Annotated in this window: 39 protein-coding genes, 1 tRNA gene and 2 pseudogenes; 15 read left to right on the top strand and 27 right to left on the bottom strand. The window is 47.4% G+C overall.

The window, feature by feature from the left end; genetic code table 11:
• Positions 1-1,611: molecular chaperone DnaK (dnaK, locus tag NK638_RS02925; protein WP_274631871.1), on the top strand; the 1,611-nt coding region annotated here is incomplete at its 5' end.
• Positions 1,612-1,696: 85 nt separating this feature from the next.
• Here the strand turns inward: dnaK and NK638_RS02920 are convergent.
• Together NK638_RS02920 and NK638_RS02915 are read right to left on the bottom strand one after the other, a co-directional pair.
• Positions 1,697-2,521 carry a methyltransferase domain-containing protein gene (locus NK638_RS02920; protein ID WP_274631870.1) on the bottom strand — a complete coding sequence of 275 codons (825 nt, stop codon included), beginning with the start codon at positions 2,519-2,521 and terminating at the stop codon, positions 1,697-1,699.
• A gap of 122 nt (positions 2,522-2,643) precedes the next feature.
• Complete coding sequence (locus tag NK638_RS02915; RefSeq protein ID WP_274631874.1) at positions 2,644-3,894, bottom strand: 8-amino-7-oxononanoate synthase; 1,251 nt, start codon at positions 3,892-3,894, stop codon at positions 2,644-2,646.
• A gap of 416 nt (positions 3,895-4,310) precedes the next feature.
• On the opposite strand from NK638_RS02915, the gene NK638_RS02910 reads away from it, so the two are divergent.
• The 4 genes from NK638_RS02910 to NK638_RS02895 all read left to right on the top strand — a co-directional run bounded on the left by NK638_RS02910 (position 4,311) and on the right by NK638_RS02895 (position 7,160).
• Positions 4,311-4,856 (top strand): porin family protein, encoded by a 546-nt coding sequence (locus NK638_RS02910; RefSeq protein WP_274631869.1) that lies wholly within the window; start codon positions 4,311-4,313, stop codon positions 4,854-4,856.
• Positions 4,857-5,000: 144 nt separating this feature from the next.
• Positions 5,001-5,555 carry a porin family protein gene (locus NK638_RS02905; protein ID WP_274631868.1) on the top strand — a complete coding sequence of 185 codons (555 nt, stop codon included), beginning with the start codon at positions 5,001-5,003 and terminating at the stop codon, positions 5,553-5,555.
• Positions 5,556-5,761: 206 nt separating this feature from the next.
• Complete coding sequence (locus tag NK638_RS02900; RefSeq protein WP_274631873.1) at positions 5,762-6,250, top strand: NfeD family protein; 489 nt, start codon at positions 5,762-5,764, stop codon at positions 6,248-6,250.
• A gap of 49 nt (positions 6,251-6,299) precedes the next feature.
• Positions 6,300-7,160: an SPFH domain-containing protein gene (locus NK638_RS02895; protein WP_075101278.1), complete on the top strand. Its 861-nt coding sequence runs from the start codon at positions 6,300-6,302 to the stop codon at positions 7,158-7,160.
• Positions 7,161-7,248: 88 nt separating this feature from the next.
• Here the strand turns inward: NK638_RS02895 and hemN are convergent, their stop codons facing one another.
• Together hemN and NK638_RS02885 are read right to left on the bottom strand one after the other, a co-directional pair.
• A complete protein-coding gene (gene hemN / locus NK638_RS02890; RefSeq protein WP_446739803.1) occupies positions 7,249-8,712 on the bottom strand; it encodes an oxygen-independent coproporphyrinogen III oxidase in 1,464 nt (487 codons plus the stop codon).
• 355 nt (positions 8,713-9,067) lie between these two features.
• Positions 9,068-11,593 (bottom strand): penicillin acylase family protein, encoded by a 2,526-nt coding sequence (locus NK638_RS02885; RefSeq protein ID WP_274631866.1) that lies wholly within the window; start codon positions 11,591-11,593, stop codon positions 9,068-9,070.
• A 291-nt stretch (positions 11,594-11,884) separates the two neighbouring features.
• Between NK638_RS02885 and NK638_RS02880 the strand changes: the two genes are divergently transcribed.
• The gene (locus NK638_RS02880; protein ID WP_274631865.1) at positions 11,885-13,495 is read left to right on the top strand and encodes a YifB family Mg chelatase-like AAA ATPase; all 1,611 of its coding nucleotides are present in this window, start codon (positions 11,885-11,887) and stop codon (positions 13,493-13,495) included.
• 51 nt (positions 13,496-13,546) lie between these two features.
• On the opposite strand, the gene NK638_RS02875 is transcribed toward NK638_RS02880, so the two are convergent.
• Together NK638_RS02875 and NK638_RS02870 are read right to left on the bottom strand one after the other, a co-directional pair.
• On the bottom strand, positions 13,547-14,230 hold the full coding sequence (locus NK638_RS02875) for a phosphoglycolate phosphatase (RefSeq protein ID WP_274631864.1): 684 nt from the start codon (positions 14,228-14,230) through the stop codon (positions 13,547-13,549).
• Between the two features lie 213 nt (positions 14,231-14,443).
• Positions 14,444-14,944, bottom strand: a complete 501-nt coding sequence (locus NK638_RS02870) for a DUF4385 domain-containing protein (RefSeq protein ID WP_274631863.1) — start codon at positions 14,942-14,944, stop codon at positions 14,444-14,446.
• A 190-nt stretch (positions 14,945-15,134) separates the two neighbouring features.
• Here NK638_RS02870 and NK638_RS02865 point away from each other — a divergent pair, with 190 nt between their 5' ends.
• A complete protein-coding gene (locus NK638_RS02865) occupies positions 15,135-15,491 on the top strand; it encodes a hypothetical protein (protein WP_274631862.1) in 357 nt (118 codons plus the stop codon).
• Positions 15,492-15,574: 83 nt separating this feature from the next.
• Here the strand turns inward: NK638_RS02865 and NK638_RS02860 are convergent.
• Positions 15,575-15,650, bottom strand: a tRNA-Phe gene (locus tag NK638_RS02860).
• 147 nt (positions 15,651-15,797) lie between these two features.
• Positions 15,798-16,220 (bottom strand): hypothetical protein, encoded by a 423-nt coding sequence (locus NK638_RS02855; protein ID WP_274631861.1) that lies wholly within the window; start codon positions 16,218-16,220, stop codon positions 15,798-15,800.
• 410 nt (positions 16,221-16,630) lie between these two features.
• Between NK638_RS02855 and hisB the strand changes: the two genes are divergently transcribed.
• From hisB to NK638_RS02835, 4 genes are all read left to right on the top strand, one after another.
• Positions 16,631-17,290 (top strand): imidazoleglycerol-phosphate dehydratase HisB, encoded by a 660-nt coding sequence (gene hisB, locus NK638_RS02850; RefSeq protein ID WP_274631860.1) that lies wholly within the window; start codon positions 16,631-16,633, stop codon positions 17,288-17,290.
• Between the two features lie 145 nt (positions 17,291-17,435).
• Positions 17,436-18,071: an imidazole glycerol phosphate synthase subunit HisH gene (gene hisH, locus NK638_RS02845; RefSeq protein WP_274631859.1), complete on the top strand. Its 636-nt coding sequence runs from the start codon at positions 17,436-17,438 to the stop codon at positions 18,069-18,071.
• 127 nt (positions 18,072-18,198) lie between these two features.
• Positions 18,199-18,588 (top strand): hypothetical protein, encoded by a 390-nt coding sequence (locus NK638_RS02840; protein WP_274631858.1) that lies wholly within the window; start codon positions 18,199-18,201, stop codon positions 18,586-18,588.
• Between the two features lie 274 nt (positions 18,589-18,862).
• Positions 18,863-19,795, top strand: a complete 933-nt coding sequence (locus NK638_RS02835; protein WP_274631857.1) for a DJ-1/PfpI family protein — start codon at positions 18,863-18,865, stop codon at positions 19,793-19,795.
• Between the two features lie 75 nt (positions 19,796-19,870).
• Here NK638_RS02835 and NK638_RS02830 read toward each other — a convergent pair whose 3' ends face one another.
• A complete protein-coding gene (locus NK638_RS02830; protein WP_274631856.1) occupies positions 19,871-21,193 on the bottom strand; it encodes a valine--pyruvate transaminase in 1,323 nt (440 codons plus the stop codon).
• A gap of 980 nt (positions 21,194-22,173) precedes the next feature.
• Between NK638_RS02830 and drt2 the strand changes: the two genes are divergently transcribed.
• Complete coding sequence (gene drt2 / locus NK638_RS02825; protein ID WP_274631855.1) at positions 22,174-23,601, top strand: antiviral reverse transcriptase Drt2; 1,428 nt, start codon at positions 22,174-22,176, stop codon at positions 23,599-23,601.
• A gap of 225 nt (positions 23,602-23,826) precedes the next feature.
• Here the strand turns inward: drt2 and NK638_RS02820 are convergent, their stop codons facing one another.
• From NK638_RS02820 to NK638_RS02760, 13 genes and pseudogenes are all read right to left on the bottom strand, one after another.
• The gene (locus tag NK638_RS02820) at positions 23,827-26,049 is read right to left on the bottom strand and encodes an ABC transporter permease (protein WP_274631854.1); all 2,223 of its coding nucleotides are present in this window, start codon (positions 26,047-26,049) and stop codon (positions 23,827-23,829) included.
• Between the two features lie 14 nt (positions 26,050-26,063).
• Positions 26,064-26,396 (bottom strand): hypothetical protein, encoded by a 333-nt coding sequence (locus NK638_RS02815; protein ID WP_274631853.1) that lies wholly within the window; start codon positions 26,394-26,396, stop codon positions 26,064-26,066.
• Positions 26,386-27,087, bottom strand: coding sequence for an ABC transporter ATP-binding protein (locus tag NK638_RS02810; RefSeq protein ID WP_274631852.1), 702 nt, complete (start codon positions 27,085-27,087; stop codon positions 26,386-26,388). The genes NK638_RS02815 and NK638_RS02810 overlap by 11 nt, the downstream gene beginning before the upstream one ends.
• Positions 27,088-27,154: 67 nt before the next feature.
• A complete protein-coding gene (locus NK638_RS02805; RefSeq protein ID WP_446739802.1) occupies positions 27,155-27,943 on the bottom strand; it encodes an arylesterase in 789 nt (262 codons plus the stop codon).
• 96 nt (positions 27,944-28,039) lie between these two features.
• Positions 28,040-29,290 carry an MFS transporter gene (locus tag NK638_RS02800; protein ID WP_342454234.1) on the bottom strand — a complete coding sequence of 417 codons (1,251 nt, stop codon included), beginning with the start codon at positions 29,288-29,290 and terminating at the stop codon, positions 28,040-28,042.
• 377 nt (positions 29,291-29,667) lie between these two features.
• On the bottom strand, positions 29,668-29,913 hold the full coding sequence (nqrM, locus tag NK638_RS02795) for a (Na+)-NQR maturation NqrM (RefSeq protein WP_075101264.1): 246 nt from the start codon (positions 29,911-29,913) through the stop codon (positions 29,668-29,670).
• 118 nt (positions 29,914-30,031) lie between these two features.
• Positions 30,032-31,098: pseudogene (locus NK638_RS02790) on the bottom strand (FAD:protein FMN transferase).
• 289 nt (positions 31,099-31,387) lie between these two features.
• Positions 31,388-32,681: pseudogene (gene nqrF, locus NK638_RS02785) on the bottom strand (NADH:ubiquinone reductase (Na(+)-transporting) subunit F).
• 121 nt (positions 32,682-32,802) lie between these two features.
• Positions 32,803-33,411 carry an NADH:ubiquinone reductase (Na(+)-transporting) subunit E gene (nqrE, locus tag NK638_RS02780; protein WP_075101261.1) on the bottom strand — a complete coding sequence of 203 codons (609 nt, stop codon included), beginning with the start codon at positions 33,409-33,411 and terminating at the stop codon, positions 32,803-32,805.
• On the bottom strand, positions 33,411-34,082 hold the full coding sequence (locus NK638_RS02775; RefSeq protein ID WP_075101260.1) for an NADH:ubiquinone reductase (Na(+)-transporting) subunit D: 672 nt from the start codon (positions 34,080-34,082) through the stop codon (positions 33,411-33,413). Before NK638_RS02775 ends, nqrE begins: the two co-directional genes overlap by 1 nt.
• Position 34,083: 1 nt before the next feature.
• Complete coding sequence (locus tag NK638_RS02770; protein ID WP_274631849.1) at positions 34,084-34,980, bottom strand: Na(+)-translocating NADH-quinone reductase subunit C; 897 nt, start codon at positions 34,978-34,980, stop codon at positions 34,084-34,086.
• On the bottom strand, positions 34,961-36,196 hold the full coding sequence (locus NK638_RS02765) for an NADH:ubiquinone reductase (Na(+)-transporting) subunit B (RefSeq protein WP_274631848.1): 1,236 nt from the start codon (positions 36,194-36,196) through the stop codon (positions 34,961-34,963). Before NK638_RS02765 ends, NK638_RS02770 begins: the two co-directional genes overlap by 20 nt.
• 5 nt (positions 36,197-36,201) lie before the next feature.
• A complete protein-coding gene (locus tag NK638_RS02760; RefSeq protein ID WP_274631847.1) occupies positions 36,202-37,554 on the bottom strand; it encodes a Na(+)-translocating NADH-quinone reductase subunit A in 1,353 nt (450 codons plus the stop codon).
• A 1,076-nt stretch (positions 37,555-38,630) separates the two neighbouring features.
• On the opposite strand from NK638_RS02760, the gene hisA reads away from it, so the two are divergent.
• A complete protein-coding gene (gene hisA / locus NK638_RS02755) occupies positions 38,631-39,368 on the top strand; it encodes a 1-(5-phosphoribosyl)-5-[(5-phosphoribosylamino)methylideneamino]imidazole-4-carboxamide isomerase (RefSeq protein WP_274631846.1) in 738 nt (245 codons plus the stop codon).
• 52 nt (positions 39,369-39,420) lie between these two features.
• On the opposite strand, the gene NK638_RS02750 is transcribed toward hisA, so the two are convergent.
• The gene (locus NK638_RS02750; protein WP_192995117.1) at positions 39,421-39,576 is read right to left on the bottom strand and encodes a hypothetical protein; all 156 of its coding nucleotides are present in this window, start codon (positions 39,574-39,576) and stop codon (positions 39,421-39,423) included.
• 45 nt (positions 39,577-39,621) lie between these two features.
• Here NK638_RS02750 and NK638_RS02745 point away from each other — a divergent pair, with 45 nt between their 5' ends.
• Both NK638_RS02745 and NK638_RS02740 read left to right on the top strand, forming a co-directional pair.
• Positions 39,622-41,277, top strand: coding sequence for a mechanosensitive ion channel domain-containing protein (locus tag NK638_RS02745; protein WP_446739801.1), 1,656 nt, complete (start codon positions 39,622-39,624; stop codon positions 41,275-41,277).
• 258 nt (positions 41,278-41,535) lie between these two features.
• Positions 41,536-41,823 (top strand): hypothetical protein, encoded by a 288-nt coding sequence (locus tag NK638_RS02740; RefSeq protein WP_274631845.1) that lies wholly within the window; start codon positions 41,536-41,538, stop codon positions 41,821-41,823.
• A gap of 79 nt (positions 41,824-41,902) precedes the next feature.
• Here NK638_RS02740 and rnr read toward each other — a convergent pair whose 3' ends face one another.
• The 4 genes from rnr to thrS form a co-directional block, all read right to left on the bottom strand.
• Complete coding sequence (rnr, locus tag NK638_RS02735) at positions 41,903-44,179, bottom strand: ribonuclease R (RefSeq protein WP_274631844.1); 2,277 nt, start codon at positions 44,177-44,179, stop codon at positions 41,903-41,905.
• Positions 44,180-44,319: 140 nt separating this feature from the next.
• The gene (locus NK638_RS02730; RefSeq protein WP_274631843.1) at positions 44,320-45,564 is read right to left on the bottom strand and encodes a toxic anion resistance protein; all 1,245 of its coding nucleotides are present in this window, start codon (positions 45,562-45,564) and stop codon (positions 44,320-44,322) included.
• 490 nt (positions 45,565-46,054) lie between these two features.
• On the bottom strand, positions 46,055-46,558 hold the full coding sequence (gene infC / locus NK638_RS02725; protein ID WP_274631842.1) for a translation initiation factor IF-3: 504 nt from the start codon (positions 46,556-46,558) through the stop codon (positions 46,055-46,057).
• 23 nt (positions 46,559-46,581) lie between these two features.
• The gene (gene thrS / locus NK638_RS02720) at positions 46,582-48,516 is read right to left on the bottom strand and encodes a threonine--tRNA ligase (protein WP_274631841.1); all 1,935 of its coding nucleotides are present in this window, start codon (positions 48,514-48,516) and stop codon (positions 46,582-46,584) included.
• Positions 48,517-49,231 lie beyond the last annotated feature (715 nt).

Here is a 49,231-nt window from a genome sequence, read left to right as displayed (position 1 = left end):
GCGCCACCACAGGTTTCTGCTGAAATCTTGAAAAAAATGAAAAAAACGGCAGAAGACTATTTGGGCGAAAAAGTAACAGAAGCGGTCGTAACCGTACCTGCTTACTTCAACGACTCACAGCGTCAAGCCACCAAGGATGCCGGTAAAATCGCCGGTCTTGATGTAAAACGTATCATCAACGAACCAACTGCCGCCGCTCTTGCTTATGGTATGGACAAAAAGCAAGGCGATAGCACCGTTGCTGTATATGACTTGGGTGGTGGTACTTTTGATATCTCAATCATTGAGATTGCAGATGTAGACGGCGAGCAACAGTTTGAAGTACTAGCGACCAATGGTGATACATTCCTTGGCGGTGAAGACTTTGACTCAGCGTTGATTGATTACTTGGTCGATGAATTCAAAAAAGAGCAAGACGTCAACCTAAAAGGTGACTCACTTGCGATGCAGCGTCTAAAAGAAGCAGCAGAAAAAGCAAAAATCGAGCTATCAAGCGCTCAAAGCACTGAAGTGAACTTACCATACATCACCGCTGACAGCAGTGGTCCTAAGCACTTGGTCATCACTATCAGCCGCTCTAAGCTTGAGAGCTTAACCGAAGATCTGGTACAGCGTACCATGGATCCTTGTAAGATTGCCCTTGAAGATGCTGGCCTAAAAGTCGGCGACATCAACGACGTGATCTTGGTCGGTGGTCAGACTCGTATGCCACTTGTACAACAAAAAGTACAAGAGTTCTTCGGTCAAGAGCCACGTAAAGACGTAAACCCTGACGAAGCAGTAGCAGCGGGTGCCGCGATTCAAGGTGCGGTATTGTCTGGTGACAAAAATGACGTTTTATTGCTTGATGTGACACCATTGACGCTTGGTATTGAGACGATGGGCGGCGTAATGACCCCAATCATCGAGAAAAACACCATGATTCCTACCAAGAAATCACAAGTGTTCTCAACAGCAGAAGACAACCAGCCTGCGGTAACCATTCAGGTTTATCAAGGCGAGCGTAAAATCGCTAACCAAAACAAACTGCTTGGCCGCTTTGACTTAACAGATATTCCACCAGCGCCACGTGGTCTGCCACAAATCGAAGTGACTTTCGATATCAACGCTGATGGTATCATGAACATCTCAGCGACTGACAAAGGTACTGGTAAAGCGCAAAGCATCCAGATCAAAGCAGACTCCGGCTTGTCGGATGAAGAAGTTGAGCAAATGGTACGAGACGCTGAAGCCAACGCAGCTGAAGATGAGAAGTTTGCAAATCTGGCACAAGTTCGCAACGAAGCGGATGGTCGTATCCATGCGGTACAAAAAGCGCTAAAAGAAGCGGGTGATAAAGTCACTGAAGAAGAAAAATCATCAGTAGAAGCGGCAATCTCTGAGTTAGAGACAGCGACTAAAGAAGATGATCATGACGACATCAAAGCCAAACTTGAAGCGCTAGACAATGCTTTCTTGCCTGTCAGCCAAAAAATCTATGCTGATAGCGGTGCAGGCGCAGAAGGTATGGATCCAAGCCAGTTCCAGCAAGGCGCGGATGCAGCAAGTAACAACCAAGCCGACGATGATGTTGTCGATGCTGAGTTTACAGAAGTAGACGACAAAAAATAAAACGGCTGATAAGCTGACCGTTGATTAATGTGACATAAAAACGCACCTTTCGAGGTGCGTTTTTTTATGGCAGTTACTCATTTGATCAACGACCGATATTTGGTTCAATAAGCTGGGCACTAATAATCAGTGCCTCATAAGTGAGTATGACACCAGCGTCTCCCGCCTCGTCTATCGCCGAAAACTGCTGCCAGTAGCGCCGCTCAAATTGCTGTAAGCTCGATTTGTTCCAAATGAAAGCCACGCGCGGGCTGGCTTTGTTTTGCGTTTGATTAGTCGATACACCAGTGAGTTTCATATGTTTGAGTACCGCATAAGGACTAGAAAACGTCACATCAAAGCGCCGTGTCGATAGCGCAATATTGTCAAACCCAGCGTGATGCAATGCCAAGCGCCATTGCTGCATGTCAGGATAGTGAAGCCCTTGACCAGTCAGGGCTTTGATTTGCAAAAAATTATTAGGTGTAAAGGTGCTAAAGACCAGCTGGCCACCTGCTTGGAGGCGAGAGGCAGAATGGGCAACAAAGCTGAGAGGATTATCAAACCATTGCACAGCATTGGCGCTGACAATCAAACTATGTTCTCCTTTGAAGTCGATAGTTTCAGCGTCGCCGATGGCAATCTGAGCATTTGGCAAAATGCCTTGCAGGGTAGCTGTTTGCTCGGCGCATAGCTCATTGATCAGCCAGTGCTGGCTTTGAATGTGCTCGGCCAATAGGCGGGTCATCTGACCTGTACCTGCACCAATCTCTAAGACGCTATCTTGCGTTTTTTTTGAGATGGTCGCCAGCAAGTCGTGACAGATCTTTTGCTGGATAGTGGCGTGCTCATCATAATGACTGGCATTGGCAAAATGGCGCGCGATGGTTTGCTTTCTGTGATCTAGCTTGAGTGCGGCTGAGTGTGTCATCTATGCTATTACATCCTGTCGGCGAGCCATTTTTCCTAAACCATATTGTCAGTCTGTGACTGATCGTAAGGCATCTGTACGTCAGTCATCGCTAGTAGCGATTCAACCTATATTTAAGACAACTACAGCTGCTGAATTAACCGCTCACAGTCATCATAGGTCAGTTTGGCATTCATTACTAGACGAATGCGCGCGCTATTGGCAGGCACCGTAGGCGGCCTAATAGGCAGTGCATAAAACCCAGCGGCCTGTAGCTGCTGGGCTTTGGCCAGTGTGCGCGCATTATCGCCCAATATATAAGGGACGATAGGCGAGGTATAGGCGCTGCTGACTGCACTGGTAGAGTATTTGAGGGCAATGGCCTCGCTCAGCTCGGTAGACAGTAGTGTCAAATGCGTCCGCGCCGGTGTCAAGCTTGGCATTTTGGCCAACACAAAACGTGTCCAAGCATGGTTGATGGGCGGCAATGCGGTACTAAAGATCAGTGAGCGCATGTGATTGACCAGCCAGCGCTTGATGGTTTCATCACACATGATATAAGCGCCAACGGAGGCAAATGCCTTGCCAAAGGTACCAACCAAATAATCAATCTGCCCGAGTGTCTGTGTTTCCTCTGCCAGCCCAAGCCCTGTCTCTCCTAAGACCCCGATAGCATGAGCTTCGTCGACATACAGCTCAATGCGCGCATCTTGAGCTTTTATTTGTACCAGTTGTTGTAAGTCTGCGCGATCACCATCCATACTAAACACGCTTTCGGTCACGATAATGATGCGCCTGATATCGTCATCAGCTCGCTCGATAAGCCGAGCCAGATGCGCGTAGTCATTATGACGATAACGGCGATAGCCAACGGTTTTGTTTTGGCTAAGGCGCAGCCCATCGATGATACTGGCGTGCACCAGCTTATCTGCTAACACCAGTGTTTTGATGGGTAAGGTGGTCAGCGCGGGCAAAATACCGATATTGGCATGGTAGCCGCTGTTAAATACCAACACAGATTTTGGCCTACTCAGATTGCTAGGGCTGCTAGGACTATTAGAGACATCTTCTTGACACACTGCCGTTTGATACCATGCTTGCATCTCAAACTCTAAGGCTTGTAACTGCGTGTCGTCTCCTGTGAGTAGCCGTGAGGAGGTAGCACTCATCTTAGGATAATGCGTGTCAGCCAATTGATCCATCTGCTCAAAAAACGCCCTTTGTAGCCTACTGTCGCTGCCCAAACCCAGATAGTCATTACTGGCGATGTTTAGTAAGCGTTTGCCTTGATAAACGACATAGCGCCCATCATGTGCCAGCGTCGGTATTTGCCGATACTGCTCATTTTTCTTTAACGTCTGTAGTGCTTGCTCCAGCTCGTCCTTGAGGGTCATCATCTATTTTTTCCTACCATATTGATAAAACAAAGCGGTTTTTTGGCCCTTTTCGGTCTCTTTGTCCCTTGCAGCTAGGGCATGTATTCTATCAAGCGATAATCATCTAACTGGGTGAAATATGAGGATACGCTCGGTAAAACCTAGTGCTCAAACACACACGCTGCCATCGCTTTCGATGAAATAAGTAGGAATTATTGCACAAAAACGGAGGTTGTAACAAAAGATTTCATATCTTTGCCTTTGTAACCCACCCGCTGATAAATACTTGCAAATCTTAACTCTCACACCATCAAACACTGACAGAGAGTTTGAAATAGTTTGTTACTATATATTCATCGTTAGCAAACAAGGCGATAAGGCCAAAAGCCTATATAAATAGATAACTTGTTTGCCATAGTTTTAAGGAGCTTATCATGAATACTCTACAAAAAACCCTACTTGCGCTAGCTACTGGTTCATTGTTGACAGTCAGTGCTCAATCTGCGACGACTTATAGTAACGGCTATACAGGCCAACCGTATGTAGGTGTAAAAGTCGGTCAGTTTGACTTAGATATCGACAATGCTGATGACCCAACAGCTTATGGTGTTTATGGTGGTTATAACTTTGACCAAAACTTCGGTATCGAAGCAGAATATGTCGGCTCAGACGATGCTGACTACAGAAACGGTGACCTAGATGCCAAAACGTATGGTGCTTATGGTACGGCTCGCTACCAGTTTCCAAACACGGGCTTATACGCCAAAGGCAAACTAGGGGTAGCCAAAACTGAGGTCGAAGGCGATTACACGGCTGGTCCATTAAAAGTGTCAAATTCAACCAGTGATACTGGTATCGCAGGTGGCGTGGGACTTGGTTACTCAGTGAATCCAAACTTTGGGGTTGAAGCTGAATACGCCATGATGGATAGCGACGTCGATGCCAAACTATTAACAGTGGGCGCTCATTTAAAATTCTAAATCGATAATGAAATGACTTAAAGTCTACCGGATTAGAACTTTATAAGATAAATACGGTCATTGAGAAACGACAGATGTCTATCTCGTTTCTCAAACCAATACTCTATATAAGATTGACGAACTACACTATCTTAGGGGAATATTATGAAAACTTTACAAAAGACACTATTGGCTTTAGCGGCAGGTTCATTACTCACCGTAGGCGCACAAGCTGCTGTCACTTATGGTAATGGTTACACCGGTCAAGCATACGTCGGTGCCAAAGTCGGTCAATTTGATCTAGACGTCAATGATGCTGATGATCCAACCGCTTATGGTATCTATGGGGGTTATAATTTTGACCCTAACTTCGGTATCGAAGCTGAGTATGTCGGCTCAGATGATGCAGATTATCGCGGTGGCGATATTGATGCTAAGTCTTATGGCGCTTATGGTACTTACCGCTATCAGTTCCCAAATACAGGGTTATACGCCAAAGGTAAACTAGGTGTGGCAAAAACTGAGATAGAAGGGGACTATACGCGCAATATTGGCAATACTGAAATCAGAACCGAGACGTATTCAGACAGTGATACGAGCCTAGCAGGCGGTGTTGGTCTTGGTTATTCAGTGAGTCCAAACTTTAGCGTTGAAGCTGAATACGACAAGTTGGGAAGTGATGCTGATCTAATGACTGTTGGTGGTCAGCTGAAGTTCTAAGGCATTGATTGACCACACCTTATATTTATATATCACACAAAAAACGATCGCTTTGGCGGTCGTTTCTTTTTGATTGCATCTAAGATATGGGAGTTGTGTTATGAGTGGTGTATATTGATGATTTTTAAGAGGTTATAAATGCTCAAAGTATGCTACATTGAAAGCTAGGATAGCAAGCTAGGATGATTCAAACAGGGTGGGTGGCAATGATGGAGATGTTTTTGATGATTGAACCTTGGCATTGGTTGGTATTGGGCTTTGTGCTACTTATCGTGGAGATGTTTGTACCGACATTCGCCAGCCTGTGGTTTGGTGCCGCTGCCATTATTGTTGCAGCATTGGCTTGGCTCTTGCCGATTTCTCTTTTTGTGCAAGTTGTCATTTGGTTGGTGCTGTCGACGGTGTTTTTAGTGGCATGGTTTAAGTTTATCAAGCCTTTATCAGTGGATCGTACCAAAGCTGGATTGGGCGGTGGTGTCATCGTGGGTGAGACAGGGATGATTGTGCTATCACCGCAACCCGAGCGCGCAGGTATCGTGCGCTTTAGTGTCCCTATCGTTGGCGCGGCAGAGTGGATGTGCCGCACCACAGGAGAGGAGATTGCAGTTGGTGAGCGGGTGGTGGTGACAGATATCGTGGGCAATGAGCTGATCGTCAGAAGCATACAGTCGCCTACGCTGAGCCAAAAAAAATAGGCAAGTTTGACTGCCAGTCAAATACAATTATCAATTATAGGGATGAGTTATGGAAAGCTTTAGCATTGTGATGGTGGTGTTGATTGCGCTGGTAGTCTTTACCGTGTTTAAAGGGGTGCGCATCGTACCGCAAGGTTATAAGTGGGTGGTGCAGCGACTGGGCAAATATAGCCAGACGCTAGAGCCTGGTCTCAACCTGATTATCCCTTATGTCGATGACGTCGCGTATAAAGTCACCACCAAAGACATCGTACTTGATATTCCATCGCAAGAAGTTATCACTCGCGATAACGTCGTCATCATCGCCAACGCTGTCGCTTATATCAATATCGTGCGCCCCGATAAGGCGGTCTATGGTATCGAAGATTATGAGTATGGTATCCGTAATCTGGTACAGACTTCCCTGCGCTCGATCATCGGTGAGATGGATTTGGATAACGCACTATCTAGTCGTGAGGAGATTAAAACCAAGCTCAAGCATGCCATCTCAGAAGACATCGCTGATTGGGGTATCACACTCAAAACAGTCGAGATTCAAGACATCAACCCCTCAGACACGATGCAAGCATCGATGGAAGAGCAGGCGGCGGCTGAGCGTTTGCGCCGTGCGACAGTGACGCGTGCCGATGGACAAAAACAAGCCGCTATCTTAGAAGCAGATGGTCGCCTAGAAGCCTCACGCCGTGATGCTGAAGCGCAAGTGGTGCTGGCCAAAGGCTCTGAGGAGTCCATTCGCCTGATTACTGCTGCGATGGGCGATGAAGAGATGCCGATTGTTTATCTGCTAGGCGAGCAATACATCAAGTCGATACGTCAGCTTGCAGAGTCTGATAACTCAAAAATGGTGGTACTGCCTGCCGACATCTTGAGCACGGTCAAAGGTATGGTTGGCGATAAGTTTAAGGTGTAACAACGCTACGGTTGAGCGCTCATATTGACATAACAAAAGACCTCAAAAACGAGGTCTTTTTTGTGCATAAAGTATTTTTTAAAGTACGTTAAATCACTTTAGAAAAGCGGTTTTTATGCTTTTTGTCCAAATATTCATCAAACACCATGGCGACGTTGCGAGCGAGTAGGCGACCTTTTGGCAGTACACGGATACCAGCGGCATCCATATCGATAAGTCTGTCCTCTTGCATCGCGCCTAACTGCGCAATCTCATCAATAAAATAGGTGATGGCATCGATACCAAATTTTTGATTGACGTCTTTAAAGTCGATGTAGTCGTGACACAGCAGATTCATGATCACATACTCGCGCAAGCGATCTTTGATAGAGGTTTTGATCACTTTGACCGCAGGCATGATGGCCAGATTGTGCTGCGCGGCATCGATGGTGGCGTGATAAGCTTGCAGGTCGGTATCGTTTTGTAAGATATAGCGACTATTGGCATTGGCGATTTGACTGATCGATGAGACCCCAAAGCCGAGCAAATCACAGTCGCCCATGATGGTATAGCCCTGAAAATTGCGATGCAACTTACCCTCGCGCTGTGCCACAGCCAGCTCGTCATCGGGCTTGGCAAAGTGGTCGATGCCGATGTATTGATAGCCTGCTTCGGTGAGCGTGTTAATAGTATTGCCCAGCATGGTCAGTTTGGCCGCAGGGCTAGGTAAATCCGCTTCTTTGATTTGGCGCTGGGCTTTAAAGCGCTCCGGCAGATGCGCGTAGTTAAACACCGACAGCCGGTCGGGTGCCATCTCGATGATGCGACGTACGGTTTGCTCCAATGTCTCAGGTGTTTGATGCGGCAGACCGTAGATCAGATCGATATTGATAGAATGAAAACCCAATTCGCGTGCTTCAGTAAGTACGTTTTCGATTAATTCCGCTGAATGCACGCGGTTGACGGCGATTTGGACGCTCTCCTCTAAGTCTTGTACCCCTAAGCTGATGCGGTTAAAGCCCAGATCACGTAGGACCTTGAGGGTGTTGCCGCTCAGCTCACGCGGATCAATCTCGATAGAGTAGTCGCCTTCATCATCACCCAAAAACTCAAACTGCGTTTGTAAGAACTGCCAGAGCTGAACCATCTCTTCATCACGCAAGAATGTCGGCGTACCCCCGCCTAAATGCAACTGCTTGACGACAGGCTTGCTACTGCCCTCTGGCGCCGATAATAAGCGGCGCTTGTGGGTAATCTCTTTAATTAAGTATTGTAGATAGTCGCCTGAGTCGCTGTTTTTTTTGGTGATGATTTTATTGCAAGCGCAGTAATAGCAAAGGTGACGACAAAAGGGAATATGAAAATATAGCGATAAGGGCGCGCGTGCTTCACGGCTTTGAAGGATTTTAGTCTCTAAACCATCAGCTATCTCTGTAAATTCTAAAGCAGTCGGATAGGAAGTGTAGCGTGGCCCTGAGCGATTGTATTTTTGGATCATCGCTTCATCAAACGCTGGCAGCTGCTTGCTGGTGATACTGCCGCGCGTACTGGCATATGGGTTGTCAGGCTGCATGACAGGGCGCGTGGTCGTCGGCTGCTCGTCAGCGCGGTTGTAGGGTTGCTGAGTATCTGGTTGTGAGTATTCTGTCATACGGCATTCCTCGGGTTGACCATACAGGCTGCGGTTTTGGGTGTCGCTTTTGGTTGTATAGAGATGACTGACTTGCTACCGCTAGTATAACAAATCCCTACCAGTAGTGGGGAGACGACTTATAGCAGTTGGGTAAAGACTGGGATGTGGAGAAGTGATAGCGGAGGTGTAAAGGCTTAGAATTGCTATGCTCTTGAAACGGCGCTTGCTCAGCAGAAGAAAAAGACCTCAGCGGTGTGATCTGAGGTCTTTTGATAAGGTTAAATAGCAGTTGGTTTTACTCGGTTAATTGCAGCGTATCGCCCACTGCGTGAGTTGCTATCTCACCGGTACTAAACGGCAGGCGAATCCAGTCTTTTGCAGAGTAACGCCGCGTCTGGTCACGGTGATAAGGGCGTGTGCTATCCGCGGATTGCGAATACGCCAGTAAGGCGTTGACCACAGGGCCTTTGTCATCAAACGTCACCGCTTGCATATATGTCGGGCCGTTATTGATAAAGGCATACTCGCTGGCATCGGCGTTTGGTGCTGGGCCGCGCGCTACGTTAAAGACGCCTTCACGTCCTTGGCCGCCATGCATCGGAATACGCTCGTTGTTTTTGCTGGCATCAAGGGTGTATTGTAGCTCGCCCAATGTGGCATCGAGCGCCACGCCATTGTTTTGAAAGTAGGCAATCGCATCTGCCAAGGCGGCACGGGTGCCCGCTGTGATTTTAAGATCGCGCGGTGTGTTGATAGGGTCAGACTCATCAAACGGCACATTAAAGGCATCATCAGTAGTTTCGGTAAAGTCGACATTGCGCCAAAACTCTCTAAAGACATGAGCGCCCCTACTGTCTAAGTTATTACGGCGGTCCCAATTGCTCAGCACTGTGCAGGCTTGGGTCGCGTCGATACTGCCACCGCTCGATAACGTCAGCATCGGGTTGGCGGCGCAGTCAGCGAGGACATCGTCAAGCACTAGCTCCGCGACATAACTGCGGTTGCCATAGACCACTTGTTGGAGGTTTTCTAGAGTAAAGGTGTCGCCGCCTAACCCATCTGAGTTGTCCAAACGATCAAATATCTGCTGAAAACCCATACGCGTGCGCATCAATAACGGTACGCCATCTGGTGGATTGGCCGAGATAAAGGGGGTTAAGCGCCGATGCAGTAGTGGTGAAAAATCGGTCAATGGCTGATTTGGATTGCTAAACCAATAGCTGTCATTGGAGTTGGCCACATAATCATCACGTATCAAAAAAGGTAGGTTTGATGCGCCAAAAATCCCAGCTTGCGGCGAATCTGCATCATTGCCCCATTCACAAGTGGCCTTGCTACCATTGAGCGCGGGTAAATCAAAACTGACAATGCCTTGTAAAAACGGCTGTCCTGCGATGCAGCTCTTTAGCTTGTCTGCAGTCACATGAGGGACGGTTGAGATATCAGCGTACAAGGCTTTGCCATGTCTATCTGCAGCGATGGTATTGACAAAACCAAGCCCGACGATGTCTTGCATACGCTCTTTTAAATCTTCGACGCTATCGGCTTTATTCATACTAAGCCATTGGTTAAGTGAGCGCGGGTTTTCTGAGGCAGCATCACGAATGGTAAAGGCCAGATTGTTACTGCCCCATGCTGGCAGGAGGCCGTTGACGGTGTTGACCGCGAGCATCGGACCATAATGCGACAGATAGATGGGCTGAGTCAGGCTGCCGTTGTCAGGCAGCTGGATCGTCACATCGACTTTTTTGATGTCGCGCTCCTCGACAGCGCCTTCAGTGTTTTCATAGGTATATTTCATCGGATCGCCATCGACTAGGTTAAGCTGATAGAGCGTAAAGCGTTTGGCGGTAGAGACGGTATGGCTCCAAGCGACGTCTTTATTAAACCCAATATTGGGAAATGGCTGACCTTGCTGAGCGGCGCCCATGACGTCTAGCTCGCCCGGCAAGGTGAGATGAAATTGATAAAAACGCTGTACGCCATCCCAAGGCTCGTGCGGGTTGCCATAGAGGATGCCGCGTTGGGTGCCGGTGACCTCACTGCCCAAGGCGTAAGCATTACTGCCGCCATCCATCACATTGATGGTGGTCATATCAAAATCAAAGCCCGCCGCCAGCCCTGATGCTGAGGCCGATGAAGATGAAGAAGAGTATAGCGATGTCTCTGATGCCGCACCTGAGCTGGTAGGCAGCCTACGGCTCGTCATAGCTGTATCTACTGCAGGCGGGGCTGCTGCGACGATGGGCGCAACAAAATTGGCAAGCCCGCCGCGCAAGTTAGCTTTACCATAAAGCGCAAGCAAGTCATCGGTATCGATTTCTTGTACCCATGGCGCGCCTGCACACTCAGGGTCGATGTTGTCCACCCCTGTATCGCGCAAGTAGCGACTATAGCCTGCCGCATAGCCTGCTACGGCATCAAGTACTTCTGGCTGTTGGGCGGCCAAAAACTGCTGGCGTTTGGCAGGCGAGTTGTACCAGGTATAAAACACATCGCTGGTGACATCACCGTCCTCGCCCAGATAGAGCATACTCTGACCACGAGCGACCACGATTTCGCGGGCCAGCGAGCAGATATTATCCTCGGCAAAGGCATAACCAACGCCGTATCCTAGGCTTTTATAGTCTTTTGCGGTGATATGCGGGATGCCAAACTCGGTGCGCTGGATGTCCACCTCGTAGGTGGTCGTGGGCTGGGCGGTATCAGCGTTATTAAAACTGTTGTCACTATCCGAACAACCGAATAGAGCTAAGGAAACGGCCACTGTCAGTAGCGTAAGGGTCGGCACACGCCGATGATGAAGCACATTGATGCTCATAACTTATCCATCCTTGGTTGGTTAAAAAAAGCGTGGTACATAAAGCTCGACTCAATCAGCTTTATGAGGCAATAACATCCTTTTATTGCGCATGCGTTTAAGACTAGGGTTGAGATTAAGACGCATCTATTCATCATATAATAATATAGAAGCGTGATGCTGGTGCTGCCTTATTTAACGCATCGGTATTAAGTGATATTAAAATTGAAAACAAAGCGAGTGAGACACGACATTTGCGCACTGATAATTAATGTTTTATTATCGATTGATTCCCTATATTAGGAAGTACTGATGTCGTTTGCTCAAGTCTATACCCGCTCAGTCGTCGGGCTGCATGCCCCCAAGGTCATCATTGAGGTGCATTTATCGCAAGGCTTGCCTGCACTCACCATTGTGGGTTTGCCAGAGGCGGCCGTCCGTGAGAGTAAGGATCGCGTACGCTCCGCCATCTTAAACTCAGGTTTTCAATTTCCCAATCGTCGTCTGACCATCAACTTAGCGCCAGCGGACCTGCCAAAAGATGGCGCGCGGCTGGATTTGCCGATTGCGATTGGTATCTTAGCGGCGAGTGGTCAGATCGAGCCTGAGGGCTTGTCCGCGTTTGAGTTTATCGGCGAGCTGGCGCTAAATGGTGAGCTGCGCCAAGTCAGCGGCAGTCTGGCAGTAGCACGGGCGATAAAAGCAGAGGGGGTAACGGCGCGGTTAGGGCAGATGACAACGACAGCTGACCCAAAAGGCTGCGCGCAAAAAGAAGATCAGAAAGAAGCTCAGAAAGAAGCAAGCGCGCAAAAACTGCCGCAGTTGATCGTGCCCATGGATAATGGTGCTGAGGCCAGCCGCGTCGAGGGTGTAGATGTATTGGCCGCCGAGAGCTTGCAGGCTGTGTGTGAGCACTTACAATCACTGACTGACCCAAACGCGGCCTCTCAGCGTTTACCCATTGTCACGCCCAGCACCGTGCAGCGGCATGTCGGCTATCAGGTAGATTTGGCTGATGTCAAAGGCCAGCATCATGCCAGACGGGCATTAGAGATTGCGGCAGCAGGCGGTCATTCGTTACTGTTTACAGGGCCGCCTGGCTCTGGCAAGACGCTGATGGCATCGAGATTGCCGACCATCTTGCCAGATTTGAGTGATGAGGAGGCGCTGGAGGTAGCCAGCACTTACTCGGTGGCAGACAGTGATTATGATTATGGTACACGGCCCTTTCGTCAAGTGCATCACACCATATCGGCAGTGGCGCTGGTGGGCGGTGGCTCACGTCCGAAACCTGGTGAAATAACACTTGCTGATAAGGGGGTTTTATTTCTCGATGAGCTACCAGAGTTTGATCGTACTGTGCTCGAGGTCTTGCGTCAGCCGTTGGAGGCCAAGCAAATCACCATCAGCCGTGCCAACTCACAAATGACCTTTCCGGCCAGCTTTCAGCTAGTAGCGGCGATGAACCCTTGCCCATGTGGCTATGACGGTGATGGCTCGGGACGCTGCCGCTGTCGACCTGAGCAGATCAAGCGCTATCAAGACAAACTCTCAGGGCCGCTACTTGATCGTATTGATTTACACATCACTGTACCTGCACTACCCATCACAGACTTGCAGAGCGCGCAGACAGGCGAAACCTCTGCCCAAGTCCGCGGGCGTGTTGCTGCCGCGCATCAACGCCAAATAACGCGGCAACACAAGGTCAATAATGCACTGAGCCCAAGCGAGATCGATAAGTATGTGCCACTGGGCGAGGGCGAGCAGCAACTGTTGCAGTTGGCGCAGCAGCGACTTAATTTATCGGCGCGTGGCTATCATAGAGTCTTACGAGTTGCTCGTACCATTGCCGATCTTGCCGCTAGTCATGATGTCACCAGCGCTCATTTGTCAGAGGCGCTCAGCTATCGGGGCAAAGCATAATAGCAAATCAGGCTCGCCTAAGTTAAAGGTCTATAGGCTGTATTTTATCGCTTATGCATCGTTTTGCAGGATCCATTGCACTAAGGCGGCAAAGTCATCAAACGCATGGGTGGGATTTAGCTTGCGAATATCTTGTCCATAGTTGTAGCCATAAGACAGCCCCAGCGTGTCCATACCGGCGTTTTGGCCGGCCAAGATATCATTTCTAGAGTCGCCTATCATGATGGCTTGTGCTGGCGTGACGCCCAGCGTTTGGCAGACATGTAGCAGCGGCGCAGCATCTGGTTTTTTTTGCGCTAAGCTATCGCCGCCGAGCACAGCACTAAACAGCTCTTGCCAGCCAAAGGACTGTAAGATTTTTGGGACAAAACCAATGGGTTTGTTGGTGACCAAAGCCAGTGTGTAGCCCGCTGCCTTGAGTTGTTTGAGACCCTCATCGACGTCTGGATAGGCGACCGTTTTGCTACCGCTGATATCTTTATAAGCTGCAAAAAACACCGCTTCGGCGTGATCCAGAGTGTCTGTATTTAGCTCGTCTTCTAGCACCTCTATTTTGCCGACCAAGGCACGTGCCACCAGCATGCGTGAGCCGTTGCCGACCCAGTTACGTATGGTATCAATAGGGTAGGTGTCTTTGCCAAGTGTGCTCAGCATGGCGTTTACGGCATCGGCCAAGTCTGGTACGCTATCGATGAGCGTACCATCAAAATCAAAAATCAACAGTTGCTTATCCATTATTCCTCTCGGTTTTATGTTGCTATAGCGGATTTAAGATAGCTTCGATGCCCTAACAATACCAAGCAATATAAGGCAAGGCCGGCAAGCGACAGTGTACAATGAGTGGGGGCGCTCTGTATCTATTTTATACAAGGATAGCTATCTTGATCGTCTGTGCTACCATAGCACAGCTAAGCTTTTGCACCCACTTTTATGCAGGCTTAAATATCGCTAGTTGACATCTTTATAGCGCTCGCGGTGCGCTTTTTTCATTTGTAGATAGGTGTCATTTTTACGGCACGCGTCCCATTTTTGCTTAAAAATACGAGCGGACTCTGCTTTGATAGGGTCCTCTTGCTGACGCGGTAACTCTTCGCGGCCATGCGCGCCGCTTTGGCCTTTTTTATCGTCAGGTACCGCCCCTTTGTATTTTTTACCGCCCTTGTGATTGGCATAGCGCCGCGCGCGCGTGTAGCCCATTTGGATAAACTTGCGCGCCATGTCAGCACCGACAAAATCATCCTTTGCCAAGTAATCCAAAAACATCTGATAAATCGTCTCGCTGCTTTGCTTGGCAACCTCAGGAGTGGCAAAGCGCCAGTATGGCAAAATCTCAGACTTATAAGGCTCGACCAACAGCACTCCTTGCTCGCCGCGCCCGACTCGGTATAGCTCAGGCTGCGCGCGCAGGTCTAGGTTTTTATAATCTAAGTCATAATCAAACTCTCGCATCGTGTGCCCTTATCCTTTGTATGATGTTTACGGCTACTATCGAGTATACTGAGCACAGCTGTCTAAAAAACAGCGCAAAAGTGTTATACAACCGTGACAGTGAGCGATTACTATATGAATCACCGCTGCTGGCTTTATCGCTAAGGCCTGCATTAGATAGCGTTTGATGATTACTGAGTAGGTCAAAACCATGACAATAAAACGTATAAAACCATTTGGCATCACCCCGATTTTATGTTCAAAATATAGGTTGGGTGTCGCGGCGCTACTCATCAGTGTACTCAGTACCACGGCGGCATATGGCGCGTGGTTTGAGCGTTTTATCCCGCAGGGTGAGACCTATACCGTACGTGAGATAGACCGTGACTTGGCTTTTGTGATAGATGGTTTTATCTATGATGCGCGCACGTCGTGTTTTTTGGCGGTGGGGAATCGGGTGGTGTTTTTTGAGGGGCGTCATGGTATTGATTACCGCGCGACGGTGTATGATTTGGATTCGCGCGAACGCTGTGAGCTGTTATTGCGCGGTAGGCTATACCAGCGTTAAGTGAGTATTAATCCATAAAAGTCAGCCATAAAAAAACCCCAAACATTTCTCAATGTTTGGGGTTTTAGAATCTAGTAAACGAATGGTGGCTCGAGGCAGGATCGAACTGCCGACACACGGATTTTCAATCCGTTGCTCTACCGACTGAGCTATCGAGCCGTCTTCGTTGAGGCGCTATTAAACTAAATATCGCCGCTGCTGTCAAGGGGTTTTTGCATTTTATGTGATAAAAGTCTCTATATCCGTCAATATAAGCGAAATAATCGGGTTTTGTCTTACTTTGAGTGATTGAATTGAGGACACGCCCTAGTCTTTGACGCGCAACAGCTCATACTCGCTCATGATACGATGAATAGCGTCATCGGCAGGGACGAACTCTCGCACGCCTTTTTTGACCTCGGCATCATAGACCAGCTTGATGAACTTAGCATCGATTGCGCGGCCTTTGTTTTGCTCATGCACAGTTAAGTATTGCAAGCGCTTAGCATTGGTTTGTCCGTCATCGAAGCAAGCCACTGCAGCGATGGGCTTATCATTAAACATGCCGACGTATAGATATTGCCCACGGCTAAACCCTTGCTCAACGAGCCGAAGCACTTCTGCACCACTAGGCTGGGTTTCATCGCTGTCATATAGTGCCGCCAAGCGCTCGGCCAGCTCATTGTCGCGTGCAGGTTTTTTGATCAGCGGGGCGTCTAATCGGTTGATGGCAATGGCTTCTAAAGGCATGGCAGTTGTTCCTATCAAAAATGGAATGTTATAAATAGACAGTGATAAGGTCAGGTCGGTATAAACAAGATAGCACGCGGCATCACAGCGTCACAGCATTGATGATTGATAAAACTCAATGCACTATTTTAGCAGAATACGCAGATTTTGTGCGTGGTTTGGCGCTTGGTCGTGGCGGTCATGATTAGGGTTTGCTATGATGCAGGTAGGCCGCGTATTGTCTCTGACAGACAGACTGCATTTAGCCCGTGCGCGCCAGCCATATTTTAGTCTTTTTTAATCTTTTTTAATCTTTTGTCATTGACAGACTTTGTTGACACCGCTCGCAACGTACGAGTGTTTATTGGACATTTATCGTCCTATTTTATTGAGCACATTTTATTGACCGCTTTTATTGATAGAGAGTAGCCATGACAGCCAATTCGACCACCCATACCCCTGAACAGTCCTTGCCTCAAACCCCAAACCTACATGGCCGTCCAGCGCGCACCGCTACCGTCGAGCGCAATACCGCTGAGACCCAAGTCAAATGTACGGTCAATCTCGATGGCACCGGTCAAGGCGTCGTCGATACAGGGGTGCCGTTTTTGGATCATATGATCGATCAGATCAAGCGTCATGGTTTATTTGACTTAGATATAAAATGCACAGGCGATACTTATATCGATGATCACCATAGTGTCGAGGATACCGGTATCACCCTTGGGCAGGCATTTGCCAAGGCGCTCGGCGACAAAAAAGGCATCCGCCGTTATGGGCATTTTTATGCGCCGCTTGATGAGTCATTGACTCGCGCGGTCGTCGATCTCTCAGGGCGTCCAGGTCTGCATATGGATATTCCATTTACCCGCTCACATGTCGGCAAGTTCGATGTCGATCTGTTTAGCGAATTCTTTTACGGCTTTGTCAACCACTCATGGATGACCGTGCATTTGGACAATCTTAAAGGCAAAAACAGCCATCACCAAATCGAGTCGGCCTTTAAAGCCTTTGCTCGCGCCCTGCGTATGGCCTGTGAATATGATGAGCGTGCGTTGAATACGCTACCGTCGACCAAAGAGGCGTTTTAAGGATAGGTGCGGTGCTGCTACGGTTACAGCCGCGCTTATTGCACGGCTTGTACAGTTGGCGCTTTTGCTCGTAGCAGGATTTTATCTGTACCTCATCCGCTGTTATCAAATATAATAAAAACGATTCAAAAACGAGAACCAATCAATGACCAAAATCGCCTTATTAGATTACGGCATGGGTAATTTGCACTCAGCTGGCAAAGCATTGTCAGCGGTAGGGGCAGACGTCTCTATCACCAATGACCCAAAAGTTGTCGCTGCTGCCGACAAAATCGTCTTCCCCGGTGTCGGTGCCATGCGCGATTGTATGGCTGGTATGGCCGCTGCGGGTATCGATGATGTCGTACGCGACGCGATATTTAACAAACCCGTGATGGCCATTTGTGTCGGTATGCAAGCGCTGTTTGAGCAATCAAGCGAGAATGGCGGCACAAATTGCCTAGGCATCCTAAACGGTAGCGTAGAAGCCTTTGATCCGGCGTGGACAGACGAGCAAGGCGCGACGATTAAAGTGCCGCACATGGGCTGGAATACCATTAGCGGTATGGACTTTCACCATCCATTGTGGCGCGGTATCGATGACCATGCGTATTTTTATTTTGTGCACAGTTTTTACTGCGCGCCTGCCGATAGCGCACAAGTGGCCGCTGTTTGCGACTATGGCCAGCCGTTTTGTGCCAGCGTGATCCAAGACAACTTGTTTGCCACCCAGTTTCACCCCGAAAAAAGCCATACCGCTGGCTTGCAACTGTTAAAGAACTTCGTTGAGTGGGATATATAGTCAGACAACGCTGTCTTTTTCATCAGTAGTCACGCTGAACAGATATCAGCTTGAAAGGCGAGTCGACGGCGTTGCTCACTTCTTATAGGCCGCAGCTATTGCTTGCTGTTATATACGGAAAACACCAGTGGATTTTACCGCCTTTAAAATCAATATCATCGACGTCACAGGCCTAGCCAAAGATGCGCTGCACATATATGTCGGTGTCGGGGTCTATCTGCTGTGCCTGCTGATACTGCGGCCTCTTATCAAAAACCAAAATCTCAGAGCTTTTATGGCCCTGCTGGTGGTGATGAGCGTGGCGCTACTCGGGGAATATCTGGATAATCGCCATATCATCATTCCAAAAGGGATATTTGCGCTGGGAGTCTTGGATATCAAAGCCAGCCTACACGACCTGATAAACACCTGCCTGCTGCCCTTGGTGCTGTATGCGGCCAATAAATGGCTAAAAATATTTCAGCCCACCCCCCATACCAAAGCCTTACTCAAGCGCCATAAAAAAATGGACGGCTAGCTTTTGCTGTCGCCCGTCACTATAGTCAATCCGATATAAAAACGATACAGCGAGAAGACACGTGGTTTTTCTTAGCCTTGAGCGGCGCAGGCACAGCACGCAAGAAAAATTGTGCCAGTTGCAGGCTCATAAGCGGCCTTATCTTTACAAAGCTTACGAAACATAAAAAGTCTCGTCTATTTCACGTCTCCTTATTTTGCTACTTTATAGGTGTCATCTTTCTTGATGAGCCAATACAAGTCATAAAACTATAAGCAATAAAAAAGGAAGCACTATGAATATCCAAGACCTATTAGACAAAGCCAAAGACACCTTAGACAACGCTAAAAGTACCTTAGGATTAGAGCCACAAGAAACTGAAGCAGGCATTTATATTCCCTCAACATCATCGCTAAAGATAGCTGCGCCGAATAAAACCAACTACGATCATACTAATTATGATAATCCCTATACGGGCGATAAGAAAATCATGATGGTCTGTACCGAAGAGCAGTATATGACTATGGAAAACGGCAATAAATTTGATACCGGTAATCATCCGGTGGAGATGATGGTGCCGTTATTACATTTTAAAAAAGCAGGCTTCGACGTGGATGTATTTACCCCAACAGGCGAGTCTGTAAAAGTCGAACAGTGGGCGATGCCAGAGGACGATGACGACGTTAAACAAATTTATAGTGAGTACGAGTCCAAGTTTGAGAGTCCAAAAAGCATCGCGGATTTTGTCAAAAATGACATGGCTGATAGCAATGACTATGCAGCGATCTTTATTCCCGGTGGTCACGGCGCGATGCTAGGCTTGCCAGAAGACAAAAACCTTGGCGCATTGCTACGCTGGGGTCATGAAAAGGCTCTCTTTACTTTGGCAATTTGTCATGGACCAGCTGCTCTACTAGCGGCTAATTTAGAAAGTCCTGATAGCTCTAAGCAAGACGATAACGCTAATAAAGAATTTATTTTTAAAGGCTATAAGATGGTAGCGTTCCCGACGGTTATGGATAAGCAAATGCCAAAAATCGGTTATCTACCAGGACCTATGCCATGGTACTTTGGTGAAAAGTTAGAAGATTTGGGCGTTACTATTGATAATAAACTGGTCTCAGGACAAACGCATCAAGATAGAAAGCTGATCTCAGGTGATGGGCCACTAGCGGCCAATGACTTTGGTAAGATAAGTGCCAAAGCGTTGCTAAAAGCGTTTAATTAACAGGTTTTGATGAGTTTAATCCAAAAAAAACGGACTAATAAATAGTCCGTTTTTTACATTCAAAAAGAGAAGGTTTTACTTAGCCTCATCATACAGTTTTCGCACCACCTCACCAATCACCGCAATGCCTTTGGCCAACGTGTCCTCATCCGCTGCGATACTCATGCGAATACACTCATGCGCGTGTTGATAGTCGCTGACATCGACACCAGGGAAGAAATACTGACTTGGGACGATAAGCGTCCCTTTTTCTTTCAAAGTCTCATACAGCTCAGAGGTACTAATCGGTAAATCTTTAAACCATAACCATAAGAATATCGCGCCCTCAGGCTTATGAATTACTAGCGGATAATCGCCTAATTCCTTTTTAAGTAGGGTAACTGCTGTCTTGGCTTGTTGCTGGTAAAAAGGCTTAATATCGTTATCAGATAAGTCTTTAATAGCGTCATTTTCAACCAGCGGCGTGGCAATAGATGCGCCAAAGCGCGTCGGTGAGAGATTAACCACGGCATTCATCGCACTGACGGCTGCGATGACCTCAGGCGCTGCAACGATAATGCCGGTACGCACTCCCGGCAAACCAATTTTTGACAAGCTAAAACACAGAATGGTATTGTCATCCCAATTAAGGGTAACGTCTGAATAAATAATATTAGGGAAGGGCATACCATAAGCGTTATCGATAATCAGCGGCACATCATAACGCTTAGCAATCTCCGCCAAATGCGCCATTTCCTCATCGGTTAAGACATTACCTGTTGGATTGGTCGGACGCGAACAACAAATCGCGCCAATACGGCCTTCGGTCAGCGCAGGCAAGCTCTCTAACGCCTCAAAATCCACGCGATATTTAAAGAAGCCTTCTTCGCCCTCATGCGTCACTTCTTCAATATGCGGCAACACAGCGGTAAAGTGCTGACCCTCTATATGCACGTCACTATAGCCGATATATTCAGGCGTTAATGGCAATAAAATAGACTTATCGACAGACTTACTCTTTTCATCACTGAAGGCACCGCCAAACAAGTTAAACAAATAGAAAAACGCATTTTGCGAGCCATTGGTCAGTGCGATATTCTCTGCCGTCAAATTCCAATCATAATGACGATTAAAGAACCCGACCAAGGCATCAATAAAAGCGGCATCGCCCTGCGGGTTGGAGTAATTCGCCATACTACTCGTCGCCGTGCTGTTAATGTCCTCACGAAAGCTACCATCGTTACCCAGCGCTTGATAGGTCTCCAAAAACAGCTCATTCACCGCATCAATACGCGCTGGATTACCACCACCGAGCATATTGACCGGCTGATCGCTTTTTAGCGCGTCGCCCAGATCATCCATCAATTGCGAGATGCCAGTGGGCTGGGTAAATTTTTGACCAAATTTGGAGAATTTCATAGGATTACCGTGCGCTTGTCAGTATCTGACTGTTTGATTGGGTGAGTGTGCGGGTTCGTGTGGCGCTAGTATAGCAAATGCCAGCTTTGATGTGTGCGGTGTCAAGCGCTGATCGCCGTTTATCTTTCGTATATTTAACCCACAAATAAACCAAAAAACGCTCTCTATATCAATAGCGAGCGTTTTGGTTTGTGGTGTTAGAGATTGGGGCTTTGGAGCTAATCTCGCCATCCGCTCATATCTTATATGCCCCACTGGCGCGGTGACTAAAGGCTGATAGTGTTCCTGTTGCCTCGATAACCCTCTCAGCCAAGTCCCCGCAAGCCTGAGGAGGGAAATAACAAAGCACTGCTTTGTCCCGACGCAAGAGAAAATCTATGATTTTCTGGGTCACATAAGTATATCCGCTACTTTCGAGGCTAAACCGCCTTGCTATGGCAAAGTTCATCACGATAATCAAAATTTTAACTTTAACTTGAGTTTGAGCGGTAGGGTGCGCCCAGCGCACCGATAAATTAACAATCTACAAAATTAGACAAACTCTATAAAGAGGTTATTATTTATGCGACGCTAAGGTTATTAATGGTGCGCTAGGCGTATACTAAGGCTCATATTTAATATTCCTGTATTTCTATCTTATAAATAACGTAACACTTGACAATAATAGAGAAATATTTAAAAATGAATATGCATCTAGGTTTAGCTTAGGTGGGTGCATGTATCAACTTACGGATAAACGTCCCAAATGACCATTCTAACGTTAGAATGCTAATTTGTGCCGCTCCATAATCATTTGTTAAGTATACAACCAGTATATTTATCATGGTTAGCAGGTTGAGCATATCACATTTCCTCATACATGTTGGACTGTACCACGAGGAGGTCGCCTTTGTAGTTTTAGAAGGAGGCGTAGACTTTTGAGGGGTGCTTCGAAAGAAGTCAAGGATTACAGTCATCCGACCCTCTTAAGTTGGCAATAAATGAATATAATAGATGAATCTTTTTTTAAGAACAGGCAAAAAAAACGCAATTACTTACATTTCGATGAAAAGCGTTCACCTGCCTATTTGTATGATTATATCACACACCCTTCTAATATCACTCGACACTCTTTTTATCCGTTTATCTCCTATAATTTAATCGATAAAAAAATTGAGAAAAATTACTTACACCCTAAACTAGTTTATAAACCTGTTATTAATTCTCCTAGATTTATATCCCACTCGCTTTATCCATTCATTTCATATAAAAAAGCTAGAAAATACGCTATTACTACGTCTAAAGTTAGGTTTATAAGTTATGCCAGTCATTTTGATAGCGACATATATGCCTATTACGCTAGATTATTAGAAAAACCTTATGAGGACTATTTAGCGCAAAACGGCTTAGAAGATTGTGCTTTAGCCTATAGGAAGATAGAAAGAGTTCAAAATAATAAGGTTGTCTCAAAATGTAATATTCATTTTAGTAGAGACGTTTTCTCTATTATCTCTCAAAGAAGAAATTGCGTAGTGCTTTGCTATGATGTATCAAAATTTTTCGACAGTCTTAATCATGAAATATTAAAACGTAACTGGTGTTTACTTCTAAACTGTCATCGTTTACCAGATGACCATTATAAAGTTTATAAGTCTCTTACTAAGTTTGCATATGTAGATAAAAAGCTACTTTATAAAGAGCTAGGATTATCTTTAAATTCAAGAACCTTGCATAAACGTCATAGAGTACTTTGTAAGCCTGATGATTTTCGTAATAGGATTAGAGGTAAAGGTCTTGTTAATACTAACACTAGCTTAGAAGGCATACCTCAAGGCTCTCCTTTAAGTGGACTTTTATCAAACGTCTATATGATGCAATTCGATATAAGTATGAATGGCTATTTAAAAAATATTGATGGTACGTACTTTAGATACAGTGACGATATGATTTTTATTGTAAATAATAAGTATGAGTCTCAACTCGTTCGTTTTATAGACAAAGAGTTAGAGAAGCTAAAGCTTCATATTAATAAAACAAAAACTCAAAGAATTGTTTTTAAAGATGGAGTCGTAAACTTTGACACTGGTAATGTTAGCTTCAATAATCCACATAAACTTCAATATTTAGGGTTATTGTATGATGGTAAGCAAGTATTTCTTAGAGATACAGGGCTTTCTAAATATAATCGTAAAATGAGAAAAGCTATTCGGATGCGGTCAGCTCACTTTAGAAGACTAAAAGCTGATAACAACCTTAACGGTTCTACAATTTATAAGAGAACACTTCATTCTAGATTTACATATATAGGTAAGAGAAACTATATTAGCTATGTCTTCAGGGTTTCAGAAGTCCATAACTCTAAGAATGTTAAAAGGCAAGTGAAAGGTCATTATAAGTTGTTTGAAGAATACTTGAATGCGAGAATATGAACTTAATATTTTTCTAATTTAACCAGTGCTAACTGGAGGCGTGCTCTAGCCCTGATAGTAGCGGTTATCCTGACGGTCTAGGCGAGTTGCGGACGTATCGTTTTGAGATGGTCTCGAGGTAACAGGAACAGATCAAACGATAACAACCGCCTTGCATAGGCTGACAGATAATAGCAGGACTAGCTACAATTAACCCGCCATCAACCTTTGTTAAACTTTGAACATCTAAATCATCGCCCGAACCCGAGCCATAATCCCGCGCCCAATCACCAATCTCACATAAATGATGGCAATGGCAAACAGCAAGACGACTAACGAAACACCGCCAATAGCTAAGTTCGTCCACGGCACGCTATAGCGTAAGTCAAACCACTGGGTAATCGCAAACCAAGCGCCAGCGCTGGCAATCATCATCGCAAACACTGCGGCGCTCACCCCAAGTACACCAATCTCCAAGATATTTAGCTTATATAAATCAGACTTTTGCATTCCTAATAATCGGAAGGACGCGCTCTCTTGCATGCGATCTTGTGAAGTAGACAGTAGCGAGCTGATCAATACCATGATGCCTGTTAGCAATGCCAGTAGGGTGAAGACATAGACCAAGCGGCTCATTTGCACGACCAAATCTTGGACTTGCTCAGCGATAGCGGTACCGTCAATGGTGGTGACAGTAGGGAACTTGCGTACCAGCTGACCTTGTACCTCGGCGATACGGTCCTCAGGGATATGCGCGGTGGCAAACTGGATTTGCGGCGCGCGGGACAGCACCGATGGTTCAAACAAAAAATAAAAATACGGACTCGGGCCACGCTCGAAGCGCGAGCGGATACTGGTAATTTGCCCGACAATTTTGATCCCTTGGATATTAAAAATAATCTCGTCGCCCATGCCGACATTGAGCAAACTGGCGGCCGTATCCAAGATAGATAAAGGTTTGACTTGCTGATCGGCATCCTCGATAGGCGTATACAGCGCATCGTCTGTGAGCGAGTCAACAATGTACTCAGTATCCATCACCGTGTCGGCGTAGCTTAAATTAAACACTCGCGACGGATCATCAAAACCTTCTGTAGGCTCGATATCTTGTACAGGCACACCGCCTGCTGTCACCACCCGCGCCCGAATGACGGGGTAGTAGCTGACAGGTGCGCCAATGATGTTATTAATCGCGTCGTGTTGTTCGCTTTGCACATCGAGCAAAAATATATTGGGCGCGTCTGCAGGGTAGGTGTTGATAAACTGCTCGTTGATACTGTGATTAAGCGTGGTGATAAGCGTCAGGACGGCGACCGACAGCGATAAAGTGACAAAAAACAGCGCCGATTGGTTGCCTTTGCGCGCCAAATTATGAATGGCGATACGCTGCATCCAGCTGATACGGCGGCGCGAGGCCAGTTGTGCCAAGAGCCATAGCCAGCCACGAGCAAGCAGCCAAAATATCGCGACAAAGCCAATCAGACCGATCAGCAGCTGCGCGCCCAGTAGCCACGAGCCCACTTCATAAGCAAAAAACACATACAGACTTGTTAGCATCAGCCCGTACCATAGTATAGGTAGGCGTCGATACCATGGCAGGTTTTGATTGGACTGACTTGCGCCTTGATTGAGCAAGGTTGCAGGCTTGGTATGGTTCAGCGGGCGTAAACCGCGCTGGGCGATGACAAAGCTCAAGAGCAGCGCAATGATGATGGTTTTTAGGACGCTAATGGGGTTGATCGCTAGCGCCACATCGGCAGGTAAGATAGCGCCAAGGTAGGGCTGACTGACCTGTAGTAAGCCGGCACCAAGGATACTCGCTGCGATACAAGCGATGACGGTGGTCGTAAGTAGTAACTGGTAGTAGCTGCGTTTGAGCGAGGCAAGCGGCTCACCTAAGGCGAGGCGAATGGCGTTGTTTGGCTGCTCTTTGCTGACAAAGGCACTGATCACCCCATACATCGCCACCGCCGAGAGCAGGAAGACGGCGATGACCAATAGCTTTAAAAACATCAAGACATTATCAGAGATACGCGAGACAGACGTATCCGCTGACTGAGCGTCAGACAGCTCGATATCAGGGTGGCTTACGAGTAGCTGCTCAAGCGTTGCATGCTGCGCCGCTATTGTCTCGGCATCTCCTGCCATCTCGATACGGTAGTTGACACGGCTGCGCTGCCCCAATAGGTTGGTGGCTGCCAGCGCTTGTTGCTGCATCAGGACCCGCCCGCCAAAGCCAAAGGCACTTAAAGGGCGATCTGGCTCTTTGGTCAGTACATCGCGGATGGTAAAGCGCCCATCACCGATGGTGACGACATCGCCGACGGTAGCGCCAAGACCATTTAGCACCTCTGGCGCGACGATGATGCTATCGGCTGTCAGCTGTTGCCACAGCGGCTGTCCGGAGGCCAGCTCGACGTCGCCATATAATGGATAAGCGGGAGAGACGGCTTTGAGCTGCGTCAGCAATGTCTGCTCTGCGCTCAGACGACTTGGCTGGCAGGCAGGGTGTTGACTTGTGCCATGACCTCGCTTGGCCAGTCTTGTTTGCTGTTGAGTATCAGATCGCCACCGACCAACGCTCGCTGATTGTCAGTGATGTAGTGATCGACGGACTGCTGGATAGAGTCCAGAGTCAGATAAGTGGCCAGTGATAGCGTCAGCGTCAATAAAAACAGTACCGGATACACCCAGCGTCGCCACCAGCTACGGGTGAGGGCTTGCGCGCCTAACGTGCGAGTAAACAGCAGACCTATCAGGCCATGAGACTGGGCTGTAGCAGACTGAGTTGTAGCAGCGCTTGGTTTATTTTTCATCAGCGTTTGACCCATCTATCGTACCGTCATGCATGGTGATCACTCGATCGGCCATGTCAGCGAGTGCTGGATCATGCGTCACGACGACCAGCGCCGAGCCTGTCTGCGCACGCAAGTCTAGCAATAGCTGCATGACCTGCTCGGCGTTTTGCTCATCCAAGTTACCTGTCGGCTCATCGGCAAAGACAATCTTTGGCTGGGCGACCAGCGCGCGCGCCACCGCTGTGCGCTGCTGCTCACCGCCGGATAGTTGACTGGGCAAGCTATCACATCGATGGCCGAGCCCGACTGCTTCGATTAAGGCATCGACCCGCGCAGTATCAGGACGCCGCGCGATATCTAGCGGAAAAGCGATATTTTCGCGCACGCTCAAGGTCGGCAGTAGATGAAACGACTGAAAGACAAAGCCCATCTCGCGCTGACGAATCACCGCTAGCGCCTCTTCATCAAGAGCGCTTAGCGTTTGTCCAGCCAGCGTAACCGAGCCACTATCGGGATAATCAAGCGCGGCCAGTAGACCCAGTAAGGTGGATTTACCTGAGCCTGATTTGCCCATAATCACCACAAACTCGCCGGCATCGACATGGATACTGACGTCTTTGATGATGGCCAGCGATTGCTCACCGACTTGCACGGTTTTATATAAATGCTCGGCACTGAGTATGGCGTTACTGGTAAGTGTGGCGGTCATGGGCAGTTCCGGTTGGTTGGTTTAAGGCCATAAGGCATCGAAGTGAAGCAGCTATAGATAAGCGCCTTTAATTACGCTCACTTTCGACTATTTTTTCTAGCTTGGGCGTGAGCACTGGCAAAACATTTTCATTAACGATCATGCGATAGCCCTCTTTAGTCGGGTGAATGGCATCCGCTTGGTTGAGCGCGGCATCACCGCCCACCCCGTCCAAAAAGAACGGAATCAGCGTAACCCCCGTGTCTTCGGCGATGCGCGGATAAATCGCGGCAAACGACTCTACGTAGTCTGAGCCAAGATTGTCATAAATCTGCATGCCGCCCAAAATGACTTCGCTGCCACCTGCTTGCAAGCGTTTGATGGCGGTACGTATGTTATTTTCGATAGTGGCGACTTCTATACCGCGCATGGCATCATTAGCACCGATAGTCAGTATGGTGATATCAGGTTTGGTCTGTAGCACCCAATCCAAGCGATTGACCAGCCCTGTGCTGGTCTCGCCGCTCAAGCCGGAATTGACGACAGTGATATTGGAATAGCCCATTTTTTTTAACTGCGCTTCTAGTTGGGCAGGGTAGTTATCTTCAGGCGACACGCCCAAGCCTTCGGTCAAGGAGTCGCCCAGCGCCAAGATGGTCAGCGCTGCTTGCTGCTCATCCAACCGTGAGGGGAATGATGTGTCGGCAGTCTGGCTGATTTGAGTAGTTTGGCTGATAGGCGGGGTTGGTTGTGTGCTGTCAGCTGGCGTGGTATCAGCATTATCAGGCGATTTTTGACAACCAGTGGTGGCCATCACCATGGCTAAGAAGGTCGCCACCGGTAGGTGCGAAGTCAAACGAGAAGATGGTTTCATAATACGTAGTCTGTCCTATAATCAATCAAACCAGTGTAGCAAAATAAGATCGCGACCAATATTATGATAAGGTTACCGTGATTTAGGGTTAAGCTGATGTTAAGCGTGCTTACCATCGACCATGATTGGGCGACTGACCAGCCATGCCATCACGACGTTGATGATCATCAAGATCAGCAGCATAAACAGCGCCAAGTCCCAACTGCCTGTGGCATCATGGATCCAGCCAGTACCAAGCGGACCAAAAAACGCCAGTAGATACCCCACTGCCTGCGCCATACCAGACAATTCGCTGGATTGGTTGGCGGTATAAGTGCGCATCGAAAACAGCATCATACTTAAGGTAAAAATCGCCGAACAGCCCATGCCCATGAGCCCAGACCACAGCCAAGCAAGGTCGGTCGATAGGTACATGATGCCCAATACACCAAACACGTTTAAGGCGGCGGCAAAGACGGCCAGTGCCTGAATCGGTCGACCGCGATTGACCAGCCACGTCAGGCTCAAAATCGCCACCGGTGCCATAAACTGAAACACCGAGCCCATTTGTCCAGCACTCACCGCAGACAGCCCCTTACTGAGCCAAATTGACGGTAAAAAACTGGCAACGGTATAAAACAACAAAGACTGCAGACCCATAAACACCGCAATCTGCCAAGCAAATGCTGAGCGCCATACCGAAATGTCTGATGAGCCGGTAGCGAGCGGCGCCACCACCCGTGTCGATGAGCCTAGCCGCACCCGCAAAAACACCCACAAAACCAAGGCAAAAAAGCCCAAAAGCGCCCAACCGCCAAGCGCCCACTGCCAACCAAACTGCTCAGATAACGGCAGCACCACACCTGCGACGATGCCTGCGGCGACGGTCAAGGTCAAGCTAAAGCAGCCTGTTACCAGCGGTATGTGATTGGGTGTGCGCTGTTTGATGACAGGCGCGGCCAAGGTGTTGGCAAAACCGATGGCCAGCGTTAGTAATACCGTCCCGCTCAAAAAGCCAATCCAAGTGGGAATCACCGAGCGGATGACCATGCCAATTGTCAGCAGGGCAATCATCGAAATCAAGGTATTCTCAAGCCCAAAGCGCTTACTGATGGCAGGCGAGATAAGCGCGCCCAAGGCAAAAGTCAGCATCGGCACTGCGCCCAGCCAGCCAAGCTCAGTCTCAGAGATACCGAGCGCCTCTTGCACCACAGGTGCGATAGAGCCAAGCGCCACGATAGGTGCGCGCATGTTGGTCGCAAGTAATACGATCGCACATAACACCAGCCAAAAAGTAAAGCGTGATGATGGCGGGATGGAGGATTTTGACGCTTTTGTTTGAGAAGCAGACAGATTTGCGGAGGTAGACATGGTAGCACGACTATTATATAAAATAAAAAACACGTCATTAGATAGCGTCGCCGCAGCGCCGCTTACCAAATAACACCAGAAAAGTCTCATTAAAACGATGAGTTAGAAAAGCCGTTAGGGCTTTACAACACGGGCAGAAAGCCTGTCATATGAACTTGCCGCCCTCTCAAACAGGGCAAACTTAGTATATGGATGATAACGATGAAGGTTTGATTCTAGATTTATAAAACATCAGCGGCTTATAAAAGCTATCAAAATGAATATGGCACAAGAAAAATAGCGCCAACTCTATTTTGTAGAGTTTGACGCTATTATAAGAACAATTGATGACTAGATACTACCAGCGTATGGTAACAGACGCGGTATTTATATCTACTCTAGACAGATTTGCCTAACTGAGCGGCTTTAAGCGCGGTTTCTTGCTGCTCGGCGATGAGTGAGTCGCACTTGTTTGGGTCGTTGCCACAAAATGAGCAATGCTCGTCGCCCATCAGTTTGGCCACCCCGCCGCAAGAGCCTTTTAGGGGCTTTTTTTTCACCATATATCCAATACCCATAAAGACAAAAAACAGCACAAATACAGTAAAGGTAATCGCAAGCATGGGGAGCAATTGAGTAAACATAGAGGAAACCTCGTATTAAAAATAGGGCTGTCATCAAAGACAACACCTTTATAGTATAGCAGATTTTTGCAGATGCCGCTTGAGCGTATCAAGATGTTTGGCGCATGCAGCTGGCAGTTTACAAGGGTTTGTCGGCGCGTAATGCTTGCATCGCTGGTGTCTGTACCACTTGCCATTTCCCAATATTGTCAGCGTCTTTGATGGTTTTTTTATCACTATCATTATCGGTATCGGCTAATACCACAAACATCGCCGCTAGGTTTTGCTTTTGAGCGACGTCTAGCGCCTGCTGATACGGCATGGCAGTCAGCGCCGTCGCCCACGCATCGGCCAGCGCTACTGACTCTGCGGCGACAGTGACAGAAGGCGCGCCGCCCGCGATGGGAGTGCCCGTGGTGGGGTCGATGGTATGGCTATAGCGCTCGCCATCGAACACCACAGAGTTGCGGTAGTTGCCAGAGGTCGCCAGATGCATTTGATTGGCCGTGCTGATAGGTTGGCGAATCGCTGATATGGTCTCGCGCTCACTGACAGTGCTGTCTTCGATAGGGGCGTCGATTTTTGTTTGTTGACACCAGAGGTCGCAATCTCGCCGCCTATCTCCACCATATAGTTTTTGATTTGATAGTCGTTTTTGAGCACATCAGCGATGACATCGACGCCATAGCCTTTTGCCACCGCAGAAAAATCCAGCCCCACGCCTTTTTTGGTTTTGTAGATGCTTTGCTGATCTTGTACGATACTGTCAAAATCGACCAAGGCTTTTGCTTGAGCGATCTCGAGCGCAGTGGGTGGATTTTGTAAGCGCTCGACGGTCATGGTACTACCAAACCCCCACGTCTCTACTAGGGGCATCACTGTTGGATCAAAGGCACCGCCGGACTGCTGATAGACGGTGCGCGACACCTCAAGCACATGTGCAAAGTCGGCATCGATCGCTATGGGTGTGTCCTTTCCTAGCTGGTTGAACTTAGAGATAGTAGAGTCAGATTGATAGGTCGACATGCTATCATTGATCTGTTGCAGCCGCTGATCGATGGCTGCTTGTATGGCAGCTTCATCTGCATTATCAGGGAGCTGATAGCTGATATGGTAGCTTGTCCCCATCGTTTCACCAGTCAGATAGTTATAATCTGGTGTTTGCTGGCAAGCACTGAGGCTCATTATAGCGCCTACAGTGGTCATCGTCAGTAAGGTCGGGCGTATGGATTGAGGCGCGGCAAAAAACGAGGTTACATTTGTCATATGAGTCATCACAGCTTGATAAGGCAAAGGGGTGAATGGAGCGTCAACGAATAACGGCGCTAAACCTCTCCTATTTTACACCCCTTATCACCTATAAGGCCAATAGCGTTGCCTTAGATTTTAGTTCAAGTTTTGAGTCAGTGCTTTTATTAGAGGTAAATCTTTTGACAAAAAAAGAGCCTCACTTGAGGCTCTTTTTTTACTGTCGCTTTTAGTGTTGCTTTTTTACTTAACCACCGAAGTCATCAAGTAGGATGTTTTCATCCTCCACGCCCAAACTATGGAGCATGTCAATTACCGCCGCGTTCATCATCGGTGGCCCACACATGTAGTATTCACAGTCTTCTGGGTTTGGATGGTCTTTTAGGTAATTTTCAAGTAGCACATTATGGATAAAGCCGGTCGGACCATCCCAGTTATCTTCTGGTAATGGATCAGATAGCGCCACATGCCACTCAAAGTTATCGAACTCTTCTTCGAGCTGATCGTAGTCTTCGACATAGAACATTTCACGAATCGAGCGCGCACCGTACCAAAAGCTAATCTTACGCTTAGAATTTAGACGTTTTAGCTGATCGAAGATGTGCGAGCGCATCGGTGCCATACCAGCACCGCCCCCGACGAAGATCATCTCAGCATCGGTATCTTTGGCAAAGAACTCACCATATGGGCCTGATACCGTCACCTTATCACCAGGTTTTAGGCTAAATACCCAAGACGACATCTTGCCCGGCGGGATACCTTCAGGACCACGCGGCGGTGGACTGGCGATACGGATATTAAACTTGATGATGCCTTTTTCTTCTGGGTAGTTGGCCATCGAGTACGCACGAATAACGGGTTCATCGACTTTTGAGACGTATTTAAAGACGCCGAACTTTTCCCAGTCTTCACGGTACTCTTCACCGATATCAAAGTCTTTGTAATGTACTTCATGCGGCGGCGCTTCTAGCTGTACATAGCCACCAGCGCGGAAGTTGACTTCCTCGCCTTCTGGAATCTTAAGTACCAGCTCTTTGATAAAGGTTGCCACGTTATCGTTAGAGATAACTTCACATTCCCATTTTTGTACATCAAAAAACTCAGGGTCGATCTCGATTTTCATGTCTTGCTTGACAGCTACCTGACAGGCTAAGCGCATGTGATTGCGAATCTCGCCTTGTGTAAAATAGCCTTCTTCGGTGGGCAGGATAGAACATGTGATTGCGAATCTCGCCTTGTGTAAAATAGCCTTCTTCGGTGGGCAGGATAGAACCGCCACCTTCAATAACGCGGCAACGACACTGCGCGCACGTACCACCGCCACCACAAGCTGAAGATAAGAAAATACCTTCGCTTGCTAGCGTTTGCAGTAGCTTGCCGCCCGCTGGTGTCACAACGTCATTATCGGGATTATCATTGATATGGATGGTAACATCACCTGAACTGACCAGTCTTGAGCGCGCCGCCAAAATAATGGCGACCAGGCCCATGATGATCAAGGTAAACATAGCAACGCCACCAATCGCCGTAGCATAATCCATGATATGTATCCTTAATCTATGGAGTAGGGGAGTAACAGGACGCCTAGCGTCTACTGCTACCCCTACCGAATAAATGAATTAAATAGGTCAAATCGCTAACTAGGCTTTTCAGCGTAGCGGTTTAGATTGACATACCGCCAAAAGACATAAAGCCAAGTGACATCAGACCAACCGTGATAAAGGTAATACCAAGACCACGCAGCGGTGCTGGGATGTCTGAGTATTTGAGCTTTTCACGGATACCAGCCAATGCGGTAATCGCCAATGCCCAACCAAAACCTGCGCCCACGCCATATACGACCGATTCGCTAAAGTTGTAGTCACGCTCCACCATAAACAGAACACCACCCAAGATGGCACAGTTGACAGTAATCAGCGGTAAGAACACCCCAAGCGCGTTGTACAAGCTTGGAACGAACTTATCTAAGAACATCTCTAGAATCTGTACGGTCGCAGCAATCAGACCGATATAACTAAGTAGGCCTAAGAAGCTTAGGTCAATATCAGGAAAGCCTGCCCATGCCAGCGCCCCACTTTTTAGGATAAACTGAAACAACAGATTGTTTAGCGGTACGGTGATGGCCATCACGACAATGACTGCGACCCCAAGGCCTATGGCCGTTGAGACTTTCTTGGACACTGCCAAAAAGGTACACATACCTAAGAAGTAGGCCAGCGCCATATTCTCGATAAAGACTGAGGTTATAAATAAACTAACATAGTGTCCCATTAGTGACCGCCTCCATGTACCATGCCTTTAGATTGCGGCTTCATGACAAACTCAGCATCTTCAACTTGTTCTGGTTTCCAGATACGCACAATGGCGATAAACAAACCGATGATAAAGAACGCTGACGGTGGTAGTAATAACAAACCGTTTGGAATATACCAGCCGCCATCAGTGACAGGCTGCAAGATGGTGATACCAAACCAGGTACCGGCACCGAGTAGCTCACGGATGGTTGCGACAAATAACAATACCGCTGAATACCCAAGACCGTTACCGATCCCATCCAAAAAGCTAGGGACAGGCGGATTGCTCATGGCAAAGGCTTCGGCACGGCCCATCACGATACAGTTGGTAATGATCAAACCAACGAAGACCGATAGACCTTTACTCACATCATAAGCCACCGCTTTTAGTACCTGATCGACCAAAATAACCAACGAGGCAATAATCGTCATCTGGACGATAATACGAATGCTCGATGGAATTTGCTTACGGATGATAGAGATAAAAAAGCTCGAAAACGCTGTTACCAGTGTCAAGGCCACACACATCACCATGGCGTTGGCCATGCTGGTGGTGACTGCCAATGCCGAGCAGATACCTAGGATCTGTAGGGCAATGGGGTTATTGTCAAAGATAGGCGTGGTTAAAATACTTTTGGTGTCAGCCATGTTATGCCTCCTTGCCGTTTACTACTGGCGCTGCCAGTTCGGTGTTCGGTTCAGCTGTCAGCGTCGCTTGACTGGCTTGCGTGTCTGCATTGTCAATCGTTTGACCACTGTCTTGGCGCAGCTTATCTAGATAAGGCTTGTAGCCTTGCTCACCCAGCCAAAACTGAATCATATTGCTGACACCGCGACCCGTTAAGGTTGCACCGCTGATGCCATCGACCCAGTTATCTTTTGGTGTGCCAGCTTTGGTCACGCCAGTAGCCACATTGCCATCTTCGTCATACGACTGGATGCCACTCCACTGGGCGCGCCACTCTGGCTCTTCGATACGAGCACCGAGCCCTGGGGTTTCTTTATGCTCATAAAAACTGATACCTTTGATGGTATTCATGTCGCTCTCAAGCGTTAAGAAACCATAGATCGTGCCCCATAGGCCATAGCCTTGAATCGGTAGCACCACCATTTCAGGATTGCCAGCGTCGTCGCTTTTTACGTAGACTTTGGCATATTTTGGCTTACGGCCAATACCAGCAGGATCGTTGTCGCCCAAGTCTTCACTCAAAGCTTGGTTTTTGGTTGCTTGACTGGCGTCATAGACGTTGCGATCAGGGATGCCAGCGGCTTTTAGCGCCTCATCATCGAGATAGTCACCTGTATTTAGGTCGATGATCTCGACATCAAAATCTTTAAAACGCTCAGCCACATCGCTTGCAGTATCTGACTCAGCATTGTACAGGCCGGCGGCAACGAGGATATTTTTGTTACGGTCTAAGCGAGCGTTTTCGATTTGTGCTGGTTTTAGACCCACAGCAACTGCCGAGACCAATACAGAGCACACCAAACATAGCGTCAGTGCAACGCTGATGGTTTTTGCGTTATTACTTTTGGGCTTGGACATAACGAACCCTCCGAGCAGTTTGGCGTTTGATGTTTGCTTGGGTAACAAAGTAATCAAACAATGGAGCAAATAAGTTGGCGAATAAAATGGCCAGCATGATGCCTTCTGGGAAGGCTGGGTTGACGACGCGAATCAATACGGTCATAAAGCCAATCAAGATGCCATACGCCCAGCGGCCTTTATTGGTATGCGCAGCAGAGACAGGATCGGTTGCCATAAATACCGCACCGAAAGCGAAGCCACCGATGACCAAGTGCCAATAAAACGGCAGATTCATCATCAGATTGTCTTCTGAGCCAATCATATTAAAGACCAGCGAGGTGGCGATGAGGCCGACCACACAGCCTGCCATGATGCGCCATGAGGCGATACGCGTCCACAGTAGTACGGCCGCACCCATGAGGATAGCGAGCGTAGAGACTTCACCGATACTGCCTTGCATGTTGCCCAAGAACGCATCACTCCAAGTGATGGCATTGCCATAGACATCGACGAAATCTTGTGGAGCGACGCCAAGCGCTGCAAGACCAAGCGGTGTCGCGCCAGAGAAGCCGTCCACCGCTGTCCAGATTGAGTCACCTGACATATACGCTGGATAGGCAAAGTAGAGGAAGGCACGACCTGATAGAGCAGGGTTTAGGAAGTTTTTACCCGTACCACCGAAGACCTCTTTTGCCACGACCACACCAAAGATGATACCCAAGGCGACTTGCCATAATGGGATATCTGGCGGTAGACAAAGCGCGAAGAGTACTGAGGTCACAAAGAAACCTTCGTTGACTTCATGGCCGCGCACCACGGCGAAGATAATCTCACAGAGAATACCAACCGCGAAGGTGACGATATAAATGGGTAAGAACTGCATGGCCCCATAGACAAAGCTGGCCCAAATACTATCTGGATTGTAACCTGCCATGCTGGTGATGACCGTGCGCCAGCCTTCAGGCTGCAAGCCTAGCTGAGCGATGGCAGTTAATGCTTGGTGGCCGATATTGTACATACCCCAAAACATCGCAGGGAAGGTACAGAGCCAGACGGTAATCATGATGCGTTTTAGATCGATACCATCGCGCACGTGTGACGAGGCGTAGGTAGTGGTACCTGGCTGACGCAAAAACGTATCGAACATCTCAAAGATGGCATAGTACTTTTCGTGTTTGCCACCCTTGGTAAAAGACGGCTCCATACGATCGAACATATTGTGTAAAAATTTCATCGTGGTTAGCCCTCCAGCTCAATGCGCGTTAAGTTATCACGCAAGATATCACCGAATTCATATTTGCCAGGAGAGACGAAGGTGCATAATGCCAAATCTTCTTCGTCCAATTCGAGTGCGCCCAAATCAACGGCGCTAACGATATCCTCAACAATCAAGGCACGTAGTAGCTGTGTTGGCAGATAATCTTGCGGCATGACTTCTTCATAGACACCGATGGGTACCATCGCACGCGGTGAGCCGTTGCTGGTGGTGGTGAAGTTGTATTTTTTGCCACCAAAAAACTGAGAGATATAGATAGGCAGTTTAGAGAAGCGGTTTTTACCAACGGTAAAGAAGTGAAATGCTGGACGCTCACGGCCTTCAGGTAGGACGCTGACTTGGTTGTGAAAGCGGCCAAGATAAGCGATGCTGCTAAACACCTTGCGTCCTGACAGCACTGAGCCTGAGATGACACGGTTTTCACCAGCGGCCAGTTGGCCTTTGGTCAATGCTGTGATGTCAGCACCGCGCTCGGTTGCGATCAGATGTGGCGTATTGACTGCAGGGCCTGCCAAGCTAATCATACGGCGCGTGTACAAGTGGCCAGTGGTAAATAGCTTACCGATAGCAATCACATCTTGATAGCCAATCGTCCAGACGGTGACACCGCGCATGACTGGATGCAAAAAGTGAATGTGCGTGCCGGCGAGTCCTGCTGGATGCTTACCTGCAAAACTATGATACTCAGTGACGTTGTTTGCCGCGGTTTTTGCAACGGGCGGCAGGCTAGCATCACCATGATGACAGACAAAAGTCTTAGGGCTGAGGGTAGATAATACTGCGAGGCCGTCATTGAACGCTTGCAGCTCCTCATTGATCAGCAGCATCGGGTCAAACGCAAGTGGATTGGTATCCATCGCGGTGACAAAGATGGCATGCGGACGGGCACCGATTTCTGGTGCGCGGCTATAGGGGCGCGTACGAAACGCAGTCCATTCGCCAGAGGCCAGCAGTTGGGTTTCAACGACCTTCGAGTCTAGGTCAGCAAGTTGCTGGGAGTCATAGCGCTCGAAGTCTACTTCTTCACCGTTTGGGTCGACCGCAATCACAAGGCTTTCAAACACTCGGCGCTCGCCGCGATTGATCGCGACGACTTTACCAGCAGCAGGGGCAGTGTAGATAACACCAACACGTTTTTTGTCTTCAAAAACGGGCTGGCCTTTAGCTACGACATCACCTTCTTTGACATTCATTGTGGGTTTCATACCCACATAATCATAGCCAATGACTGCTACATGTGTTGGTTGGTGCTCAGATATCTCGCGGGAGGGTTCACCGGTGATGGGCAAATCCAAACCTTTTTTGATGGTAATCATAAGCGAAAACTTAGTCCATAGTCTAAAACGATACCAGACGTCCTGTTTGGTATATCGGTAGCATGAACATCTGCGTCATTTAATAAAGCCCTCAACTCGCTATTCCTATAGTAGGATAGAGATACATAAGGCTTTGAAAACAACGCAAGAATATCACTGCTAGTAAGAGTATTAACGCTGACCTTAGACTCCTTAACAACACGTTAATGTCTTATTCGAATTACCAAAGTTGGCGACTGGCTACCAAGGTGTATGCTAAAACCATCAAACCAAACGCACTCACTTTGGGTGTTGGCCAAAAGCGACTGCATTGATCGTAAACAGCTCCATCATACGTTTCATTGAAAATTAAAACCTGTAAACCAGCACGATTGTCGCTTTATGAACTGGCTTTTTGTTGCAGAGCCAATGACATAAAAACGCAGCCAAGTAATCTACAAAGATAGATAAACTGGTCGAAGTCACACTAGCCCTGCCGCTGGTAGACATACGGTATATGACCATCTGCCGCTGGGAATATAGGAGTGACTGTCTAAGGCGTTATCTCATGATAGGGATGTAAGGGAGATGTATAAAAAGACGTCTCAAGGGTAATGGCGCAGCGCAGTCTGCTCTCAGACTGGCATTGAAGATTGTTACGTTAACCCTTTTAGCCAACTGTCAGCCAATATTGTACTGGTTCATTTAGCTGTTGCTCGATTCATCCTGACCGCCATGAGCACTTCAGTGATGGTTAACTGAAAAAAAGTGTGGCGCATGGTTGCTATCATATAGAAACAAATACAAATTTACCTAGGATTATACGCTAAATTGACCTAAAATTGCCAGCCGGTAAGTGAATTTACCTAATGTTGCCAGTGATTCCGTTTGCTAAAACTTATGGTTATGATTGTTAAGTTTTTGGCATTATTCGTTGTTTGAATTATTCAGATTTGAGCCAACACGAAGAGAATTTACTGATACTATATTCTGACTGATTTTGTCAGCCACTGATTTCGAAATGGTCTGCGGTAGTATTTTAGTATCAGTGATATGTTAGATTACTTATTTTATTTGTGCGTTATAAGGAATGTCCTATGTGTGCTGTGCCTGTCATTATTCCGGCGATTGATTTAAAAGATGGTAAATGTGTGCGCTTAAAGCAAGGCCGTATGGAGGATGATACGGTGTTTTCTGACGATCCTGTGGCCATGGCGGCGCGCTGGGTAGAAGAAGGTGCGCGCCGCTTACATTTGGTGGACTTAAATGGCGCGTTTGATGGGGTACCAGTACACAGACAAGTGGTCAATGACATCGCCAAGGCTTATCCAACTCTGCCTATCCAGTTGGGCGGCGGTGTGCGCAATATGAACACCATCGAGCAGTACATCACTGCAGGTTTGACGTATATTATTATCGGCACCAAAGCAGTCGAAAATCCCGACTTTGTCACTGAAGCTTGCCGTGAGTTTGCAGGACATATCATCGTGGGTATCGATGCCAAAGACGGTATGGTGGCGACCCATGGCTGGGCAAATGTCACTGATACTCGCGCCACCGAGCTGGCCAAGCGCTTTGCCGATGTAGGCGTATCGTCAATCGTCTATACCGACATCGCCCGTGACGGCATGATGCAAGGCGTCAACGTCGAACAGACAGTCAATCTAGCTCGCGAAGGTGGCCTGCCTGTGATTGCCTCAGGCGGCGTGACCGACATAAAAGACATCGAGCTGCTAAAACCCTATGGCGACTGTATCGAGGGTATCATCACTGGCCGCGCCATCTACGAAGGCACACTCGATTTGCGTGCTGCTCAAGCATATCTAGACAGCTAAGCTCACCTAAGATTTGCTAAAAATTTACTCGCTAGGTTCTTACTTGCTGGGCTCAGCGCTCAATGGCGAGGATAGGCAACGCGCTACGGCTATCTGTTTGCTGCGCCATAGCGGCGGCGTCAAGCAAATAGCCGTATGTTTGCTTTATCGTAGATAGACTTACGCCTAGCTGATAAGGTAAGACAAAGAGCAGGAACCACGCTTGCATAAGACCTTGAGGTTTTGGCAATGATGCAACAAGCAAAGGATGCTTATGTCGATTTATCTCACGCAAAAAATGCCCACCATCATCTGCCGTCTGGCCAGTATATGCGGTCAGCTGCTGTTGCTATTGGCGCTGCTTGGTCAGCTGCCAGCTCATGCAGCTATTGAAGATGCTGCCTCCATTAGCGCCGCGCTCAGCGGTGAAAATGTTGACAATGCAGAAGCGCTTGATGAAGACAATACCGAGCCAGCACCTGCTACCTCTGACAGCATAGCTGAAACGCCAGAGACCCTAGAGCCATCACCTGAGCCTACCCCGCCGCCTATCATCAGTGGTGAGAGTACCAATAACGCGCAAATCAAGACCACGCCGACTCCGCAAAAAGACAATGATATCCGCCAACGTATCACTGGCATATTTTCAGAAATAGACGGGTTGCAAGCGGTCAATGTCAGCGTGACGCAAGGGGTGGTTACCCTGACGGGAGAGACGCCCAATGAAAAAAAGGCGCAGCAAGCCATCAACTTGACCAATCGCTTGACAGATGTGGTCACGGTCGAAGACCGAATCAATCGTACCCTCGATGTACAAGACAACGTTACCACTGTCTATCAAGGTCTAAAAGCACAGGTGACCAATCTAGTGAAGGCATTGCCGCTACTATTGGTCGGTATAGTGCTGTTTGGCTTGGTGACTTGGTTTGGCAGCTGGCTCTCCAATCGCAAAAACATGTGGCAACGTCTGACGCCAAATCCATTTGTGGCAGAGCTACTGGCTCAAACCATCAAAGTTATTTTTATCATCTTTGGTCTGATCTTGGCGCTGAGCCTGATCGGCGCAGAGACTGTCTTGGGTACGTTACTTGGCGGGGCAGGCGTGATCGGTATCGCGGTTGGTTTTGCGGTCAAAGACACGATTGAAAACTATATTGCCTCACTCATGCTTAGCATCCGGCAACCGTTTCGCGCGCGTGACCACATTGTCATCAATGGGCAAGAGGGTATCGTCGTGCGCCTGACATCGCGAGCGACTATTTTGATGACTTTAGATGGCAACCAGCTGCGCATTCCGAATGCCGAGGTCTTTAAAGGTACTATTCTAAATTATACCAAAAACCCTGAGCGCCGCTTTACTTTTGAGCTGGGTGTGGACGCCAACGATGACCCGCTGGCAGCCATCAAGGTTGGACTAGATGCGATACACCAGTTGGCGTTTGTCTTAGATGAGCCAAAAGCGATTGCCGTCATTACCAATGTCGGCGACTCAAATATCATTTTAGAGTTTCAGGTATGGGTGGATCAATCCGAGACCGATTTTTCTAAAGCGCGTAGTATCGCCATTCGCGAGACCAAGCACGCGCTAGAAAATGAAGGCTTTAGCTTACCTGAGCCTATTTATCGACTGCGTTTTAACCATAAATTAGAGCAAGCTTTTGAGCAGATGCCACAAAACAACGCCACCTCGGGTGCTACCCTTACGACCACCGTGCCCAGCGCTACCTCAAGCAATCAAGCGCCAAGCTCCACCGATGATAAAGATAAAGAGCAAGCAAAAGCCCGTGCCAAAACTATCCTGCAAGGCCGCAGTGCCAGCGATGTCCTCGATGCCCGCCCCGATGATAAGCTGATGGAAAAGGTCGAGCAAGAAATCGCCGAAAACTCAGATGAGACTGATTTGCTAAATAACAATAGCCCGCAAGAATAATCAGCTTAGCGCCTGTACTCAACTCAATCGATAGCCATCTAAACGAGCGAAAAATGGCTAAATCTGGCCAAACAGGGTCAAATAGCTGACTAATATCTCGAGATTATCTGCGCTATCTTCCTTGTTTAGTGGCAAATGTTTAGCGGCAGTTTATCTCATTTTTATCACCATTTTTAAAATGCGAACACGCCCTAAAAAACGGCATAAAAAGTGCAATAAAATAGATATTTGATGACTATCTAGAGACGAAACACTTTTATGCAAATGAAACATTTGATTATCTTTGCACTTGTGGGCATGGTGGTATTATTGGGTTTTAATCTGATAAGCGGGCATCAGCGTGATAAGCACAGAGAGATACTAGTAAACAATAATAGCGCTGAGTCGGCGACTGCGACAGATGCAGATGCAAACACTGGTGAAAATATTGCCAGTCAGCCATTAGGTCAGCAGCCCAAGGCCATCTTGGATGATGCCACCACGCAGATAGAGCAAGCACAGCGAGCCGAGCAGCAGCGAGTCGCGCAAGTGGCTAAAGCCCAGTAGCGTAGCGGGCATAAAAAAAGGCTAACACTGGGTTAGCCTTTTTTATCACTACCTTTTTATCTACCACATCTTATGTAGCTTAGCTTTTTTTGCTTGAGCCTTTGCGGTTGCTGCTCTTTTTAGCTGGTGATTTTTTGGCTGGTGGTTTTTTAGCTTGGTCTTTTTTGGTTTGGTTCATCTCACTGGCTTGTAGCTTGGCTTGTAAATCAAAGTCGATTTGTAGCAAGTCCATATTAACGCCTGCGACTTTGACTTTGACCAAATCGCCCAGACCAAACAGCGTACCTTTGTCTTTACCGATAAGCTGCTGCTGCGTCTCATCATAGACAAAAAAGTCATCACCGACGTTTGAGATATGCACCAGACCGTCGATATACAAGTCAGTCAAGGTGACAAATAAGCCAAAGCTCGTCACGGTGGTCACTACGCCATTGAACTCTTCACCGACATGATCTTTCATATAGTGACATTTGAGCCATGACTCCACAAAACGCGAGGCTTTTTCGGCGCGGCGCTCGGTATCTGAGGTTTGTTTGCCTGCGTCTTCGAGTGAAAAATCCATCACTGGCTGTTTGCTACCCGTGACTTTTGCCTTGATCGCACGATGTAGCATCAGATCAGGATAACGGCGGATAGGCGAGGTAAAGTGACTGTACTCGTCATACGCCAAGCCAAAGTGACCGATGTTGTCCGGCGCGTAGTTGGCCTGCATCATCGAGCGCAGCAGCATGCTGTGGATGCTAATGGCATCGGGTCTGTCTTTGGTGGCTTCGATGATACGCTGATAATCGGCCTGCGTTGGGCTCTCTTCTGGGAAGCTCAAACCAAAGTTTTTGGCGTACTCATGGATACGCATGGATTTTTCGCTATCTGGCCGATCGTGGTTACGATACAAGACAGGCAGCTCATGCTTGAGAGCAAAGTTTGCCGCACAAGTATTGGCCAGTAGCATACATTCTTCGATCAGCTTTTGCGCATCGCCGCGCGTACGTGGCAATATTGCTTCAATGCCACCTTTTTCATCAAACTTAATGTAGGTCTCTACTGTCTCAAACTCCATCGCATGACGCTCTTCGCGTTTTTTCAAAAGCAGCTCATAGAGTTGATGCAGTGTATCAATTGATTTTTTGACGTCTTTATTGCCTGTCAAAGAATCAGGCACGCTTTTGTCTTTTGGGTTGTCAAAATACGCGTTGACTTGGTTGTATGTCAAGCGTGCTTGTGAGTGCATCACACCTGGATAAAACTCATAGCCTGTGATTTTACCAGCGCGCGATATCTTGATATCAGCCACCATACATAGGCGATCACGATTAGGGTTTAACGAACAAAGCCCATTCGACAATACTTCAGGGAGCATCGGAATGACACGATGCGGGAAGTATACTGACGTACCGCGCTCATATGCGTCTTTATCTAACGGCGAGTTTGGCGTGACGTAGTGGCTGACATCCGCGATAGCCACTAAGACGCGGTAGTTACCGCCTGAGCGTTTTTCGGCATATACCGCATCGTCGAAGTCGCGTGCGTCTTCACCATCGATGGTGACTAAGGGTAAATGACGTAAGTCAGTACGGCCCTTTAGGTCTTTGTCAGTAGGCTCCTCGTAATCATTGGCTTGCTTGAGAGCCGCTTCACTAAATTCTGATGGAATATCATAATTCAGTAACGTCGTTTCGATGATCAGCTCGCGGTCGTTGTCATCGGAGAGAACTTCAGTTATTTTGCCAGTAGCAAACTCGTGCTGGTTTGGCCAATCGATGATGTCGATTTTAACGGGTGCGCCTTGCTTGGCGTTTAGAGCCTGTACGTTGTCATCAGTGACAGTAATGGGTTGGTGATGGTTTGGGCTACCAAGCTCGACACAGTAACCTTCGTCATCACGTGTTAGCGTACCGATGAAGGTGTTTTGACGACGCTCTATGATATCGACGATGCGGCCTTCGGTGCGACCGCGGTTGTCTGTTGAGGTACCGATTGCGGCTACTGTATCACCGTTAAACACCCAACGCATTTGTTTTTCGTGCAAAAACAAATCGGGCATGTCTTCTAATAGTACAAAGCCAAAACCTTTGGGATGCGTTGACACAGTACCGGTGACCACATCTTGCTTGGTCACTGTCCGATAACGATAAGGACGACCTTCACGGTTTACTTGACCGTCGCGTGCCATGGCTTTTAGGCGATTGCCCAGCGCATCAAACTGATCTGGATCTTCAATCTCAAAGATCTGCGCCAGCTGCTTGTGAGTGACTTCGCCATGCTCATTAATCGTGCTCAGTATTAGCTCGCGACTAGGGATAGGATTGTCATATCTTTTTGCCTCACTTGAGGCGTTTGGATCGTTCCAACTCATAAATTACCGTATCTATTTTTAAAATTATTAATAATGGCTATCTTAACACGAACGACGAGGCAATATCTTGCGTCAATCGCCTAATCTATATTAAGTCGCAACAGCTGTCCGCTTTTACAGAAGACAGCTGAAAAAAACCATCAAATATCGATATCCACCGCACTAGACTTATCGGTGATTTTTTTGCTGTCTAATTCTTTTGAGACCTCTACCACCGTGGTCTGATTGGATTTGTCGAGATACTTTTGTGCTTTATCGACCTCAGTGGTCAAGGTATTGACCGTTTGTTTCATGTTTTCTAGGGCTTCAACTTTATAATTGCTAATCATGTCCATCGTATCATAGACATTATTGAAGGCGTTTTGCAGTTTATCAAGCTCGATACTGCTGCTGGTCGCCTGCTCATGAATCTCGCCCGATTGACGTTTGAGCATCGCAGAGGTCGATTCGATCAAACTGCTCGTAGTTTTATTCAGCGCAGTGATTTGATCAAGTACCAGTTTTTGATTGGTCATCGCTTGTGCAACCACCACCGCCGTGCGTAGCGCTGAGATGGTCGTCGTGGTCGCGCGGTCGACACCTTTGATCAGCTCCAGATTGTTTTTGCGAATGGTATCAAGCGCCAAATAACCTTGGACGTTGACGGCCAACTGCGTCAAAAAGTCGGTGTTTTTTTGGCGCACATAAAACAGCATCTCTTCTTTGATGATGCGCGCTTTTTCTGGGTCAGTCGCCTCGATGGCATAGACTTTTTGCTCCAACTGCTCATCGATTTTTTTGCCCACATAAATGTACTGACGAATCGATTGCATCAGCTCCCACATATTGACTTTTTCTTGCTCAATCATGGCATTGTCTTTGAGCAGCTCGTCTTTGCCGTTATAGAGACTGGTTACGACGGCATTGATATGTGACTGCGCTGACTCGTACTGACGAAAGTAATCTTGAACCTTGTTGCCAAAAGGAATAAGGCCAAACAGCTTGCGTGAGCTGGTCAAATCTTTTTTGCTAGGGTCCAAATCTTCGACGATACCGCGCAGCTCTGTCAGAGATTTGGCGATAGGGGAGTTATCAAACAGATTGTCGTTGATGCTCTTTGCTGGCAGCTCGAGCATACGATTAGAGACTTGCGCGGACTCACGAATCTCTTTACTGCCTAAGTTGTGTATGGACTGGACGTTTTGCTGAAACTCAGGGCTATGTACAGAGTTGGTGATGACATGATCGACAAAAGCATCAACTTTAGCATCGAGCTCTGGTATCTGGCTTTTATCGAGGGTTACCATCTGGTCGGCTTCACTTTTTTGTATTTCTTTGACGGGCTCAGGCGGCGTCAGTGAAATGCTTGGCGCAGCGGCATTTTCTGGTGGCGTCAATTCTTGCATAAAGTTTCCTATAATATCTAAAGGGACAAAATCAGTAATACATCATCCGTGCGGTTTATGTAGTGTCGACTATATCGGGTATTGTTTTATTTAAAAGACAAGTCACAGCCTGTGGTTTATATAAAGCCGAATAAATACAAAGGCGAATAAATAAATACAGAGCCATTGGGCTTTAGACTAACTGGTAATGAAAAGCTTGAGAAGAGAGGTTTTGTAAAATAGCGTCAGCTTGTGATACCAAAAACAGCGTTTAAAACGCTATAACTGATAAAAACTATAGGTGATAAAAACCACAGTTAATAAAGGCAGTATCGCTGCTTATGATAAATAGGCAGAAAGCCTATATACAAAAAAACCATCAATATCCCGTAGCATATTGATGGTCAACAGTATAAGTATCCATATTAATCAATATCGACATTATCTAACATCGACGGATTAGCATGCCGATTGACAGCCACCACTAACTAATAGTAATCTGGTTAGTCGATCACTTTTTCTTAGTTGGGCCGAGCAGCATACCCATCTGACGACCTTCCATCTTAGGATGTTGTTCGACGTTTGAGATATCAGCGGTATCTTCAATGATGCGGTCAAGTTGCTTGCGACCGATCTCTTGGTGCGCCATTTCACGTCCACGGAAACGAATACTAATCTTAACCTTATCTTGATTTTCTAAGAAACTAATGATTTTACGCAGCTTAACTTGATAATCCGCCTCTTCAGTACTAGGGCGTAGTTTCATCTCTTTAAGCTGAGTCTGCTTTTGGTTTTTCTTAGCTTCTTTGGCCTTTTGTTTTTGATCATATAAGAAGTGCTTATAATCCATGATCTTACATACAGGCGGTTTTGCTTCAGGAACCAATTCGACCAAATCTAAGTTTTCATCACGCGCCGCTTTCATCGCGGTTTCGATATCGACCACGCCCATTTGTTCGCCGTCTTCTTTAACGAGTCGGACTTCTTTAGCTTTGATATCTTCGTTGATGTTCAAACGGTTGGACTGTTTAATAGGTATTACTCCTCATCTGTTTTTGGGGTCTGTCGGCCTTTTTTACCGACAGCGGTCTGTACTAATGTCATAAAGTCAGAGATACTCATCACGCCAAGGTTTTCGCCTTCACGCGTCCGGACATTGACGCTGCCCGTTTCAATCTCTTTATCCCCTAATACTAGCATATAGGGGATACGTTCTAATGTTTTCTCTCGTATCTTAAATCCAATCTTTTCGTTACGCAAGTCGCTAACGGCTCGAATACCGACGTTTTTCAGCTCATTAACCACATTTTCACAAGCCTCTGCTTGCTTGTCAGTGATATTCATCACCACCACTTGCTTGGGTGCAAGCCATACTGGCATCCAACCGGCATAGTGTTCGATCAAAATACCGATGAAACGCTCGAACGATCCTAAGATAGCACGGTGTAGCATGATTGGGGTTTCACGCTCGTTTTGTTCGTTGACGAATTCGGCATCAAGACGCTCAGGCATATTGGGGTCGACCTGAATGGTACCGCACTGCCAGACGCGGCCTAGAGAGTCTTTTAGACTAAATTCAATCTTCGGACCATAAAACGCGCCTTCACCCGGCAAGTATTCCCAATCGAGACCTGAGCTGTCGAGAGCATCGGCCAAAGCTTTTTCGGCAAAATCCCAAGACTCATCAGAGCCGACACGCTTTTCAGGGCGGGTAGAGAGCTTCATGATGATGTTATCAAAGCCGAAGTCTTCGTAGACTTTTAGGGTCAGTTTAATAAAGTCAGCGACCTCTTGCTGAATTTGTGCTGCGGTACAGAAGATATGCGCATCATCTTGCGTAAAGCCGCGTACGCGCATCAAACCATGCAAGGAGCCTGATGGCTCATTACGGTGACACGAGCCAAACTCTGCCATACGCAGTGGCAGGTCACGATATGACTTTAGGCCTTGGTTAAATACTTGCACGTGACATGGGCAGTTCATTGGCTTTACCGCATAATCACGGTTTTCGCTGGCAGTGGTAAACATATTGGTGGCATAGTTGCCCCAGTGTCCTGAGCGCTCCCACAAGCTACGATCGACGATTTGCGGTGTTTTAATTTCTTCATAGCCGTGATCGTGTTGGACTTTGCGCATATATTGCTCAAGTACTTGATAAATCGTCCAGCCATTAGGGTGCCAAAACACCATGCCCGGCGCTTGCTCTTGCATATGAAACAGATTGAGCGCTTTACCAATTTTACGGTGGTCGCGTTTTTCTGCTTCTTCAATACGCTGGATATAGGCCTTTAGGTCTTTTTTATCAGCCCATGCTGTACCATAGATACGTTGCAGCTGCTCGTTTTTGGCATCACCGCGCCAGTATGCACCCGACATTTTGGTCAGTTTAAATACTTTTAAAAAGCGCGTGTTTGGTACGTGCGGACCACGGCACATATCGACGTATTCTTGATGGTGGTACAGACCAAAAGCTTCTTCACCCGGCATATCATTGATCAGTTTCAGCTTATAATCTTCGCCGCGCGCTTCGAATATCTTGATGACTTCATCGCGCGGTGTCATTTTTTTGATAACATCATAATCTTGTTTGATCAGTTGCATCATGCGTTTTTCGATGGCTTCCATATGCTCAGGGGTAAATGGCGTCTCGCTATAGATGTCGTAATAAAAACCATCTTCGATGACCGGTCCGATGACCATTTTTACCTCTGGGTAGAGCTGTTTTACTGCATGACCTAACAAGTGGGCGCAGGAGTGGCGAATGATATCGACACCGTCAGCGTCTTTTGGCGTCACGATTTCAACTTTGGCATCATGGGTTATCGGATCGTGTGCATCGACCAGGTGACCATCAACGCGCCCAGCGACCGTCGCTTTGGCAAGTCCTGCACCAATACTCTGCGCCACTTCCATGACGGTGGTATTGCCTTCAAAGTTTTTTACGCTACCATCTGGTAAAGTAATCGCTACCATAATCTATTCACCTTTTTGGATCCGTTGGCAGTGATGATTGCAACCATCAATCATATAACCGTAAGACCGCATCAATTATATCTAACTGCTGTGATATGTTAAGAAAAGTACCACCTAAAACACTAATGTTGAGACGATATTAACAGCAGGCTTTTGGCCACTTCATCTAAAGGCTCACTTTAGCATTACAAGGTAGTGTCATAAAAGCCAGTATTATAGCAAACACTGCCTAGCAACACTAGGTTGGAGACTATAGATAGAAAGTGACAAGAGTATTATAACAAGCGACGTCAGCACGGTGACTGTTCAAGTATCGATGCAGCACTTGATGCTTCAAAGTTACCTAATTACCGATGCTATGAAAAATAACGTTTTATATCGCTGTATCATGTCTATATCGGATTGACTATATAAGTATTTATTAAGCAGATTTCAATAGGTAATAGATAACGCCAATTTTGCTACCACTATATAACTAATGAAGTGATGATGGTTTAAGTCGCCGCGCCGTCCTAAAAAGTTTTTTTACTAACATATTGAAAACACTAGTCTATTTTATGTTTGTCGAAATTAATTAAAAAACTTGTCAAAAAGCAGTTGACACTCATCAGAAACTCTCTATAATACGCACCTCATCAGGACGAGCTAAGCATTACTAGGGTAGATTACATGGTAACAACGCAGCGAACCTTGAGAAACAAATTAGATAAAAAAG

This window comes from Psychrobacter sp. A3 (assembly GCF_028823565.1).
Taxonomy (GTDB): domain Bacteria; phylum Pseudomonadota; class Gammaproteobacteria; order Pseudomonadales; family Moraxellaceae; genus Psychrobacter; species Psychrobacter celer.
The sequence above is the reverse complement of the archived record's forward strand: the minus strand, read 5'-3'. Positions and strand labels throughout refer to the sequence as shown.

Excerpts from the sequence above, each read along its gene's own strand:
- NK638_RS02915 (WP_274631874.1), bottom strand. The coding sequence starts at position 3,894 with ATGACCCTCAAGGACGAGCTGGAGCAAGCACTACAGACGTTAAAGAAA.
- NK638_RS02740 (WP_274631845.1), top strand. The coding sequence starts at position 41,536 with ATGCAAATGAAACATTTGATTATCTTTGCACTTGTGGGCATGGTGGTA.
- NK638_RS02920 (WP_274631870.1), bottom strand. The coding sequence starts at position 2,521 with ATGACACACTCAGCCGCACTCAAGCTAGATCACAGAAAGCAAACCATC.
- thrS (WP_274631841.1), bottom strand. The coding sequence starts at position 48,516 with ATGGTAGCGATTACTTTACCAGATGGTAGCGTAAAAAACTTTGAAGGC.
- NK638_RS02895 (WP_075101278.1), top strand. The coding sequence starts at position 6,300 with ATGGAAAGCTTTAGCATTGTGATGGTGGTGTTGATTGCGCTGGTAGTC.
- hisB (WP_274631860.1), top strand. The coding sequence starts at position 16,631 with ATGACAGCCAATTCGACCACCCATACCCCTGAACAGTCCTTGCCTCAA.
- NK638_RS02835 (WP_274631857.1), top strand. The coding sequence starts at position 18,863 with ATGAATATCCAAGACCTATTAGACAAAGCCAAAGACACCTTAGACAAC.
- NK638_RS02750 (WP_192995117.1), bottom strand. The coding sequence starts at position 39,576 with ATGCAAGCGTGGTTCCTGCTCTTTGTCTTACCTTATCAGCTAGGCGTA.
- NK638_RS02770 (WP_274631849.1), bottom strand. The coding sequence starts at position 34,980 with ATGTCCAAGCCCAAAAGTAATAACGCAAAAACCATCAGCGTTGCACTG.
- NK638_RS02865 (WP_274631862.1), top strand. The coding sequence starts at position 15,135 with ATGACAATAAAACGTATAAAACCATTTGGCATCACCCCGATTTTATGT.
- NK638_RS02760 (WP_274631847.1), bottom strand. The coding sequence starts at position 37,554 with ATGATTACCATCAAAAAAGGTTTGGATTTGCCCATCACCGGTGAACCC.
- NK638_RS02880 (WP_274631865.1), top strand. The coding sequence starts at position 11,885 with ATGTCGTTTGCTCAAGTCTATACCCGCTCAGTCGTCGGGCTGCATGCC.
- NK638_RS02730 (WP_274631843.1), bottom strand. The coding sequence starts at position 45,564 with ATGCAAGAATTGACGCCACCAGAAAATGCCGCTGCGCCAAGCATTTCA.
- NK638_RS02810 (WP_274631852.1), bottom strand. The coding sequence starts at position 27,087 with ATGACCGCCACACTTACCAGTAACGCCATACTCAGTGCCGAGCATTTA.
- NK638_RS02830 (WP_274631856.1), bottom strand. The coding sequence starts at position 21,193 with ATGAAATTCTCCAAATTTGGTCAAAAATTTACCCAGCCCACTGGCATC.
- NK638_RS02855 (WP_274631861.1), bottom strand. The coding sequence starts at position 16,220 with ATGCCTTTAGAAGCCATTGCCATCAACCGATTAGACGCCCCGCTGATC.
- nqrE (WP_075101261.1), bottom strand. The coding sequence starts at position 33,411 with ATGGGACACTATGTTAGTTTATTTATAACCTCAGTCTTTATCGAGAAT.
- hisH (WP_274631859.1), top strand. The coding sequence starts at position 17,436 with ATGACCAAAATCGCCTTATTAGATTACGGCATGGGTAATTTGCACTCA.
- NK638_RS02910 (WP_274631869.1), top strand. The coding sequence starts at position 4,311 with ATGAATACTCTACAAAAAACCCTACTTGCGCTAGCTACTGGTTCATTG.
- NK638_RS02905 (WP_274631868.1), top strand. The coding sequence starts at position 5,001 with ATGAAAACTTTACAAAAGACACTATTGGCTTTAGCGGCAGGTTCATTA.
- NK638_RS02900 (WP_274631873.1), top strand. The coding sequence starts at position 5,762 with ATGATGGAGATGTTTTTGATGATTGAACCTTGGCATTGGTTGGTATTG.
- NK638_RS02775 (WP_075101260.1), bottom strand. The coding sequence starts at position 34,082 with ATGGCTGACACCAAAAGTATTTTAACCACGCCTATCTTTGACAATAAC.
- NK638_RS02765 (WP_274631848.1), bottom strand. The coding sequence starts at position 36,196 with ATGAAATTTTTACACAATATGTTCGATCGTATGGAGCCGTCTTTTACC.
- NK638_RS02885 (WP_274631866.1), bottom strand. The coding sequence starts at position 11,593 with ATGAGCATCAATGTGCTTCATCATCGGCGTGTGCCGACCCTTACGCTA.
- NK638_RS02815 (WP_274631853.1), bottom strand. The coding sequence starts at position 26,396 with ATGAAAAATAAACCAAGCGCTGCTACAACTCAGTCTGCTACAGCCCAG.
- NK638_RS02875 (WP_274631864.1), bottom strand. The coding sequence starts at position 14,230 with ATGGATAAGCAACTGTTGATTTTTGATTTTGATGGTACGCTCATCGAT.
- NK638_RS02745 (WP_446739801.1), top strand. The coding sequence starts at position 39,622 with ATGTCGATTTATCTCACGCAAAAAATGCCCACCATCATCTGCCGTCTG.
- hisA (WP_274631846.1), top strand. The coding sequence starts at position 38,631 with ATGTGTGCTGTGCCTGTCATTATTCCGGCGATTGATTTAAAAGATGGT.
- drt2 (WP_274631855.1), top strand. The coding sequence starts at position 22,174 with ATGAATATAATAGATGAATCTTTTTTTAAGAACAGGCAAAAAAAACGC.
- NK638_RS02800 (WP_342454234.1), bottom strand. The coding sequence starts at position 29,290 with ATGTCTACCTCCGCAAATCTGTCTGCTTCTCAAACAAAAGCGTCAAAA.
- rnr (WP_274631844.1), bottom strand. The coding sequence starts at position 44,179 with ATGAGTTGGAACGATCCAAACGCCTCAAGTGAGGCAAAAAGATATGAC.
- nqrM (WP_075101264.1), bottom strand. The coding sequence starts at position 29,913 with ATGTTTACTCAATTGCTCCCCATGCTTGCGATTACCTTTACTGTATTT.
- NK638_RS02870 (WP_274631863.1), bottom strand. The coding sequence starts at position 14,944 with ATGCGAGAGTTTGATTATGACTTAGATTATAAAAACCTAGACCTGCGC.
- hemN (WP_446739803.1), bottom strand. The coding sequence starts at position 8,712 with ATGCAGCCTGACAACCCATATGCCAGTACGCGCGGCAGTATCACCAGC.